The following is a 51,943-nucleotide window of genomic DNA, read 5'->3' on the forward strand; positions in this document are numbered from 1 at the left end:
CGGTTCTAAACGTCATATGTTTTCTGTACGACACATTGATAAGGATGTTGTACACAGATATGCCGAATTAGTTCCTGGTGATTTGAAAGTGACATCTAATTATAGAAAAGATAAAGATTATATCCAATGGGAATGCAATATCAGTATAAGTCACCCGTTTTTCGTAAAGATGCTTGAATTAGGCTGGAAGCCATTGTTTGAACAGGATAGAATTTATCCTAATGGAGATTTTTTTGAGGATGCTTTTGTGAAGTCGTATATACGGCTTCATCATGATATAGGGAGTACAAGAGTAAAAGGTAACGGAGATGTTTTTGTTAAACCTCGTTTGCGTATTCATGGATCAGCCGATGTTTTAGAAAAAATCGGGGATTTACTTTGCAAACGAATAGGTGTGAAGAAGAAAAAAATCCAAACTGATCACAAAATTAAAAGAGCCAAAACAATTCATTATCAATCTAAAGTTGAAGTGCCTAAGATATTAGAATTCGTAGAAGCTACGAATTCCTTAGAAAAATACCAATCTTTTAAATTAGGCTATCAAAAGATAAACCAGATATAAATTTTGGTTGCTACGATAGATAAAAAGTGGAGTATGTATCTGTTAAAATTTCACGTACCCTATTTATGAGTTTAATATCAAATACATAAATAAGGATTTCTTGTTGCTTTCTGGCGAAGACAAGGATTCTCTCCCTCCTGTCACGAATGTTATATCGCGAGGGAGATGAGGAAATGGGCGGAAACAATCAATTGATTTATTCAAGCAAAGACGTCGCCGCTATATTAAAGATTCAAGAGTCAACATTACGTAAATATTGCATCATGTTAGAAGAAGTTGGATATAAATTTCATAAAAATGAGCTTGGGCATCGTGGTTTTCTTAACGAAGATGTTGTAGCACTAAAAACATTAGCTGATATAAAGTCACACCCCAACATGACGCTAAAACAGGCTTGTAACGCAGTAATGACATGGCTACATAATAAAAATATAGCGGACACTGATATAACTGAATTACGACACGAAGACCACAACGAGGAACGTCATATCAAGGAATATAACGAGTTAAAAGAAATGATACAGCAGCAGAATGAAATGCTAAAGCAAATGGCAAAAAAAATGGATGAGCAGCAACGTTATATCGATGAACGATTAGAAAGACGAGATCAGCAGCTCATGAGTGCGATAAGAGAAATACAGGAAGAAAAAAAGGTTCTGTTAGAAATAGCAGCAACACAAAAAAAGAAGTGGTGGCAGTTTTGGCTAAAGTAGCCCTGCTACGACTTCTTTTTTGTGCTTTTGGATTCTAGTAGTGTTTAAGTGGTGCTTGTTTCGCTAGTTTTATAGTTTAGTGGTGTTTAAGTGGTGTTTGTCGAATGGTTTCTATTGAAATTCTAGTAAACTGTGATAGAATAGAATTATAAGTAGTGGTTAAACACCACTTATTGTTAGGAGGAAGATAAAATATGAATATCTCAAGATTTAATGGTGATTTCGGTAATAGTACAAATAACTTCATGGTGAATGGCTATTACTTTGAATTACCAACAAACGTTGCACCTATTAGCAAACAAGAAGCAGAAACACATTTCGTGGATTCTATTACTGATCCAAAAGACCTTTTAAAGAAAATGCTTATTTCTACAACTATTGATGGTGAAGAACAGTATTTCTTGGTAGGAGAATCAGCAGTATCACAAACGCTTTCTAACGTGCATGTAAAACGTATGCATGACAAAATTAAAAGTCCTATCCCTTATGTTTCATTTTTAAGCGCAGTGGCTTACTACCACGCTCTTAAAGGAAATAGTGAGAGCAATGAGATTGAAATTGATTACATGAGCATGATGCTTCCAATCTGGTTGTTAAAACGTGAATCAAAATTCAGTATTGCTCAAAATAAAATGGCAGATCGTTTCTTAAAAGAACATGATGTTAAAGTACATACACCAGGAATGGAACGAACACTTAAAATCCATGTGAAACAGGCAAAATGTAAAGTTGAATCCGAGATTGCCCGTCATGCCATTAAATATAGAATGGTTAAAAAAGACGAAGCTTCAAAAACAATCGCAATTGAAAAACGTAAATCTGCAGTTGTTTTTGAAAACTCAAAAGTTGTATTAGTGGATATTGGTGGCGGTTCGTCAGACGCAGTAGAACTTGGAGTAGGATTAACAACACCAACAAGTCGTAATTCTTTCAAAGTAATTGATATTAACCCGTTTTTAGGACACATTGAAGAATTCCGTGTTGAGAAATTACTAGAACAATTTAAGAGTTTACGTTCTTTCGAAAACTTTATTGTGAAGAATTATAGTAAAAAGACATATAAGCTAAAGAATGAAAACACTGGTGAAGAAACAGATTTAACAGAACAAATTACATCAATGTTGAATGGATATGCTAAATCATTAGTAACGCAGGTATTAAACGAATTCATTCCAACTTCTAGTGACGATGTATTAAAATTTGTATACTTTGGCGGAGAAGCTCCAATTTTAGAGCCATATATTAAAGAGAACTTATTAAAGCATATGAACGCAGAAGCTGCGAAAAATAATCATTTCTTCCTAAACGACATTATTGAACAAGAAGATAATGAAGTGTTCGCTCCAACTGCTCGTACAATTAATTTAAATGCTTTGGAGTTACGTAGTATTGATGAAACAAAAAAAGTAGAAGCATAAGGTGTGTTTTATAAATGGAAAAACGCAAAAAGATGCAATTGATTTGCAAAAATATGCCCGATGATGTGTATGAAATTCTAGATGAAAAATCATCTAAGCGAAATCTAACTGAATATGTTGTTGATTTAGTACAAAGTCAAAACAGAGATCAACAGCTTATTCGTATGCTAATGGACAAGTTAAACAATATAGAATCTACTCTACATGAAATTAAGAATGGTTCTGTTGTTGTTAAACCAGTAGCAGATAAACAAGAAGAAACAAAAGTTGATGAACCAGTTTTATCAGAAGGAACAATTGTAGAAGCCGAGGTAATTGAAGGCGGAATTGATGAATCTGATAAAGAAGAAATGGATTTCTAATTAAATAAAAAGAGAACGCTCTTCCCAGCTTGGCGGCACGAAAGAGCGTTCTCTACACTTTGAAAATCTGAAAGGATGATTTAACAATGTCAAATACCCTATTCAAATTAACTACTAGTGAGCCTATTCTACCACAAACACGTAGCAAAAAGGAACTGTTCGGAACAATCCGCTCTTTCTTTGAGAAGAAGTACCAGGAATTAAATGAGTGGTTTGGTATAGAAGAATGTAAATCAGACCGTATTTGGTACTATGGAACACTATCTCTAATGTTTTTTCTTCCTGCTGCTACTTATGTTATTGCTAAATTAATATGGTTTTAAATAGATATATGCTATAATCATTTTCGGGTATATTGCGTGTCATCATCTTGATAGTGATGGCACTTTTTTTCTGCTTCCAAAAGAACATACGTTCGTTTATAATGGAGTTAAAAAACAAAAGTGAGGTATTACATCATGGAATATAACGGCTTTCCTACAGTACGTGGAAGAGGTATGGTGAAATGGAATCCGTTTGCTTCGATGCCGGAGCAATACGAGGGGATACATAGAATGTTTGAGGAACAATATAAAGTCCCTAAACCTTATTTAACACAAGATACTAAGGAGCGAATAGAAAGAGCATTAATGCAATCTCATCACGAAGGAAAAGAAATATTGATTTCCTACCATCGAGATGGATTTATACATGATGAATACATTACTGTTATAGACATTGATGAACAAAGCAAAACGGTATTTTACACGGATGCTTTTGGCTTACACACACGATTAAAATTTGAAGAATTTGTTGATGTAAAATAAAAAAATTAAATGGGTGATTGCTATGTTTTTTAGGTGAGTTTACATAGCGAAAAATTGTTAGAGTAAGAATGTCGTTCCGTCCTAACAAAATTAAAAGGATCAAGACCCCTTGAAATATAAGGTGTTTTTAATAAAAAACAAGAGAAGTTTGAATCCCAACTTCAGCGTACAGATTTAACTATCTATAATTCATATAATTCATTTCTTTATTATTGTTAGGACGGCATAACAAAAAATCTATAAAAAAAGTAACCCTTCGATCTAGGGTTACTTTCTCATTTGCTCTTTGCTTTTTAAAATATCTGATTTGAAGTACAACCGATCTCGTGACATCTCTTTAATTGGTTTTACTTTTTCTTTCTGCACCATTACATTTAGATTTTGACGTGAACACCCTAAAATTTCTAATGCTTCTGAAGTGTTTACAATTTCATCTTGAATAAAACGAATTAAATCGTCTTTGGTTTTAAATTCATACATTCTTTTTCTCCTGCTTCTGTTTGATATAGGTAGTTATTAAATTAAACACCATCATTACAAAGGCAATTATACATAGTGCGATGTAAATGTAATCTAATGTTTGTAAATCAGTGTAATCAATTTGATACAAAATGTACCCTAGAATCACAATAATTGGTATGTTACTAAAAATGACTTTTTTCATAAAATATAGTGTCATGTGATATAATCTTAGGTACAAGAGAGGTTTCCCTCTCTTGCGGTGTCTTACTCAGAGTCGTTTTCTTGGCGGGAGCGACTCTTTTCTTTTTCTTCCTTGATTTTGTAGTAAATATCAATTGTGTTTTTAACACCGGAAGAAAGTTGAGAGTAAATTGTTATGAACGCTGTTATCGTTCCTAAGATTATCATCCAATCCACTTTGTTCACCTCCTTTTCTTTATACTCTTATTATAGCATTTTAATTGACTCACGTCAAATGAATATAGGCTAAATTATAGAAAAAAGTCCATTTTTTTACGTGAAATAAACAAAAAAAGGGTATGCCCACATTTGGACATACCCTTTTTTCACTTCACATACACATAGGCTTCATTTGTTGTTACATAGTATGTTGTTCCTTTACTATTGTGTACTTTATATTGCGCTGAACCATTAACGGTTACTTTAGAATCAATAGTAAATCCAAGCCCCTCATCTACAGTTCCTGCTACATCTTTATCAGACCAAGAAGCAGAATCATAGAAGCGAAGGTTGTCCACTTTAGAAATAACGCGTTTTCCTACAACTGAACTTGCAGCAGAAGTTTGTTCCCCTTCATATCGAATGTAAGAAGGATTGTTATAAATCCATTGGTTACCGCCAAGATTTAGCCAATCACCTTGTTTTCCCCATACTTGATATGCTTCATTTTTACCCAATTGACGGGTAATCCCATAATTTGTTGATGGTCCACTTCTTAGGTTTACGTTATAACCATCAATATAAGCAACCCCTGTTGCCCCTGTAACGTTTTGAGCAGGTTCTTGTGGTTTTGGTTTAACTGTAACTGTTTCGCCTTCATATGCCTTTTGTACGTCCAATCTGAATTGTGATTCTGATACGCCATGACTGCGAAGATAATCAAGCGGATCTTCGTGGTCGGTTCCACCTAATTTATAAGTAATATCTTTATGTGTCCATAATCCTTTGCTTGGATGAATCCCTCTATCTTTTAAAATCTTAGCTAATAGTTTTACATAACGTTCATACGATGATTTAAATTTAGCTGGATTACTAGTTTCAGAAAGCTCTACGTGAACAAATCGTTTGTTAGCAGCTGGTCCAGCACCATAAGCGATATATTTTGTATCGGCAATTTGAATTGTTTCATCCCAATCTACTGCATAATGAACGAAAGCAGAACGCCATGTACGAGATTCATATTTTTGAATATTAATTGCTGGTGCTTCTGGTGTTGCAGTACTATGTGCTACAACGCCTTCATAAGCGCCCACACCGTAGCGATATGCTTGTTTCGGTAAGTCTTGGATAATTAGTACTCTATCGGCAAAAGAAGCCGTAGCGAACGAAAATAAGAGTAATAGAGTCATAAATAATGAGCTAAATAGTTTAATTGGTTTTTTCATTGTGTATTTTCCCCTTTTTAGCCATACAAAAGAGAGCACCGTCTTATGACAATGCTCTCTCCTTATGTAAGGCGTATATTTTTATTTGGTATTATGTTTTTCTTTTCGTGCATCACTTCTTTGTATTTTCGCTTGAATTTCGGATGCTACACTTTCTAATAACCATGCAGGAATCCATTTATCCCAGCCAATTCTCGCGCAGTTTGCAGCAAAACTATTAAAGATATGATAGATTAACCCACCGGTTACCATGAAGAAAAAGAAATCCGGTAGTTTAAGAGCCATATCAAAGAAATGTGCAAGAGCTGGTAATGATAAAAGCACCACGGTTCTCGTGATGCCTTCAATTCCATATTGAGATGAATAGGTGCCATCTAGCTTAGAAGCTCTACTACCAGTAATCCAATCTAGCATGATAATCCATCCGAAAATCACTATCCAAATTAGATTCGTCTTTCCATACATAAAATTAACTAGTGTTCCTAATCCACCACTTATTACTGCACCTGCTTTAAATTGAGTACTTGTAATTACATCAGATATATTCAATGCCTTGATAAGTTCTTGAATTCGTTCCAAGTTCTCACCTCCTTTCAAATTTTAGCCAAAATAAAAAAGCCTGCTGCAGCACGCTCAATTTCGATAAAGTTATATGTTCATTTTCTTCCACGCGTATTCTAGTGGTTCAGTACGTGGTGGTTTCATTACTGCTTTTTCAGTAGTTTTGCTTTCGTTTCGGGAGAAATTAAACATAACTCCTTTTCGTGTGGTGGTTTGTCTCACCCCTGTAAGATACATGTTACTGATTTCTAATTTTGAACCTTTACGTGTTTGTATTTTACGCGTTGCGGTTTGATATGGGGTTTCCAGTTGAAATATTATGCCCTTTATTGTCATAAAATCACCAGCCTTATTCTACTCGTAATGCAATTTGGTAATCAGCGAATGAACTCCATACACTTGAGTAGTAGGTGTTAAATACCTTATACTTCTGTACTTCTTCACCTTGAGAAATTTCAACGATATCGCCAGTCACATAATTTGAACCTCTATATATGTAGAAACCATCAAATTTTGCTCTTAATCCTTCTACGGAATCTCCCATGAAAAGTGATGTAAATATCATATTTCCTTCTAGAGAGGGCGCCTTTAAAAATACTTTTTCCCAAAAGAAATTACCAACAGTAAGATTTTTTAACCCATCATACATTAATTTGCTTCTAGCAGCTACCAGTGCCGTAGGAGAACCCCAAACCGAGCCAACACTCACCAAGACACTAAAAGGAGCAGATATAGGTGTGAATTGTTCTTGTTGATATAGTTCATCTGGAATACCAAATAATCCTATTACAGTCTTCCCTTTTCGTTCTGGAAGATTATCATCGTTTTCATAAACACAATAAATAACAATGTCTTTATCAACGTATAAATATAGGTCCACCATAGCAATTGGTTTACTAATAGTATTAGTATTAGTGGAGCTAGTTGTTTTCCCTTGATGAAAACATAACGGGTAGAAAGGGCCAGGTCCTCCGAAAGTAACATCCTTCTCTTTATCATATCGTTCAATTAATCTAAAGGTTGCATCAGTAGCAGACTTAGCAGGATCTCTTATATCATATTCCCTATATATCCCTGCCATAATATCTTGGTTACTTGCAGTGACGTAATCGAATGGGCGCAATTCTAAAGAATGGTTCTTCATACCGTCGTTACCGCTTGAGTACATGACATAAATTTTATCTTTTGATGGTTTGTCTGCATTTAATTGCTGCCATCCAGCCTTTTTCATTTCATCGATAATCTTCATAAAGACTTCTCTTCGCTCTAGTCTGTGTAACTTACAAATTTTATTTGTCATTTTATATGTTCCTCCTTAACTTAAACGTATTGCTTTCATAGAAACATTAAAAGTAGAGTTTGCTACGCCCCTATTTTCTATATAAAGATGGACCTTGTTTGTATGATCTTTATCCTCGCAAGGAATGGCTAAAATATCATATGTTCTTTTTTCTGATAAACTTTTATAAATTTGATTCCCATTCTCTTTTTGGTCGTACATAAATAGCATTGCTTCAACGTTTGAATCATTTGTAACTTGAATCGTACGAATATCGTATTTGTTACAACCTACATCCAATGGAGTATATAGAGTTTTTCCTGGTTCAATTGTAATTTGTACATTCCTCTCAATAAGGATTGATGGTGTAATCTCACTTTCGGATGTATATCTATATAATTTCATTACAGTTCCCATATTGTATTCACCTCAATTATGTTTTAGATGAATATTAAAATAAATTGGTTCAAATGCTAGGAAATTTGTATCCTTCACAACCTTTACCCAAAAATCACGCGTGCTTTGTGCGGCTACTGAATCAATTTGTATTTCATTCGAATAGTTAGTACCGTCTAATGAAATGAGTGCCCAGGTGTAACCAACTTTCTCCATATACTGCTGAATGGATAGTTTTATACTTGTAGCAGCACCGATGTTATCATTTACGATTGTCATTTTTACAATACGCTCATTATTAACCATGTAACCTAAATTCGTTGGATCCGTTGTATTTAATTCTGCGCTATCCATTTTGATTTGTAGGGATGAACCCATACAATACATATCCCCACCATAGAAGGTAGCTTGTTTCTTTGCTAATAGTTCGTTTTCCTCATCATATATTTCTACGATTCCCTCAAACTCTAAAGAAGGAAGTAGAATATCAATACCTGTATGAGCTGCAGCTACAATGTTAGTAGACAGGATATTATCTGCAGTATCTTTTAATACAACCTTATAATTTTCATATAGTTGGCGCAGACGTAACATGTTGCTTGTTGTCATAATAATTTTATTGATGTCTAGTGGTACAAATCCCTCTGCAGTTCCTCTTTTTAAAACAACACCAATTCTTTTTGCTGCTAATGAATCGTTATCCGCATAATCAAAAAATGTATCTGTCTTTGTGTAAAAGTCCCATTGATCTTCCTTACAAATTGCCATCCACTCTTTATTGCTTTGTGAACCATTAGCAGCATAAGATTCAAGGAATTCAACCTTATTCTTTTCATTTTGATAGATTAGTAAGCCGCCTTCATCTCCTTCTTTTGTAGGAGCATAATCCGCAATAACCTGGATTGCAAAGTTACTTTGTGGTTTATCGATTAAAAGCATAACGTCTTTATCTGCAGAATGATTCATACGTAAGAATCCTTTTTTTATAGCATTGTTAAATGAATTTGATGGTGACATAAGCCATTTTGGATTTACGGAATCAAAATTATCTACAAATATTTTCCCACTTTCTTTTTCGTACAATGACACTTTTGTTTTTTTGTTAGAATCATAAGGAAGCAATTCTCCTGTATCATTAATATCGATTGCATCAAACGTTAATGGATAAAGTGAAGTAGTTCCAGATTTAATAACGACTGTGTGAACTCCTTCCACTAAACCTGTTTTTTCATAAACCAGTGTTTGGTATTGAATTTGAGTACCTTGTTCACTATAGATTTCTTCTTTACCATCTATTATTACCTTAATATCACTGCTTCGATGCTTAGGTTCATGTATACAACCAATAATTCTAAGTTTTGTTCCAAAAAAATTGAATTGCAATTCTCCTGAACCACCTTGAACAAAATTAAATGTCTTGTTATACCATTCGGGAGTAATGCCTGACGTCCACCAATCACCTAAATATTTAAAGGACTTATCAGTGTCATCAAAACGTTTCCAACCAAGTTCAGGTTCTTTTAATACACCACCGACTTTAGCGCTTAAATCTGCGTAATCAATAGCAGCTAAAAATGTATAAGCATTTCCTGGCTTCCCTGGTGGTAAAGCGGAACCTTTTGTTGTAACAGTAACGATATGCTCACCTTTCACTAAATCTAGTTTTTCAAAACAAACATGGGAATAACCGGAAGTAGCAGGAGCTGAACCAGTAAACTTAGTTCCATCAATACTGACTTCAATGTTAAATTTGTGTTCATGCCACTTTTTAAGCATTATGCGTAAAGATGTTCCGGTAAAATTAAACGAAAATGTGCGGCCCTCTTTTCTCCCTACAAACCAGGCACTTTCATTAATAAGATCTCTATCATCGCCCACTACATCCCATTTTCCATCCTGTTCAGTATTAGTACCATATAGTGGCACATCGTAAAAAAACTTACCTGGACCTACATTTGCTAAACTGCAATGCTTTCGAGTCCAACCGGATTCCGGTTTCAGTAAACTATTACCTAATTGAGGTGTTGCCATTTTATCACCTTCTCTTTATCTTGTTTTCTTCCAATTTGAATTTGTCCACCAAGATTGACGGCTATGACGTAGCCATAACTTCGGATCATCATTTTCTTTTTCAATAACTATTAATTCATCTGGTTTTTCTGTATCTAGTACTCTCTCCATTTTGAATAGTTCATTATCCTCTAGAACTGATTCTCGTTCTGGTACGCGTTCAAACCGTTCATATTCCTCTGTAACGATTTCTAATTCACGTTCCCTATCAAATGTATCTACTTCGTTAGTCACAGTGTCTACAATAGCCTGTCGCTCTAATAATTCATGCTCACTAACGATTGCATATCGTTCAGATTCCCTTGCTGCATCTACAGTTTCAATTACATTTGTATCTGTTGTTATAACTTCTTTATCAGCTGGTGTTATATCAGAGATAATTCCGCCTTCAAATTCACGTATACCGGTAAAAGCTTCTTGCTCTGTAATAAGAGCTTGTTGTGAATCTTGTTTGTAAGAAATGTCTAAAGTTATATGTTCAGCATCTAAGGTAACTGGAACAATGTCAGAAGCCACTTCTTCAATTACTGCAGTTGTATGTTCTTTCATTGCTTTTTCAGATTCAATTGTTTGATCTAGTTTCATCTGCATCACATTTAATGATTTAGATGAATCATTAAATAAGGCGATACGTGTTTCTAGTTCTTTTTGAACACGGCCAAACAAATCGAATTCTGGAAGATATACGGGAATACCAAGGCCCTCAAATAAATCAAACTCTTCTATGGTAGCTTGTAATTCTTTTTCTGTTTTATTGGCAACTTCATCAGTATTTACATCGGTAATAAGTACGCGTTCTTTTAATCCGAATGAAGAAATTTCATCTACATGTGTAAGTACTGCAGTATCTTCTTTATCTGCTTGATCCAGTTCAACTACAGTTGCTTGCAACTCATTTTTCACTTCTGCAAAAGTTACGTCTGGCGATACGCCTTGTAGTTCTTTTACGATGCGGTGAGAATAATCTGCTTCAGCAATGCCAGCATTTACTTCATGTAATCTCTCTGCTTCTTCTGTAACAACTGTCTGGATATCGAATATGTTTTGTGACTTATTTGCATCGTCAGTTCCGGAAATATCTTTAACAGATAACACCCGTGAAGCATTTTTACCTTCCTGTCCTGATTCTATGGCTGCTGTAAATACATTTTCTTTATTTGCAAACTCTTGTCGATCGGCATAAACAGAATCAAGTGTTTCTACAATCCGTTCAAAAGTGTGTGCTGCATCTATACTTGCATACTGTTCTTTTGTTCTTGTAAATGATGCAGACTCATTTATTTCAGAATCGAATACATTCATTTTCTTGTTTACTTCATCGTTTGTTATTACATCTGCAGCAAGTTCCTTTGTTCGAATAGAGTGATCCAGGTTAATTTGCTCTACATCTATGTTACGAATTAAATACGCACTTTCTATGTTTTCGTAAGGAAGCAGGTTCACATTTTCTATTTCTTCTAAGCGATTTGATTCATATTGTGTAGTAATAGATGTTTCAATGTCTCTTTGCATACGAGCAAATAAATCATAATCCGGCAGATAAACCGGTATACCCATACCATTGAACAAATCAAATTCTTCTATAATCCCTTTAACTTCTCGCTCTTTTGTACCAAATTCGAATTGCGCCGGAGCATGAAGAAGTATTTCTTTTTGCTGTATATCACCAGTTTCATTTTCGACAATGGATACAGGTAATATATTTGGAACTGCAGTAGATAAAGCAACTTCTGCATGTGTAGCTTTTAGCTCCCTGGTAACAATATCGCTCGTTTCATTATGCATTGATACAGCTTCATAATCCGTTGTAACTCTGTCGGCCATAAGATCATTATAAAAACCCTCACCGTATACAATACGCGCAACATTTACCCATTCCGGTAATACTTCTACACCTGCAGCGAATTCACGTAACTTACCTTTTAGTAAATCCTGCTGTATGATCGGTGCAACTTCATATTCATTCGTTATAAGATTTGTTTCATCAGAAGCGTGTACCATTGCTTCTATCTCGTTTGGTTTTGCGCTCTCTACCCCTTCGATATGGTTTATATCGAAAATTCGCCTATGTTGTGGTGATTCTTCTGCAGAAATTAGTTGAACAGAAATGCTGTCCATCCGTTGCGAATGCTGCGTTTCAATGTTGGCCACATTTATATTTCGATTTAATTCAAAATCAGTTGTATTTGAAATATAAGCTTCTACCTCTATTTGTCGTAAAGCATTCTCTACAACATCTGTTAAAATCCCTTTTGCTCTTACTTTTGTAGCAGTTACCCCTGCGTTATCTTCTTTAACAGCTTTGTATCTCGCATAAGGAGCAATGCAAACTGGATAATCAACATCATTTTTATTTTCTGTATTTGCTGGCGTAATAGAAAAAGAATAAACTTTCTCATTCCGATTAGGTCCAGAACCAACGACAACAACATGACTTTTTTCTTTGGTACATATAGAAGGGGAAGCAATAGAATAAACTTTTTCACTCATTCTTCTGCTACCCCCTTATGCTTAAATATCTTCTTTGTAGATCGCTAAACCAATTGGATTAAATGGTGTTGCTTTCGCTTGTGTCATAGGACAAACTGGCGTTGTTGGTAATGTATAACGATATAATTGAGCCATTTCATAAGCGCCTGTGATTTCAGAACCAATAACCGGTGCCTCGTTAAATGTAACGGTCTTATCTTCTGCATTGTATACATAATCCGCTTTTTCTACTTCTTTACATGAAATGAATAATCTTAACGTTTCACCCTTTGACTTATGTTCTAAATGAAATACTTTACGGTGTCCGTCACCTTGTCCAAGTACTTCATCTACAACTGTTTTTTCAATTTCTAGCTCATCGGCTTGCTGGATATTCTTTGGATGAACTGCATAAACATCATCTAGTTTTCCAACATATCCATCGTTTGGATGAACAATATAAATTTGAGATAAATGATATTTACCACTATAAACCGATGGATTAAAGCGTCCTTGTCCACTATCTACTGACATATCATGAGTAATGAAAGCTAGATAATGATGTTGGTACATGGCTCCTGTACTTGATTGTGATAATTGAACTGTTTCGTTTCCGTTCGATGTATCAGAACCGTAATCAAGTGGAGCATTACCTATTTTCTTATTTGGAGAATATGAAAACTGATCGCCAGGTCTGCATCCGCTTAAAATCACCATATTTTTTCTTGGTGCAACATCAAATGTATAAAGTTTTCCAATATACAACGGTACGAATAAGGCACGAACCGGATTAGGTGTTGGATCTACACGCATAAACATAACCATGCGGTCTTTATTTGCATTTCCATACAGATAAACAACAGAGTCACGATTCAATTCTTTAGAGAAACGCTGCTCTGGTGTAAAACTAATCGATGTATAAGGGGATGGATTTACAAAGTTAATTGTCGAATATACTTCCCCCATAATGCTCTCCATCTTTTGTACATCAAAGCTTGTTTTTGCGGTTAATGCATCCAGTGTCCCGTCTTCTTTTGGTAATAAGAAATAAATACCGCTAATCTTAATTGTTGTGTCTGCTGCAGGTGCAGTTTTAAATACAATTTCTTTTTCTGTGAAAGAATACTCACTAGGGTCAACGATAATATTATTCTTGTAAACTACGGTTCTGCTTTCATCGAAGTTAGGGAATGGGAATGCAAAGTTCTTTTTCGTTCCATCGCCTTTTCCTAATTCACCTAATTTATCACCGGAAAGGATCTCTTTTTCGATGAAATATCGATTGAAAGTGAATAGCAGCATGTCATTATTCGGCTCATATGTGTTGGTAGCTAATCTGTATTCGCATGTTACTTTATCGCCTTTCGCAATAGCAGTAGTGAATGTTACTTTTCCTGTAGTTGCATCCACCTTATATTTACTCTTCTCTTGCTCAAACCCATTTACATATACAATTACAGAAGGACCAAGAACAGGGAAAACAGGAATGGAGAAGTCTTTCTTCACTCCATCACCCATACCTAATTTACCAAGTGGAGAATCTGCAGAAATAAACCGGCTATCAGTGAAATCAGAATCAGCAGTATCATATGCATTGGCAATACCGAATCTTCTACGTTCTCCATCACTTCCTAAAGATTCAAACAACCTTACATCGATAAATTTTGAAATACCGCTCTTAATTTGGAAAAATAGAGTTCGTTTCCAACCGTTATCAGCAAATAGTTTTTCTAATTCTTGCGGTAATGTTTGTAAATATACGACTTTATCAAACCACATATATGTACACTCCTTTATACTATTTTCTCAAAAATACCTAATCCAGCAGGACGATACGCTGTAGCAGGTCTTTTCGTGATTGGTGAAATAGCATCTACATTGAAGAATTTGTAAATGTCATGTGTATCCGGACAAGTATTCTTTCTAACTTTTAATCTATCGCCATTTAACAGACCTAGCGGTGACAATAGGATCATATAAGGTAAATATCCACGTACACCTTCGTCTGGATGGACAATGTAAGCACGGGAAGTATGTACTTTGTTGCTGTAAACAGACGGGTTAAATTGATATTTGTATTCGTCATTGTCCTGCGATTGCCATGATAGTGAGTATTGGCCACCGTCTTTCCCTACACGATCTGGTGGCATTGAGTTAGGCGCTACATTCCAAGCAATATAATGAGCTTGGTACCTCGCTCCTAATCGTGAACGTTTAATAATTACGTTATCGATACCGTTACCTGGAGAACGCGGATAGGACTTCATAACAGGCATATAGGACTCTACATTTCTATATGGTTTCGGGTCATTAAAATCAAATTTATGTGACGCAGCTTCATTTCCTGTATCAAATGCCGTTCCTGCCCACAATGCATCACCTAATGTATCATCGTTTGCATAGCTCTCTAATTGGCCCATATAAAGCGGCGTAACTGGAACTACATTATTTTCAAAAGCTGGTGTGTTATCTGCTTGAATTAACAAAACAACGCGACTTTCATCAACTTGACCATTGATTCTAACTAATGAATCGGGCCACCAATTTGTTTGAGCATCGATACCTTGTAAGTTTGTATTTCGTAATGTTACTTTCACCCAAGGAGACATCATGACTTGTGTTTCTGCTTCATCGTAAGAGTAAACTTTGTAAGTACCAACACCATTCGGATTGGCCCTTGTAGTAACTGTTATCTTAGTTAATTCAACATCTAATAATGTTTTCTCAAATTTACTAGATTCATAAGGGAGAACAAGAACACCCTCATCAGCAACACTTGGCTCTTTTTCAATCATATACACATAAAAGCAAGAACGATCTCTGCCACTTTCCATGCGCTTTTTACCGTCTTCAGCAAAAGCTTTCTTGCCTTCTTCATTTGTAAAGTTGTATTTTATCTCTGTCTTTTTAAGTGACCATTTTGAAATTTGAGCAATTCCATAAATAGAACCGCTATTGTTCTTTACTAGCATGTGCTTACTCATGCCGAATTCAAACTTTGTATCATCGTCAGATTTCTGATCCATATCTGGATAAACTGCTCTGAAAAACGATTTTACTTTCTTCCATCCGTTAGCGATTACCAATTTAACAATTTCGTCTTGGAATTCGCCTTCTGTATACATTTTTTCAACGTATGCCATCTATTTCACGCTCCTAATCTCTTAATAGTTGGTAATTAAGCCATATAGCTTTTTTCTCTGCAGATGCATTGTGGTATTCGAACTTTAGCTCTGCATTAGCAGGTATTGGTTTTACAACGGAGAAATTAAATCCCTCCGGCACATCTTTTACATAAACCTCTTTAAATACTTGTTGGCCATTAATAAATAAATTCCAATAGTCCGTATCACTGTAATGTGAAGCAGCAACAGAAAAAGCAATCATTTCCGTTTCGAATGGTAATGAAAATTTATCTACATGAAGCTCATCATGAATTCCAACTCTTCGCCCTTGTATAAATGGCTCTGTTTTTGTTGGAAAGTAAGGTGCGTCAAATCTTCCACCAGCCATGTAGGTAACTGCAAAACTCATGAGTACGCCCCCTTATCTTAAAAAGTGCAATTCAAACCATACCGTTTTATCAAGAATCCCTTGGTTATGGAATCGAAATACAATTGTGTCTCCTGCTTTTACTGCTTTATAAACCATAAAATGCATACCTTCCGGAAGACGCTTTGTATAAATATCTTGGCAAATAGTTTGCCCGTTCACGATTAAATCCCATTTATCATCTAATTCATAGATAGAGGAACTAACGCTAATTGCGTAAATCTCCATATCTGCAGGTAATGTATATTTCACTTCATCTGTTTTAAATGATATAGAATCCATAATGAAACCAGGTATGAATGGTTCTGTTTTAGTTGGATGAAAAGGTGGATCTAATCGCCCACCGGCTAAATACGTTGTTTCAAACAAGAGCAATCACCCTTTTTCTTGTATTAAAAAATTCCCGTGCATCATTACGACACATCGGGAATTGGTAAATCGGATAGTATGCCGCTACCTTTATTAAGAAGTCGCGGCTGCACACGCTCTAATTGCTTTTGTGCATTGTATATTAATTGTATCTCCATCTCTTTTCCGGTTACTTTATGGGAGACAAGAACCTTTTCTAGCATACCGTGTGCATTAAAAGCTAAATCATAGTGCAGATATTTATCTCCATCGACTGCAGACAAACGAGCACCGTCACGAATGAGGGTGTAACCTTCTGTCATACCTTCTTTAAATACATCATTTGGGTCATTACCAGGCATTGGTTTGCCACCGGTATATATTTGTCTATCAATTAATCCTTTCATCAAATACATAATAGGATCATATAAGTTTTTTTGCATTATCATAGAATCACCCCTAGTTCACCCTCGTAACAGACCACGTTTTGGCTGGTCGTTGGATATAATAGTGATTTGCATCTTGATTTACCCGAGGAAATGATAAATCTGGTAAAGAACCATAATCAAATAAGATATTATTCTGCGTATCTAGTACTTGTAAACGTCCTGTAAGAATCCCTTTAGGGTTCCGAACTGCTTCGAATACGATAATATTCACGCCATACTCAAGTGGAATATCAACATATGTTGGATTGTTCCGGATGAAATAATTTTCTTCAACTAACTTATCATTACAATAAATATTTAATAAGTCGCCATCTTCTAAATCCCAATCCCAAAGTTTTAATCGTAGCGTATCAATGTTTACTGTAATACCAGTTATATCTGTATATGGAGCAGGTTCATACCCATAGTTAACTGTTAAATCTAAAGTTTGATAGAATCCATCATCTGCAGATACCATTGTATTAATACCTTTAACAAAGTAATTCCACTGTTGGCCAGAATCTCTATTGAAAACAGAAACCACATCAAATAATTGAATCCGTGGATCCCCAACGACTGCAACTGTTAATGTTCTGAACTTCTGAATTGCTTTTAAATGATAAGCTGCAGCAACTGCTCTTCTTGCAAAGAATGTTGTGGCCCAGGGAACTTCTATCATTTCCTCTCGTAAATCACCCTGCGATACATTTTTTAATAGAAACGAATTAAGAAATCCATTTGCGTAGTCTCCGCATTTAACAACTATGCTATTACTTATATCCTGGTCCGTTAGCTGCATATCTAATGAAATAAGGTTCTCGCCTTCTCTAAAGCTAAACTTTGCAGGTTCGTTAATTGCATAGTCTGGCATTTTCATAAACGTACAACTGCCATCTGGTTCGTGTTTAATGTAATGGAATGTTGTATCTATAATGTCGCGAACAATCTCATCCCATTTTTGAAATCTCTTTCCTGTTGCTCCTTCAACAATCCAGCTCTGATTGGTACCAGGAATATTTACTCCGCTGCCGTGCAGTGTAACTCCTGCTTTTTCAAAGAAAAATTTCACTACATCATAAACATTACCGGTTGGTGCAACAATTTCATCTGATCCAGGTGTTGGAATCACCGACTTATGAAGAACCTTTTTATAAGACGTTGTGCAGGTTACTGAAATCGTACCGCTTTCGGCATTTACTTTTACATCAGATACAAAACCATGTATATATGGTAAAGCTTCGTTACCGTAACCAATAGACACTTTAAATTCAGTCTGTGGATATAGCTGGTTTGTATTTGTTACCTCACTGTTATAGAACCATTCTTGAATAGAAGAAAACTTACCATACCAGTTATCCGGAGCCATTTCCCCATATTCATTTGCGAAGGTAATAGTAAATGTACTAGCAAACTGGTCTGCATTCTCCTGCACTTCTAAGCCGGTTACACGGTGTTGTACTTGTACATAAGAAGAAGAGTCCCTTTTTTTCATATAAACAATTAAATTAGGGGAGTTATTCCCAACTTGGAAATAGCTCCCCAACATTCTAATTAAAGAAATAGATCCTTCTCTCATATTCCATCAACTCCAATACCTGCTTGTGACATAGATGTTAATTTACATTTTGCTATTACTAGCGTTCCTTTTCGTATTGCATCTACTTCATTCGGTGGAATAATACCCCCATACGTACCATAATCGCCGGTGATAATATGAGGACGATATATTTCTCTCATGAAATCACGCCAGTGACTGATATCGTTGAATAAAACAGTAAATTCTACTTCGCAACCTTTATTTCCAGCACTTTGGAAGCGCGGATATCCATGCATAACATTATAATTTTTTAAGCCGTCTAGTGATTTCGGCAATTTTGTTTGTTCAATCTTTTCGATATTAGGTACATGTCCAAATGCATAATAATGAACATCTCGTATATACGCTACATCAGAAGAACCATAACCACTTGTTGTAAATTCAATTGTCTGTGGCCCTGCACCAACAAAGATTTCCCTGGCTTCCCAGTCATAAGCACCTCTTGCTCTAAATCTCTCAATACCATTTACCCGAACAATAAAATATTTATCTGGTAACATGCCATCAGAGCCAATAGGAACTTGGGACATAAATGAAAAGTTATATGTCCCTGGCCATGAGAAATTAATGGTATATTGAATTGTGTTTTTTAACTTTGTTGCATCCCCTAAGAGATGGTATGAGCCAGCTCTTCTATGCAATGTTTTTAATATACTCATACATTTCGCACCGCCATTCCCATTAGATCATCAGCAACTACGTTTTGTAGCAGCTTTCTCATTTTCACAAAGTCTTCTGCATTTTGTAGTTTTTCAACAGCAACTTTGAAAGTAGCATTTTGAATCGTAACACCTTTATCCGTGTTCTTCTCAACATGGGTTTGTCCAGAAAATGGATGTGCAGTTTTACCGATTAAATCAGCTGAACGTGCTCCCATTTGTCCGATTTGAGTAGATACATCGGTTACTAGTTTCATTGGCTTAGGTGGAACCACTGCTTTGTTTAGCAATTCAGAAGCTCTGTCTACTGCAGGAATCATTTTTTCCATCCCTACACCTAGACCTTCTGTAATAAATCCACCAAATTCCATCATTAGGCGTGAAGGGCTTCGAATACCAAAGAACTTTTTAACTGCTTTTGGAATTCCACTGACTACGCCTTTTGCTTTATCAGCTACCCAGCCACCCATTGCAGCCATACCTTCACCAATACCAGCGATGATATCTTTTCCCCAGTTCACTGCATCTTTTGCTACATTTTTTACAATGGAGCCTACTTTACTGAAGACATCTTTTACGGTATCTACAATACCTGTAAAAGTGCCGGTAATAACTTTCTTAATCGTAGCGAAATTATTAACTATGAAATCTTTAATTGCCCCAACAACACTAAAAATTGTATTTTTAATCTTATTGAAATTATCAACTACGAAATTAACGAAAGCTCGAACTGCTCCAATGATCGTATCCTTAATAAAATTCCATGCCGATTGAATGAAATTTTTAATCGCATTCATTACGGTAATGATTATATTTTTAATAAAGTTGAATGCATTTTGAACAGTGGTTTTAATGAAATTCAATACAGTAACAAATACTGTTTTTATAAAATTCCATGCTGCAGAAATGATTGTTTTTATAACATTCATCACTGTAGAAATCACATTTTTTATAAAATCAAAGGCAGCACGAACAAACGATTTCAAAAAGTTTAGGACAGTAGTGAATATCGTTTTAATGATATTCCACCCAACTCTAAAAATCGTTTGGTACGCTTTTATATAAAATGAAATTACATTCTTAATAACTTCTAAAGCGAATTTAACAACGCTTTTTAAAATATTTAAAGCACCATTAAAAATGAATTTAATAGCATTCCATCCGAATTCAAATATTTTTTTCCAAGTATTGATGTGCCACTTTATTGCTGCAGTAATACCTTTCCATGCACCCTCTAGGATTTTACCTAGAAATGAAACGGATGCATGGAAGACTTTCTTCGTGCCTTCCCAGAAGCCAGAAAAGAACTTAGATAACCCATTCCAAGCGGTTTTTGCACCTTTTACGGTTGCATCCCACCCTTTAGAACATACATCACCTATCCATTTCACGGCTTGTTTTGTGTATTTAACAACGTCATCCCAATTCTTATAAATTAAATACACTAAGCCAACAACAGCAAGTATTGCTATTGTCCAGGGATTCATGAGTAATGTCATTGCAGATCGTCCAAGTATAGCGAGCGCCCTACCTATCGCACCAAACATCCCGATAAGTTTAGGCCCTACTTTTAAAAGTCCAGCAAATGCAGTACTACCTAGGAACGCTACTGCTCTTCCTATCATTCCGAACATACCAATTAATCTAGGTCCGAGTTTTAATATACCCGTAAATAATAAAGGAACCTTAGATAATACTGGTACTAGGAATCTAAATGAACCAACAAATGCACCAACCCCACTTGTCATGAATCCCATCATGGCAATTAGTGGCCCTAATACAGCAACCATACCTAAAATTGCTACGATACCAATTTGAATTGGCTTTGGTATAGAGCTAAACGCTTTTGCAGCAACTTCTACTGCTTTAATAATTGGAGGAAGTGCCACTTCTGCAATATCTAAGATAGCTTGTCCTAACGGTTCTAATGATGCCATCGTAGTACGTATTAACTTTTGCCAGCGAACACCAAAGGCTTCTTGCTGCGTCTTCTGCATTTTGCCCATCGTGCCCTCAACATCACCTAATGCACCATTTGCATCATTAAGCCCTAAGACAGCTTGAGCACCCATGTCTTCCCATTTTGTCAATTTTGTTATCGTAAAGGCTTTTTATCCTCTACTTCCGGGGATTCCTCCGCATAATAGGATGTCAATTCACCCTCGGTTCGGCATACGTTTTCACTTATTAGTGTCGCGGTCTCGTGGAGGGATTATATCTTTTCACCCTCTATGCTCTGCCCCTGGCCATACTTTGCATAGCCTTCGGTTCAAATTAGGATTCGCACCCTCTTTGCTTTATACCGCGATTTTAATTCGGCACAACTTATCATCTACCGAATACTGCAACACCTAGTTGATTGGCTTTTACTTTGTCATCCATTTTCCCTAAGTCGCCTAAAACAGCATTAAATACATCTGCAGAAGTTCCTTTACCTTTATTGAAGTTATCCCATACTTTTTGTGTTTCGGGAGACATTTCAGCAAAAGCATTAGCTACACCTTTTGAACCATCCTGCACACGAATTCCGAACTCTTTTACAAGGTCGTTAATGTAATCGAGATTGTAACTGCCATCACGAGTCCCGTTCGCCATAATGGTAAACATCTCGTTAGCAGAGAAGCCAGCTTGTTTGTACAACGGCGCATATTCGGACACATTATCAAACATCTCATTTGAGTAATTAAGCCCTTCTTGTCCACCTGCAGCAAATAAATCAAATGCCTCTTTTGAAGAAATACCGAAATTAGTCATTAATTGCCCTGCACCACGGGTTACTTCATTGATATCAGAATCAAATGTTTTACCCAGTGTCATAGCACTCTTTGTAGCTTCCTCTAATTCTTCATGAGGAACTTCTTTCATATTTTGATACACTTTTATAAGGGATTGATCTACTTCTTCAATACTTTGGCCAAATCCATCTTTCCAAGTTTCTTTTGCGATTTTACCAAGGTTTTCGGCACCTTTTTCAGTAAGACCTAAAGAAGATTGGATGTTTCTTTGAGAAGTATCAAAATCAGAAGCTACTTTAACTGCTGCAGCACCAATACCAGCTAAAGGTAATGAAACACCAGCGGTCATATTAGCGCCTGTTTCTTGCATCTTGCTACCTACATGGCTAATTGATTCCCCTGCTTTTTGGAACTTATCATGCATTCCATTTGCAGTCTTTTGTACTCGATCTTCAAACTGTTGTAAATCTTTATAAGCACCTTCTGCTTTAATACCAATCGTTCCGAACAGTTGGAACATTTCAGCTAACATTTACGCACCCCCTTTCCCGGGGCCGATAACCATTTTATTCTTCATCGTCTTCGTCTTCTTGGAAGTGGGCCATGATCTGCTCAACATGCGCTTCACATTCTTCTTTCGTCCATACTTCACCCATTTCATAAGACGATTCTTTATCGCCCTGGTTGTCAGTGAGTCCAAAGGCTTGAAGATAATCATTAAAGGTAGTACCTTCTTCAAGCTGACGAGTTTGAAAGCCGATGAAAGCCATCTTCTTCCACTCGTTTAGTTCTTCTTGCTGCTCTTCTCGTGCAATTAAAGAAAACAGGTCCATTAAACGCGAATACGGTATTGATAAGACATAATCATCTGTCCATCCATACCGTTTTTGGATCTTATCGAAAGCACGTAACATATTTTGTTCGGCTTCCTCTAAATATTCATCTGAATTTTCGTTTAGGCTTGAATCGGAGCTGCTGCTGATTGGCTCCATTTCTCGCTCTGAACTTTCACTAGTCCCTGCACTTGGTTGAAAAAAGTCATTAAGTCTTCACTTTCTAGTAATCCTTGAATAACAGAAACCATTGCTTCGGGAGGTAGTTGGCAAAATTCTTCTTTCTTAGCTTTCAGTAAACTTGCAAAGAACTCTGTGAAATCATCCTCACAAGCCGGAATCATTGTTAAGACACGTAAAGCAAACTCTAAACCCTTTTGACTTTTGTGTTCTTTAAGTGCAGCTAATTGCTTTTGCTTTTCCTCTTCTGGAAGAGACTCCGCAGCCTTAGTTAATTCATCCATTTCGTTTTTAGATTTACCAAATTCTGCGAAATCAGCTATTGCGTGGCGTCCAACTTTAGAAATGATTTTAGCAAATCGCCAAACGTCCGTTACATTTAATCGACGCATTGTCACTTGTTCACCTAAAATAGTAATTTCTGTACCGGTATTCATCATTTTTTCTAAAATAGATTTCATTTCATTCTCTCCTTTTAGCATTTAGCTTGTTTTATGTAATAGAAAACCGACTACCATTTATACGGTAGCCGGTGCTTTTAGCGTTGTTGTTTTCTTTTTCTTCGGTAAGTAGATTTCATACGGTGGCGTAGATGGTGCAGATTCACTGTAATGACCAATAAACTTACATTTCAAACCAACTGTCCCCTTACCATCTTTTAAATCAACCTCAATAGATGAAACTACCATTGCATTACGAATTACGAAAATGACAGGTGATTCACTACCCGAAATCATACCGATTAGTGCGATATCATGGTAATTTGAATCCGGAATATCATTTGAAGGTTTCATAATATCGTAATCCGCTTCTGTAGTGCTATCTACCGTCATCCCAGGTAAAGCTAACTGCAGATTTTCTTTCGTAAATTCCACAAGTGTTACCTCAACATGTGGTTCATCTTTTAACAGCCATTTACCACGTACTAATTTACCAAGTACACCATCAATATCTGCATCATAGTATTCTCGATCAAAACCGACTTTTGTTCCGCCAGTTGTTGCCCCAACCATTTCACCTAAATCTTTAATACTTTTAAAGTTTTTGTAAATGACACCAGGACCGATAACAAAATTATCAGTAGTCCCTTCACGGACACCATTAATTAATTTCCAAGCCATTGGTTCTACCCCCTTATTAAATTAATACAAGTCCGTTTGCATAGTCCGGACAAGAAATTTAGCGTTTATATGAATGATAGATGGGTCTTCATCTGGTACAGGAATACTACCTGCACGATGTATAGAAAGTATCCCATCATCTTTTAAACCAACTACTCTATCTAGTAACTTAACAATACGTGTAGCAATTAAATCTGCCTTATCATAATCACCATTATCACAATACACATCGAAATTCAGAATCATACGATCTATAATTTCAACATCATCCGGATTATTCGCTTCGATGCTCATAACTACATAAGGCATGTCCATATCATCTTGCGCAGTTTGGAATGTAAGAGCAGGGCCTTTGTCCTCGTCTTCACCGTATTCTGATAGATTAGCTTTTATTATTTCATCGTTCTCTACAAGCATTCTAATAGCTGCAATAGCATTAGACATACAATTACCCTCCCATTTGCCTTTTCAGTTCTCTGCGCTCTTTCTCAAACGTTTTTACTAGAAATGGACGGGCTTCTATATTACTCGTACCAGTTTCAAGCCATATTGCTTTTTGTAAGTCACTTCCTACTGCGCCCAATACCTCAGATTGCGACCTTTTAATGTTGTACTTAATAGAGTTTAATAAATCACCAGTACGAACAGCAGGAGCTTCGCCTGGTTTGGATGCGGTATATTTACGGCTTGTATGTGGTATTTTGTATTGTTTACCACTACGACTACCTGTAAGAGTTTTCTTAACTTGATTTTGCAAATGGATTGTAGCACCGGTTACTTTTTCGACACACATATTATTGATTTGTGTTTTTACTTGCTCCATATTGCTTGAGAACTCAACTTCTACTGAATTAGCCATATAGAATCACACCTTTTCGCAATAAATCTCAATGTGATGATTCATAAATGCAGGATTACGCGGTTCTCCTTTTACTTCAAACGTATAATCAACGCCTAATTCTTCATTTTTAAAATGAATACGATCATTAGGCTTAATTTTGTAAGAAGCAGGTGCATATATCTTAAAAGTTGTATCGAAATTTTGTTTATCACGCTTAAATCTCTCATTATCAGCAGCAGAATTAGTAGTTACGCGGCAAATCATATTTTCATAAATGTCTTCTTCAACTTCTGCATAATTACCAGAGGATTGTTTCTTTTTTGTTTTTCGTTTTACAACTACTTCATGAATATATAAATCATCCATATCATCAACAAAGTACATACTCATATAGCCATTACCGGCTTAACTCTTGCTCTAAACGCTTTTAAACCATTAAGTATCTTATTATTCGTAGCAGGTTCATCTAACGTTTCTGGGCTAATCTGGTACGAATAATCCCCGATATTTTCCGAAGTCTTCATGCCCTTTCGTTGTAAGTTAGCACGAACTACTGCAGAAATAACCAAATCGATAATACATTTCCTCATGAGCACCTGCAGATCATCATAATCTTGTATCGCATATTCGAATTCATATAACTGATTTTCAGATAAGCCATAAACAATTCGTCCATCTACAGTAATAGAATCGGTCATATCTTGTTTAGAACTAACATGTATTACTTTTGCTACAGATTCAGCAGAAAAAGAAAGCCAAGCCAATTTACTTGTCCGGATGGTTTCTTTCATCGGATTAGCTGGCTTGACTCTTAAATACTTCCTTGTGATAACTGCATAGTAATCTATTAGTTCTTGAATAACCGTATCGGGCATTCGTTGCACATTTACGCGGTCCTTAATGTCCTGCACGATAATATCCATTACGTATCTTTCTCCTTCTTATCAACCTTATCGACTTCTCTTACAAGTTCAAAATGCCCAGTACTTACGAGGTAATCAGCTTTATCATTTGCAACTGTTTCCTCTTGGCCATTCTTAAACTTTTGTCCATAAGCGGTGTAAGTGCCACCTAATCGCAGCGCAATTACTTTCATAATTAACACCCCTTTCGCGAATGTAAACTAATCTATGAAAGTTTACATTCGTTTTGTTGGTTTTATTGATTCCATCTCATTTCCCATTAAAAACAAGAAATTATTAAAAAAGTATACATTCAAAACCCTAATAACAAAGAGTTTGTTTCCATAAAAAATACGCCTGGCTATTAAGCGCCAAACGTATCTGGAATGTTTGTCAGGATTGCTACTGCATCCATTTCTTGAACTACAGCATCATCATCAAAGTGAATTACATAGAAACGTTTATCTTCCATTACTGCAGATTTACCTTCTGTAGTTTTACGAACACGAGTGTCGTATGTATTAACCGCAATGAAGTTTTTAGGATCTGCAAGAATAATAACATCGTCTTCTAAAGATGGAACTGTAACAATTCCGTATCCCATTGGTTTATTAACTTGATCCCCTGCTCCAAGTAGTGCAGCATCACCAGCGCCAGTAGGACGATTTGTTAAATACTCAATCCATTTTTCTCTACGGCTTGGAGACATAATCCAACGTAGATTGCTGTTTTTATATTTATTTGGCATTGCACCAGATAAAGCAAAGATAGAACCTTTTCCGAATCCGTTCGCCGCCGCTGCTTCACCTGTACCAGTTACTAACTTAGCGTGATCGACAATATGAGACTCTTTCGATTTCTTGATTTTTTTCAACCATCCATCATTGATAGATAACATTCCGTCTGAAGACTCTGTATCGCCATTCCAATGTAAATCCTCTAAATCAATACCTAATTGAGTAGACATGAGAGCCATTACAGTATCTTCATATCCTTCACCTTCAATATTTTCACGGAGTAATTCTTCTGTAATCTCCCAAGGTAAGCGAATAGCCTTTGTATTGTACTCAATTTTAGAAGTTTGAACACCTGCGCGGTAATTATCATCACTGTTTTCTGTTTTCTTACGTAAGATACGGCCACCAATTGCGATTTTATCTAATTCACCTTGTTTTGCCTTACGCATTTCTTTACGGTGTAATTGTGAGAATGGTGTTGTATCGAATGCCATACGGAAGAACTCTTTACTTTGTTCTGGGTTTAATAATCCAGCAGCCGTCCCTCCTGTTGTCATAGCGCCTTTTGTAATTCGTTCCATATGAGCTAATAATTCTGTGTTAGTCATTGTCATAGTGATAATCCTCCCCTTACAGGTTTAATCCTGCCCATTTAGATTTTTTAATTTGTTGTTGTCCTGGTGTAAGTTCTTCATCTGGATCTAAACCTTTACGGATAGAAGCAGTTTTACCAATATCCTCGATTTGCTTTGCAATTGGTTCTAAAGCTTTTTGAATCATACCCTCAATTTTCTCTGCGTCTGTTTGCTCTTCTGGTGTAGGGTTATCACCTGGAACTTCCTCGCCATTCACTTGTTTCTCAATCTTGTCTAACTTAGTTGCTAGTGGTTCTACTGCTTGTTTAACAATCTCTGCAATGTCTTCTACCTTCATTTCTTCTTCCTCCTCTGGTGAAGCAGCTTCTTTTATTTCGCTAATTAAAGCCAATGCTTCATCTAATTTCGCATGATTCTTTTGGGATAACACTTTCCCAGCTTTTTTAATACTCTCTAGTACAATGCTTTCTGCTTGCGTTTTATCGTCTGCTTTAGCGATGGTATATCCACCTTTAATAGAAGCAAGTACTTCCTTCATATCATCAAGTGCAGCTGTCATACGGTCGATATCGGGATTGTTCTCCCAAATCTCCCAATAGAACACATCTTCGAACAAATCAAAAACAGCACGTAAATCACGATTTTGTTTCCCATCGATAAAACGGTCCTTCACTTCACCTTTTTCGATTCTGTGTGTTTCACCCTTGATGAAATCAAACATTTTACGGATAAATCCTTTTTCTTCATGGGTAAAATCATCATTTTTTGCGATTTCTACACGTTCACCGAATCCCCCCATTGAAAAGCCGGTTACTTCACCTTTTTTGATTTCTTCCCAGGTTTCTGTATCATCAACACGAACAGTCATAAGCCATGTTCCGGCTTTTACTTCTTGTTCGCCTAATGTCATATCACTTTTAGCAATCCAGTTTTCAACAACTGTCCCTTTACCAGCAACTTCATCATGTTGCTTGTCGATGTGTTGGTAATTTTCCATAAAGGTATGTGAAGCTTTTTCAATTTCTTCTGCGGTCATTTTGTCCCCGTGCGAATCTTCAACATCCGGTTCATATACAACGCCTGTAACAAGTTGCTTCTCTTCCTCCGTTTTAAGGATTGGAACTTGTTTCGATATATTAGGTTGTTTAGCAGTTGCACTCTTCATAATGGCAAATTGACGACCGTTCGCACCTTTTGTAACTAATGAAATATAGCTAATCTCGGCGTTTTTTAGTTCATATCCCACCGTTTTACCTCCTTCCCTATAAATATTGGGGTTCCACTGTCAAAACGCATAACAGCCAATTTAAAGCCTTATACGTTTTGACGATGAAACCCCAATCAATAGGTTTATTTCTGTTACTCTTCTGAAATCATAGTGCAGCGGCAATGAGGATGAGCTGGTGGACACATCTTTCCATTGTTAAATGGTTCATCAATATCTACCGTTTCACCATGTAAACCGCCACATTCTTTACAAACACGCTCGTCGTTTCCTGTAAGCCACGTCTTTGTATTTCTATTTGCACCTTTATAAGCAATTAAGTTGCCGTAATTCATCGCATACGTTGTTTCTGTACGCGCAATCAACATTGCTCTATAGTTACTGGCTTCTGACATTACATCTGCAATAGAAACACTTAGTGCATCGACACCCATTCCATCACTAAGATTCTTTAACATTACTTCCCTTAATCTATCTTTAGTAGTTTCATGAATTCCCTTTGCTAATTCAAAAGCATAAGCAGCAACCCATTTTGCAGCAACGTCACCAATTGGATCTAATACCATCCAAGTTAAACCATTTGATGCAATGGTACTTTGTACAAACTCTGTAACATCATCCTGTAGAGTGGCGGTGACTTCATCAACAAACATTTGTCGTTCTTCATCCCAATCCACACTATCCAGAAATTCATCAACTTCTGCTTCTGCAATTACAAGATCAATCTCTTCATCTGCTTTATTAATACGAATTACGGGAAGCAGGTTTAAGAGCCGTTTTCCCTGCTCGGAAAAAAATCTGCTACCTTCTTTTGCATAGCTTTCTCTACTTCTTCATGCTTTTCCCTAAATGTATTAATAGCAATTATGTTCTCTTGCTCATTGTCTGCAGCTTTTGCAATTGGTTCAGGCGGAGAAGATTCGGTTTTACCATCAAAGAATTTATCCCCTTCTGGTACAGGCTCATAACCTACTACTTTACGGGACTCATTCAGTTTTAATATTCCACCCTCATAACTGTCTTTTGCATACTTTAAATCTGCTTCACGGTCATCCGTATCAATTTCATTTAATTTGAAATGCCAATCTAAACCGTCTAGTATTTCATCGAACACACAGAACAATTGATTATTTAATCGATGCTCTAATATTTCTTGTCCAGGTTCAATAATAGAACGCTTGTACATCTCGTTCATTTCTTTAGCAGTTGTTTGTCCTAATGAACCTGTCATAGCCCAACCGATACGATAAGGCGGTACACGATGGGCCACACATATCTCCATTGCGCTATCCTGCTTATATAAACGGAAACTACCTTCTTTTACGTCTGGACTGACTTTTTCTAATCTAGCTGTTGCTCCTGGTGGAACAGGAACTACGGCCAACTTATGATGTTCACCCTTAGTTTCTGCAGAGAAAAACGCTTTTAGTTCGTTTTCTGTTCCCTCATCTATTTCATCGACTCCCTCAAGGAATAGCAGAGCATCTGGAATAGTCTTGCCTGTAAAAAAGTTAATATTGTAATCTCTTACCGCTTGAGAGCCAACTATCGAACCTATAGAACTAACGTAATTAGGTATCCCATAATAAGAAGAGCGAGAACCGAATTTACGAATAACAATTACTTCTCCAGCTTTTTCTGTTCCGTTTTCTGCAATATCCTCTGCATTTAATTCCCTACCATCAACAAGACGAAAATCATCCGGATAACCAAACTTTTTAAACCAACGCTCTTTGTTATTTACAATTTGAGCAAAGCGTACTTTATCTTTATGAGCACGAACCGTATGAGCTGGAATATGGTATAGTTCTGACGGTTCATCTTTGTTATTACGAACGACTTCAATAATGCCCCATCCGACTGTTTCATAATCATCCCATACGGCCCTTATAATCTCTGAGCTTGTCATTTCTGGATTACAATTCCGCATAAAGTCTTTTAAGCTTTTATATTGCTCCTGGCTCGCTGCTTCTTTTACTTCTTCAAAAGGAGCAAAGTCAAAACCAACACCAGCAATATCATCCACTTTTGCGCTAATGCAAGCAGAATGAATAGGATTGCTTTCTTTTATATCAAGCAGCACTTTCATATCATAAGGAGGTTTAATCAATCCCTTATCGCCATATATTTGTGCAAATGGGTCAACTGCCATTTGTTTGCTGTTGTCTTCCTTATTCTTTGGGTCGTCTGCAGCTTTGTTAATTCCGAATACTTTTACATTCTTTATGGTTTTCTTATCGCTCATATCGTTTGTATATCCTCCTTTCTTCTATTAATAAAGAGCAAAAGAAATAGCCGAACAATTAATGTCCGACTACACTCTTTTAACCTTTCCACCCATAACTACTTTTGGTTTATAGAAGGCTAGAACTATAGCATCTGCTCTATCGGGTGATTGCAATCCGCGTTTCTTCATTTCTTCTTTTCGCTCTAAAGCAATCTTACCTCTGCTTGTTATTCTGTATTTACGACTAGAAAATTGAGAAATCATTTTTTCATCGTTTGGAATCTCCGTTGTAGGTTCTTCACCTTGTATAAATGCTTTCATATTTTCTTCTAGTATGTCCCTTACAACGGCCCAACCTTCTGCCCCTGCATTATCATAATGCTCATCATCAAGTGGCTTCCCGTTATTAACAACTGGATATACTTTGAATGGTAATCGTTCAGATTTAATAACTTCTCTTAATCTGTCCGTAACACCACCACCAACGCCACTATCATCAACCTTTATATCTACTCTCTTTAACTGTTTGTACTTTACCATGTATTCTTTAGCTAGTTTCAATACATGGCCAGCAGTTTCCATTGTATCCTGCTTATAATGAGTTAATAATTTAAATACTTTGTTCCCTATTCTTGGAGCAATTACCGTTTCATCATCACCAAATCGGGCAACGTCAACACCTAAATCAAGTGTTTCACCAGTAGGATCTATTTTACAAGATGCTGCTTGCTCTACAATTTCTAGTGGAATAAAAGCATCTGCTTCTGCCTTAGGAAATTCACCAAGTACACGTACACGCCAAACATCTGAACCCTCACCATATTTCTTTTTCAATACTTCTATATTGTCTTTACTTGTACGAGGGCTATCTAGGCTTGAGACTTTATGTATTTTATATAAATCTCTGTCACGATTATGAGAATCATAAAAAACACCGCTTGTTCTTGTTGGGTTTCCGCATAAAAACAATTTATTCTCTGCACCAGATAAAGTACCGAGTATAGCTTCCATAATAGGATCTGCTATACCAGAAGCTTCATCACATACAAATAACATATAATCTTCGTGAAAACCCTGCATGTTCTCCGGCTTAGTTGCAGTTCTAGCAGTAGCAAACCAACGTTCCTCACTACCAATCATGTAAACTCTTGTTTTAGTCCATTTAAGAAGGTTTTTAACAGCGCTGCCTTCTAACCACTTTGCTATTTCAGCCCAAAGTACAGTAAATAATTGTTCCTTTGTAGGTGCTGTACAAATAACTTTTGGGTTTGGCCGGCAGCAGAGAAACCAAATAACAACTACTGATTCAAGTCCTGTTTTACCAACACCTTGACCGGAACGAACAGAAACTTTTGGACTTTGTGCCAAATCCATAAGAACTTTTCTCTGCCATTCATCTGGATAAAAACCGAGCATATCTTCAGCAAACGCCACTGGATCATCCCAATAAACATCTATGATCTCCATAAATTCAGTAAAAGCTGTATTACTCATTAGCTTCAGCTTCCTTTTGCTTGCGTCTGCGTTCTGCTATCTTCATAAGCGACTCTTTCCAGTCCTCTGTATTCTGATTGGTTTCACCATCAATTTTAATAGCTGCGATTTCTTTCTTGAGTTTCTCAATACGTAGTTTTTGTTCCTCTGTATTGGCTAACCTATCGTATTTTTCAATAAGATTAACTAATGTTGTCATCGCTTTAGATTGAGCATTTAAGAAACTAGCTTGCTTATCCCAAGCGAATTGAATTTCCCATTCTTCCTCAAAACCACTTTCGGTAAGCTTTTTCTTTCTTAGCTCCTTTGTCATGTCCTCTTTATCCCTAACAAACATAATACGTTGAGCATGAATGATTTGAGTGTACTGCAGCATAATACTTTCCCAAATGATTGATAATGAATCATTGTTAACTGCTTCTTTTAATTCTTCTTTCAGATCATATATTTCTTGTGGTAAATACTTTCTATATAGACCATGACTTACAGCATTATCATTACGTAGTGGAGCAGAACCACCAGAATTACCAGCGGCATTTTTATTACCCTTTTTAGCTCCACCACGGTTGTTTATAGCATTTTTATTACCTCTAGGTGCTCCTGGTTTCTTTTTGGAGTACTCCGCATCTTTCTTCGGAGTACTCCGTTCATTTTTATGGAGTACTCCATTTAATTGCTGTATCCATTTATCTTTCGTTTTCCATCCTCCTACTGTTTTTTCATTCACAGTTCTTTCGGATGTAGATAACAATTCTGCAATTTTACGATTGGTAATATCGCCATTATGTTCTTTAAATAGTTGATACGCTTTATCACGGTCTGGACTTCTTTGTCTGGCCATAATTACATAACACCTGCCCCCTTATCCAATTGTTTGCACTTCCTTCTCTAAACACTCAATGCATATATGAGCATTATCCGTATTTGCTTCACGGATATATGTTTTATCAAAATGAGTAATAGTTAATGGCATTTTCAATGTCCACATGCAAGGCTCATTACAAACAGAGCATGTAGGAACGTTTATATTTTCTTCTTCCATTTACACCACCTCACGCTAATCGCTTTATAAGATTACACTCTATTAAAATATGGATGCATTACACCCATTTCAACAAAATGTTTAGCAGACTTCATTAATTCTGTATCTTCTATATCGATAAACCAAGGGTGATCTTTCATGGTTTCATAATTATTTTTAATCCAATTGCTTTTCTGATTCTCACGCCAATCACCTATAGATCTAATAAAATACTGTTTCATCAGAAATGCTCTCCTTTACAAAATAAAAAAGCAGCGGATTCGCTACTTTAAATTTTTCGTATTTTTCTCTTCTTCATTTATGTATCTATATAAAGTCGCCCTTGAAACATTGAACATCTTACAGATATCAACTTTAGGTAACCCTTGTTCAACCATTTTTATCATACCCTCAATTTGTTCTGGAGTATGTGCGCGTTTTCGTCCGCCTTGTTTTCCTCTTTCTTTCGCAGCAGCTACACCACTAACAACGCGTTCATTAATTACCTCACGTTCCATTTCAGCCATTGCACCGAATATATGGAATAGGAATCTTCCCATTGTAGTAGATGTATCAATTCCATCTTTAATAGAAACAAAGTGAATTTCCTTATCATTAAATTCTTGCAATAAATTAACTAACTGGTGCATGGTCCTTCCTAAGCGATCTAATTTGTAAACAACCAATGTATCACCTTTGCGAAGTTTGCTAAGTAGTAATTGAAGCTCTTTTCTGTCCTTTTTAGCTCCACTTTCTTTTTCTGTTACAATTTCTTCACAACCATATCGGTTTAGTTCATCTAATTGCATATCTAAATTTTGTTTTTTAGTAGAAACCCTTGCATATCCGAATATCATGCACCATCATCCCTTGTTATTTGATATAAACAGTGTATCAAATTCCTGTCTCAAATTCAATTATAAATTGAGACATAGTTTTGAGACATTTTCTATACCATTTTAATAGGATTCAAGCCCCATATATTAAGTGTCTCATAATGTTTTGTTTTTGAGACACTAGTTTTCGGACAAACGCAGTTGCAATCCACTCAAAATACCTTTAATTAGTTCAGATTCTTTTTCATTGGATTGAGTTAACAATTTATCAATAACCTTCTGATCAGAACAAGCTAATAAAAATGTAGATATATAAGCTAGTGCATTTACATATTCTGTAGCATCTTTACTTTCATTATTTACATGAGCAGTATATTGTACATTTGGCACTATTATCACCTCTTACAATATTTGGTTTGTGTTGAGTTTGTTTTGTTTTTACATGAACACTGGAACCACTCTTCAAACCGCTCTCTATTTATCACCCAGGTTCCACCAATCTTTTTAGATTCAATAGCACCTGCTGCACATATATTCTTTATATGACCAGGAGAAAGGCCGCTAATAAGATGAGCATCATTAACACCAATAACATTATCTAGTGCTGCATATGGTTTCAAAATAACATCTTCCCATTTAACACCATACATCCCTATACCAAATTCATTCATTTTTGTTTTATCTGGTATTCTCTCTAAACGATCCAATACAATAGCATTAATTAACTCCCATGTAACTGCACCAGATAAAACACGTGTCTTTAACTCTTTTGTTAAATCATTTAATAATTCTGCTTCCCCTTGTATCACCTCACGTATAAAACTATGAAATTCTGTTAATAACGATAGTATGCAAAGTAGGGAAAAAGGTTGGCGCCGTAATATAAAACCCTTTGTGTCTTCTTGAAACGCTCACGAATAAGAAGCGCGCTTCGAAAGTAGCATGTGAATATGTACATACTATATCCGGATTTTGGATGTTATTGCCCAACGGAAACGATTTTAAAATCAAAGCCGTCGTTGGGCTATTCGTGTTTTCTATTTAATTAAATGCAACACGTTTGCGCTTACCTTCCCGTAACAACAAATAAGATGCTACAAAAATAACTGCAGCACATTATTTCCCCTCCTAGTCATATGTCCATATTGTTAAGATTCGTGTTTAATATGTAATTTCTATATAACAAAGAAAAAAGCACCCATCACGGATGCTCATTCACTTTTATTCCTCTCACAGCCACCGCACTCTTATAATTTTCTAATTTGACTACGCGTCTTACGTCAGTGGCTAGGAGAGAAGTAAAATTTCTCTCAGGAACCTTTTAATTTATGAGGTATTTCCGTACCCCTTTAAATTGACACCCTATAGATAGGCAGGTATCAATTTAAAGGAGAACAGAAGCTCTCCTCCGTTTAGACCGTTTAAATTAATAAAGTTTTGAAGACTATTCTTATTACGTTTTGAAATCAAGAAATGCATACAGAGTTAAATCGTCTTGCAAATAAGGAAGAGCAACGCTATACGTTCACTCAATCACTCATCTACAAGAACTGGTTTCGGCTATTCATATATAGGGGGCATTATGACGACAAATTTCGACATTTTTTTCAAAAAAGAAATACTAACATATGCAAAATAAACTTCCACTTAGACGTTCGCCAATCTTTTTATCTGCTCTTTTTAAATATTCTTGAACAGTAGTTCTTTTCACTTTCAAATAATTGGAAATTTTATCCTGTGTAAATCCATACCCTCTAGACATTACATATATTTCCTTTTCTCTTTCTGTTAATGTTGATAATGCATCTTCTAGTTGTATACGATCCCATTCAGAAATAACACTTTCTTTTACTTCTGTATCCCATTCATAGCATGGCATTACCGTACTACGCATATATCTTTGCATTAGTAATGGGTCACACGGCTTCTCACGCTCATACGCTGCTCTACGTTCAATTCCTCTTTTTTTATCCGGCTGTTTAGCAGTGCTCATCCATTCCAGAGCATAGTTAATATCGCTAATCATTCCATTAATAATACTAATGTCTTTTTCTGTTGCGCCCACCTTAGATTGTTCTAACTCTTTTCTTGTTTCTATATACTGCTCCATTAAATCTTTCATTAGCCAGGTTCCTCCTCTTATATAAAAAGAGGACGCTGAATTATATATAGGAAGAATTACTTTCCTATGCATAATCAACGCCCTCTGAATGTGGACTATTAATTTCATTGTTTTTTTATTTATCTTTCTAATATGGTATGTGAAATTTTATAGTAAACCTCTCTTTCTCAACTGCAATGTAATTTGGGAACCTTCTGATACTTTTAACACTTCCGCTATACATTTATATGTCATTCCTGTTTCCCTCATTGCTATTGCTTTTACACAAAGCTTATCCCAATCTTTTGTAGTTCTCTGCTTCTTTACTTTTAATCCATATCTTCCACCTAAACAGATTCCTAATTGATTCATACGTTTCCCTATTTCACATTCTCTCCAACAAAAGTCCCCTTGCGTCGAATAACGGCGATCACATTCTTTACAATGTTTATCTTGTAAATTGAGAACTTCAATACGTATTTCCCTTTTATTCATATTCCCATTCCTTTCTATTAGCTGCAAACCGGACAATCTAATCTATCTACATGTACCAGGTAATCTACGAGAGCACGATCTGTTCTTTCTACTACATACGCATGTTTTTCAAATTCTTCCCTCGGAATGGATTTACGGCCACCATCATATAACATAGCTTCATAGTATTCTGCTACTAATTGAACAGGAACGAAATAAATAACGTGGTCTGTTCTGAATTCTATTAGAAAGAAACAAATCGCTCCCTGGTCTTGCGTATCCTTTAAATAGTCAATTTGATGCCTACTTATATTATCTAATGGAAACCGAGTTGTTTCTGTTGTAGACTTTGCTTCAAAATAGACCGCTCTTCCTTTATACACACCGTCATAATCTACTGTAGATTTGCTTCCCCATGCACTTTTGGTTATATTACCTTTTTTATCTGTTTTTATAACTTTTACCGGTGTAGGACGCTTATTAAATACTCCTACATTTGCTGATTTGTACATTCTGCATGTAATGTTTAATAATTGTTCAAATGCCATTCCTCTATTTCCGTAACCCATGCTACTCCCTCGCTTTCTTTTGTTTAGTTTTCTAAGCCAACCACAACGCATGGTGTATCATCTGACCAAACCGTTTCATTCTCCTTATAAATCTCCTCTAACGTTTTATAAACAGGGAATCCAATACATTCCCACTCAACTTTTTCAGTCGGTTCCATTTCCTCAACGACAACATCATGTATATCCCCATACTTCATGACTTCCATCAAATAATATCCAACTGCTTCAAATCGATTCTTCGCTCTTATGACTTTTATATTTTCGCCAAAAGCAAACATTACCTTATAAAAGTTCATATGGATCACATTAGTTTTTTCGATACACTCTACAATCCCATCGTAATAACTCTCTTCAACTAAAAGAATTTTACCGACACCATCAATGTTCGCTCTCTCCCAAAGTGATTTATCTCCTTTTATGTCTTGCAACTTCATTACTCATTCCCCTTTCAAATAACGGCTTTTCATTAAATCACGAACTTTCATTGGATCCAATGATGTTTTTCGTTCGCTTTTTAAAATAAAAATTTTGTCTTAATTGCCTCTAACTGCATTTACGGCTGCTGCACAAACAGCGATTCCAAACTTTTCTTCAACAATATAATCATTTTCATCTATGTTAACTTGCCAATTACTATTTTCATTTTTAATCCTCACTTCACGGTCATCTTCATCCAAACGATCTAAGACGATTGCCGCGTAGTTGATTGCATCGAATTTTTCTATTGGCATATCATGAAACGCTTTTCCATCTTTCCCCCAATGAGTTTCTACCTTTTCCCATCCAAGCACTTCGCAAGCAATTACAGCATTTAATTTTTCAACTTCATTCAAATCTTCAAACGAAATCCAACTCTCTTCAAAATGAGCTACAAAGTTTTCATCAATAGCGCTATACGTAATGGGGGTCTGTGTAGCAATGGAACCAAATCACGCAATAAGTATTAGCGGACATTCATTTTAAGGGTTATTTCGTATGTTAGTGGACATGAAAGACCCATTTTGGGTATTGTGATGTCCGCTAATGATACTTATAGGACATTAAGGGTTCATTTTGTCTAGGTTTACCGAAATGACATTTCTTATTTTAGTTAACCTAAATGCATTCAAAAACGTTATTATAACTATGGTTAACCTAGTTAACTCGAGTTAACTTAATGAAATTGCTATACCATATGATGTCCGCTAATGCTTGTTGCATTATCCTGTTCCATTGCTACACAGACCCCTAATGCATCCGATTCTCCATTCACAACCATCATGTGCTATTACAGAATCATATTGTTTTAACGATTCACCGTTCTTATCGACCGCATTTATTTCAATAGCACCTTGTTTCCACATTTCTTTTGCCTTTTCGATATTAGACATCTCTCATTCTCCCTTTCGTTTTAAAATAACTATTTTGTTTAGTTTTAGAACCCTATTAAATTGGTACTGTACTTTTTTTAAAACCCTCTTTAATATCGCTAGGTAAGTACAGTACCAATTGCCTATTATTAATAAGATAACTCTGGTCTTTCTTCTGGTACGATGGAATCACTGTCATCTATTTCATCAAGAATTATTTGCGTGCGATCTTGATTCATTTTCATTAATAGCAGTTCAAATGAGTTTAAATTTCTTAAAGATTTTAAATCAGGAACATTATCATATTGCATGTCCCATCCTTCACCTTTCCCTGACTTCCATTTAGATAATCTAATGGCAAAGTTCATTTTTTCATCATGATCACATTCAAATACTAATGTTGCATATTTAAAGGAACTCCAATCCCTATCATCATCCTCAACTACTTCAAATCTAACATCCACATATTCATACGTTGGTCCATCATCGTAATCAACTTCTAATCCATCTGTTTCTACATTTTGTTCAACATGTTCTTTCCATTTATCAAATAGGTCTGTTACCTTAATTTCTTTTTCTGCTGCAGGTATCATTAATTCTTGGAAATTACTTAATAACTTTTTGTTTTCTAATGCTGAATTCTTTAGAACATCCACCATTACGCTGTCTAATTTAGTTATATAATTCGAGTAATCATAGTTTTCTAGATATGGAACCATAACCGACTTCACTTTTTCTTCAATCACTTTTGTTAAATCGCCATATGATCCAAATAAACTTCCTAATGCATTGTTAATGCCTTTTTCTAACTGTTCCTCAATTAACTTCTCAACCATTCCCTCTGCTAACTTCTTGCCAATCACGTCTTTAATGCTGTTTTCTAAATTCATTATTATCGCTCCCTTATTTTTGTTTTGTATTCAAATAACGCTTTGGTTACAATTTATTTAATGCTTCATCAATCACTTGTTTTATTTTCTTTTTACTTACTCCGTTGTTAACATCGTATTTAAAATTAAACCCACACTTACAAGTACGTTTGACTATATTGTCATCAACTTCTAATGTACCTTGACCATTACCAACAAATTGATTACCACAATTCGGACAGTCGTTAATAAGGGGTGATATTCTCAAAAAATCCATTGTATTCATTCTTCATCCTCCTCATCATGAACATATACATATGCTTCTATTGTTGTGCTACACTCATAGCAATCAAAACTTCCACCTTGTCCAATTCCATATTCACGAATGTTGGCACCACATCTCGGACAAAAGGACACCGTACCTTCTTCCCACTCTTCTTTTGTACAAATCGGCTCAACTATAAAATTCCGATAAGTATTTAACGGTGAAAGTAATACATCTTCTTTCGCTATTTCAATTGCTTTTTCTAAGGAAACATCATTGCTTGTTTCTGCAGTTATATTAATTGAGTTATCTACCTTTTGAGCTTTTATTTTATAGAGCATATTTTCTTTCATATCTCATTCCCTCACTTTTATACAAAATTCAAATTGTATAATACTTTGATTTAGCACCACGTACTGTTGCAGCACGTGGTAAAAAGCATCTAGCAATATACAAGGCTTCATCTTCATCCTTGGCTTTTATATCTACAGTTAGTTCTCCGATCATAGGAGGGATTTCATATGTAACTACAAATTTATGCATCTTAATATCCACTCGCTTGACGTACAAAGTTTTCTTTATTCTTCTCTTTATAAGCCAGAACAACATCTTCAAATTTATATCCGTATAAGTAGCAAAGACGGAAGAAAATGCCGAACGCTTTATGTAAATGAGATAATGCTACACTTAAATCTCTGTATTGGCACCATGCACGTTTGGCCGTTAAAATATCTTGCATGTACCATTCAAATAGCATGTTTACACTTAATACATTTTTCTTCATGATGTATTGTTTAGAAAAACCGGATACAAGTTTTCGTTTTAAAGTATGACTATCCAGTTCAATCACAATATTCATTAAGAAATGGAAGCCATCAACTAATTCTTCTAATAATCCATCTTTTGGCGTTCCGAATCCTGTGCTCCACATTTTAAAGGCCCTTGTTTCGTTCCAGGCTTCACCTATCTCCACCAGTAATGCACGAAACAACATATCTAACTTATCGTTACCTTTGTAACCAATCTTTTTATCTAGCTCTTTCTGCATTTCGAACAACTCTGTAATATCAAATGTTTGCTGTGTTTCCTCTGCAGTTATGATGTGTAAATTTGTAGTGTGTCTCATAGCGCATATACCCCTTTACGATAGTCTTTAATAATTTCGCCATTTTCATTGAAGTAAACAATTTCCCACTGTGGATTAAATCTAAATTTATGAGGGTCATCATCCAGGACGATGAACAAATCATTTTTGCAATTCCCGACAATCGTCCCTTTTCTTCCCTGGACTTCGACACGCATTCCACGTTTAGCAAATGATATTCTTCTGAAATTACACATCTTTCGAAACGGCTCTTCTTTGCCGAACAAGGTTGCTATATCAACTACGCCTTTATATTCACAAGTAATAAATGGCGCTAACTGCTCATAAGGCATATTGATAATCCCTTGCTTTTTTAGCTGCTTATAGAAATGATATTTTGCCATCTTTTCATTTTCATGCGTAATAATGTAATTGCAGCGCCAGTATGGAAGAATAGTTGAAATATGATACTTATATGTACTTTTCATCATTCACCCTCCTGGCTAACTAATGAAACATTTGACCAATCAAGGATGGGGCTTTCTTCTACTCTTTCCTCTGGTTCCAATAAGAATCGCGCTGACTCATTGCAATTTGTACATGTAACTTGAATTTCTTTTTCTTTTGTTTGGACCATTACTCCCTGGATTCCGTTATCCTTTGTAGCAATAATAGGTAGTACTGCAGCATCCCCGTTTTCTTGCTCCGCTCTATCTAATTCAGCTGCTACATTCATTCCACATTTACATTTGATTTCAAATTTCATGATTCCCGTCTCCTTTAATCGTTTAATGATCGTTATAACAAGTAAGACCGCCAATTCTAGCTCGTCCAATTCCCACAACTGGCGGTCCTTTGTCCTGTAACACTCTAAAGCTATTAGCTTTCCTATCAATTTCTCTTTACGCAATATCTTGTTTCACCTTTTAAATTCATAATTTTCCAAAAGTAAATGATACATCTTATACCAAGTCACCCTGCTGCATCTTCTGCAAAGAATAGAACTTCTAAGTCCTGCGGTTCTACCTCATATGTTTCATTTGAATTATTTACAAACACCGTTACAACTCCGGTATTTTTATCTTGATGGCATACAGTTAAAACGCGGCTGCCATCATTCGCAAAGTCACCTGGGTGAAATTCGTTATTTCTTCTCTTTTTCTTAGCGAAGACTCTACGGCGCTCTTCCCGATTTTGTTCATCTTCTGTTGCTAGGCGGCACTGATCTGCATATTGCCATCCTTTATCACCTGTAGTTATTACACTGTGATTTCCCCACATACCCAAAACTTTAATACGACCTGTTTTTTGTTCCACATCCATGCACTTTACCTCTGCAAACATTGTGTAATCATTGCATTCGTACGCTACCCAATCCCCAACTACAAATGGTGTTTTAATAAATTGCGGTACTGGTACTATAACGGCTACGATTTTCATCTATATCCCTCCAAATATTCAGTTACATATTGCGGTTTAAATCCGCTATCAAAATAAATTCGTAATGGCTGCGGTTCCTGGGATTCCCTAGCGACTTTGCAAAGTTCCTCTGCTTCATCCCAAAAGAAACTTTTATCTTGTGCTCGTCTATACCGCCATAACGCTGTTACATAGTCGATATACATATCAAAGTGATTATCTTGCCTTACAGAGCGCGGAAGCTCGTCCGAACTCCATACATCACATGGAATAATTGCAAGTACATCAGCGAATCCTACGCGTCCTGGCAAGTGCTTCACATGTGATTCTTTTATATCAAACGGTTGTGTCTGTTCCGTAACTTGTATATCTTTTGTATTTTTCATTACTGCAGTTGTATTAGAGAGGTCATCCAGCAAGAATGTTAGTTGCTCCGTCATGGTGATCACCTTCTTCTAAATGAAGCGTGTATACAAGCTGTCTATCTAACAATGCACCGATAACTGCATTCATCCATAAATGGCTACTAATTTTCTTTTGCAAGTATTGTAGAATCGATACAATTTCATTTGTAGAAAGCGATACGAATACGCCCAATTTCTCCTGGTTAAACTTACCGCCACGCTTTTCAATCTCTAAAACTATTTCATTTTCTTTCACATATCGTTCTGCTTTAACCAAATCAAATTCGCGTACTTTATTCATTCCATATCCTTTTATAAGAACCGTTAACATATCTTTAATTACTAATGTTTCAACTACTTTTAATTTAAGCTCCATTTCACCACGACAAGACTTACAAAGCGTTTTTTCGCATCCCTCGATGTGCATACTTTTCACATCAGCAACTGGAATTACCTCACTACAGATATCACACCATTCACTATTATCGAACAACAAATCATTCATTACTTTCAGCTCCCTGCTATATAATCTATATTCTTAAATTTGTTAATCTTTATATTTTTATAAATACACATAATTTGGCCGCCTGCGTATTTACTGTGTTATAATTGCAAATGTAGATTTACCTCTGAATCCTTTTTTGAGTATCCATTTTCGCGATGGATCTTTTTTTATGCATTTTTTCTTATTTGTTCTACTACCTTTGGATTACCGCCTAGCGATTCCAGGTGATTGGCTACATCCAATACGTTTTTTCGTTCTTCATTTCTAAGTTGTTGATCTCTTTTTTGTCTTTGTTTATATAAATCTACAAGCTCTTTTTCTACTGCAGCAGATTCTTCTAATTGTTTATTACTTAGTTCTTTTAACTCCCGTGCGGCTGTTATATCGCCCGTAGCCATCGCTCTATCACACTGACGAAGTAATATTTTTCGATTCTGCATGTATTCACGTAACTGCTTTTCTAAAGGCCAAGCTCTTTGTATATGCTCCGGAAGTACCCTATCGGCTAATCCCATCTATTTCACCTCAATTCCAGCCACACCGTTTATCGATGTAGCTGAAAGTTATATAAATTGCTATTAAGCAATGATAAATACTTTTTTGTTTTCAATTTCGTCTGCCAGGTTCTCAACTAAATATTTTTTGATATTCCCAATCGCTTCTAGCTTCCAAGCACCGCCATCTGCTTCATGGATCGAACAGTTAGGCCCCTTTTCCATACGGAATACAAACTCACTTTCTGGCTGTTCCACTTCTGTAAATGTACGATATGGTTTAAGCGAAACTGGATTAGGAACATCAACCTCTCCAACTGCCGCGACACCAACCTTAGCTACCACGCTTTGCGATGTTCCATTATCGCCATATGTTTTAACATCTTCTTCTGTTATATTTCCTACGACTTTTAACATGATGTCACGGTCATCATTTTTAACAAACGCTGACTGAAGGCTAATAATAAATTTCTCTACCTTATGCCAATATCCAAAATCAAAATCTGGTATAAGCGCTTCTGCTCTTACCAATGTGCTACGATTGAAATTTCCGTTAATAGCAGTAAAGCAGGTAACTAATGTTGGATTAGCAACATGAATCATTAGCGGTTGCTCTATATCAAACCCTGATTTCACATAATCAACTAATCCAGATAAACTACGGACAGTAAATGAATTTGCTGTTGGCTCTTCTACTACATGTAATCGCTGCGTCGAGAATGTTTGGCCATCAATATCATGTGTTTCTACATTTCCTAATTCAACTACGTATTCTAAAGCTTCTTTTTCAATCATTTTAAGTTCCCCTTTACGATTTATTAGTTAGTTTTTTGTTTACGCCAATCTACAATTTGAGCGGGTCCTGTTTCTTTTGGTGTTTCCTCTGCAGCCACTTTTTCACCTACATCATCAGCTACATCCCCATCACCATCTATGTACATTTGACCTTTTACACCAGAATATAGTTCCTGCCCAACAACACCACCATCGTTATCTCTACCGACTATGAATGTAGATTCAACTTCTTTTGCAGGTACAAGTTTCGATGAGACTTTAGAAGTGCAATCCCATATTTCACGCTTTTTATTCCCTTTAAAAGTAAGTGTTAATGTAATTGATCTTGCCTTTGTAGGATCTGTATTTGGATCGGCCATGTTTTTCAAAACACGTTGAAACTCTGCATCGACCTTCTCCGCAACTGCACCCTCTGCTAAACTATTTAAATCAATATTCACTTGTAAAACCTCCTGTTTAATTATGAAATTTTATCCATTTGATATTTGATTGCCATTTCTTTAACAACTGCTACATAAATTTCAGTAAGCTTTTTATCATCATTTATGACATCTAATTTAGAGACGTTGTTTATTGTCGATGTCGGTACACCTTGCAGCGCCATCTTCCTTTGTTTATTCAATAAACGAATATCAAGATTAGCGCCAGCTCTATTTGATAGAACACTATAACTCTCATTTTTAATTGTTCTATACCACTCTTTGCCGCCTTTTCTATAAGCAATAGCGTTTAATATTTTACTTATTTCATTTCGCCAATCCTTAGTATCTAAAGCGATGATTTGACTCATGTTTTCGACACGATGATTAGTTTCTGTTACTTGTGTTTCTAACTTGTTAACTCTGCGCTCTGTTTCGACCATATGCTGGGCATACATTAACATTGCTTCGGCTTGTGTTTTTGGTTGCTGCAAGCGAAATCGCTTTTCAACTTCTATAAAATACTTACGAATAACTCGGCCCATATGATTGTTTTGCACCATTGATATTTCTTTTGCAGTATCTAATGCAAGCCAATACTCTGTTTTAGGCCTTCCAGCCGTTTTTTCCGAAATTGGAAAAAAGTCTTCATTCTCTATCAAGTCATATTTATCTATACGATCTTGAATCCAAGCAGCAAACACTTTACCAACCATCATTTGTTCGTGTAATTCACGAGCATTTACAAATTTTTTCCCCGATTGATTTTGATAAACCGGAAGCATTTCATTTACTACAATTTGTAATTGGTTCATTTTATCCCCTCAATTAGTTTGCAATATGTAAACTTCTATTCAAAAAAATAAATCGATTATATTTCGATTTTTGTTTACGCTGTTTGATAATTAATTTCCTTTGCCAAAAGTTCATCAACTGGAACTCCAAGAACTTCTGACATTGCAATCAGTGCTTTTCTACCCGGTTCGACATCACCGCTAAGATACAAAGAAACCGTACTAGGGGCGCGTTTTATAGCCTTTGCGAACACATTTTGTTTCATATCTTTTTTCCTAAGCAAAGTTGACAATTTCTCATTATCAAATTTCATATCACTCTCACCTCGCTTATCGTTTACACGTTTATCTTATCAAAAAGTTTACAACTTGTAAACTTTTAAGTGAAAAAAATAAACTTTTTCTATAAGAAAACCACTTTCAACAATCCAGAATTTTCCGATAAATTATAGAAAAGTTTGCTAAAACTAAACTTTTGTAATAAAATGGGCTTATAAACTTATTAATAACCTTATTTACTAACTTATTAAAAATAATCTATATGAATTTATATAAAAGGGTGAATGATCTATGCGTGGAGAAAGGATTAAACAATTAAGAAAGGCGAGGGGTTGGACACAAGATGATCTTGGCGAAGCAGTCGGTTTTAAAAAAGCTACTATCTCTTTAATTGAAAACAATAAAAGAAACCGTGAAGAAAGATCTGTAACTAAATTCGCAGACGTTCTTGATTGTACTACTGATTTTCTACTGGGTCTTTCAGATGACCCTAAGCTAAGCGGAGAACAAAATACCCGACTAAAAAATGACTTTGATGAAATATACAACAAATTAAAAGAACTACCAGAAGCTGAACAAGAAATGTATTTAAGAATGATTAATTCCTTTATAGATGCGAACAAAAAATGATTGATAGCACGTTGCTATCAATCATTTTTTTTATTAATTGCAAGTGACTCCTTAATGTTCTCAATATTTTCTTTTGCATTAGTATTAACTTCCCCCATTAATAACAGTTCCCAAAGTTTAGACGCTAATTCTTCTTTTGTATTTGATACCACTTCATTTGTTAATATTGCATTCATTACTATATCCCCCTAGAACATCCTTTATATTTTTGTAAGTAAATGTAATTTTTTCTGTTTTTATCAAAAGTTAAAGAAAACGGAAAGGTCTTTAAACGCACAAATGCGACCGTCTAAAATAAGACGATCGCATTACGAACTAATTTATATATAGTTACTTATTTTACCATCCACCTGGATCATTACTATACATAACGATTGGCGCTTTTGCTTCTTGTTTTTGTTCTTTTACGTCTGTGGCAGAATTCAATAAGAAACCACCGAGAACGGCTAGTACTGGAATGATAGCTAAGATTTTTTTCATATTTGTCCACCTGCCCCATGACTGATAAGTTAATTATACCATTTTTTCAAAGTTTGCCCAAGAACATTTTTGCTAATTGAGCATAAAATGCATCATTATTTTGCAGAAGGCGTTCATACGCTCTTCTCATCATTGTCTTATCTTTCCTTGCTAGTGCAAGATAAACATATTGTATGTCACTCAGCTCACCATTTTTTTCTTTAAGACTCATTAATATCTCTTCGCCAGCTTTATTATTTCCTAATACAATTTCTAACAATCCACGCTCTGCATCGTGGATTGCACCAATCGTCTCAATTTCTTTCATATGGATAATTTTTAAAAATGATAAGTTAAATTGGAACATATTTCGTTTTTCTTTAACACCTTCAAAATCTTCAATCTCTTCCAAAGTGTTATAGGCCTTACTTAGGTAGTATTTAGCCTTTTCATAATCTGTAAATAGGTATGTCTCCCCCTTCTTAAAATAAGCCATTGCACGTGGCATTATATAGAAAGGATTAAGCTCACATACACTTAGTATTACATCACATATATGTCTCGCTTCTGTAATCTTACCATCTCTTATATACATAACTGCTTGCGCTTCCTTAAATCTTAAATCAAATGTACTTTTAATAAAATCATTCGTTATTTCATTGAGGCTATCACTAATTTCATGCATTTTTTCCGATGCTAATTTATGATCTCCCATTTGATATAATAATTGACATAAAAGCAACTCTATTAATAATTTCATATCCTTATTTTTTGTTGTTTTATTTACTTCACGTAGCGAATTATAAAACTCTAACAAGTTTACATTTTGTTGTGTATATCTTTGATGAATCCAGCCGTATACTTCTGCCCATTCTTCATTGAGAGCATTCGTATGTTTCTTGCCTTCTTCTACAATATGCTCCTTTTCGATCACATATTTTAATGTATCGAAATCCCCTCTTAACGATAGGTATTCCATAATTTCTCTTCTATTTTTAGGTTTAGCACCTAGTACATACTTTGAAATATATTTACTTTCTGTTTTGATTCCCTTATTAAGTAAAGCCAAACACTTTGTCAGATACGAAAAGCGCATTTGCCTTTCTCCTTTAAAAACGGCGGTTACTCCACTTGGAGAAATGCCCCAATTTAAAGCTAACTTACTTTTACTAATTCCAGCTAACGCTAAATCACCAGAAAGACTTTGTAATAATTTCTGCATTTTATTTGTCCCCTTTTTTCGGAACAAAGACACGTACCCTTTTACCTTATTATTGGAAAACGCGTCACTACATTCAAATGGTGTGTTATACTAGTTGATAGACTTGCAGTAAGTGTTCTCCCTAGTGCTATAGGGAAGACGGTGTAATAGTGTGACCGCACTATTTACACGCGCTGTGAGTCTTTTTTTGTCCGTTTTTATTTGATTTCATCTGAATGTTTTTTTCCTTAATATTCAGATTCATCGTTATTTTTAAATCTTAAGAAAGTTTCCTCTCTTCAATATATTACCATACAAAACACGCTTGTCCTCTGATTATCTGATTTCATATGCATTATTGCATATCCAAAAACGATATATTCACATTATAACACAAATAGAACACTAGTTCTCACTTGTAGAATACTATATAGACAATAATTATAATACGTCTATTTTATAGCCAATTATAGTATAAAAACTATATTGGATTTATAATTTTTTTCATGAGAGAATTTAATAAAATGTTGAAAAGACTACGAAATTCATACGGGTTAACACAAGAAGAGTTGGCACATAAGCTTAATTTGAGCCGCGGTCAAATCAAAAATTACGAGAACGGTTTTGAACCAGATTTAGAAACTTTAGATCGTATCGCCTCTTACTTTAACGTACCTGTTGATGTTCTATTAAACAGAAATATAAAACCTAACACAAGAATTGTTGAGAATACATTAATTGAAATTCAACAAATACTAGCTTCTATGAATGAAGAACAAAGAGAAGACTTCTGTAAAAAGTTACTTCCTTACGCTAGATTCTTAGATAAAGATAAAAGGATGTAATTAATATCAATTCGTTCCTTGGCTTTATTTTACATGGAAAAATATTCTGATTCTAGCGGTAAAATGTACATATTTTTACAATTTTAACAAGGCAGCTAATAAGCTGTCTTTTTATTTTGGCTGAAATTATACATTTAAAGTTGTAATATATAGATATAAATTGTATCGGAGGGAATATTATGGGGTTTAGGTTTCGTAAAAGCATAAAGGTAGCTCCTGGCGTTAAAATAAATGTAAGTACAAAGGGTGTAGGAATAAGCGCAGGCGTAAAAGGCGCTAGTGTTAGTACTGGTCCATCTGGAACAAGAATCACAACCTCTTTACCTGGCACCGGCATATCATATGAGAAAAGACTCGGGAAGAAGAAAAATTCTCCCCAAAGATCAAATACTGCACAGCATATATCTCCCTCTACATCGGATAACCATGTACAAACAAACCTTGGATCGCCAGCTACTAAAAAACAAATTCAAACTTTCACTGCTACTGCTCTTCGTACAAAGGATAGCAAGACAAACTCTGTTGCTAGAAGGTTCATGAAGCCACTTGCCATCATTACAGGTATATGTGCAGTTCTTTTCTTAGTTATGTTGCTTGTTGTTCCAGCGCTAATATTAGCTGCGATTTCCTTCATATGCTATAAGAATATAAAAGTACCACAAACAGCCGTATGCCCTGGATGCCAGTGTGAAAATCTATTAATATATAAAGAAAAGAAGATCACTTGCCGAAAATGTAAAAGTACTCTTCTTATACAAAAATAAAAGGTACTCCAATTGAGTGCCTTTTTATTATTCCTTTCGACAATATATGACAATATAAAGATAAATAATTTGTTATGATGTATAAGGATTTATTTACATTAGGAGGAACGAATTAATATGTTTAAAAAGTTATCAGTATTTCTTATTGGCGCTTTGCTATTATTCGGTTTAACAGCTTGTGACAGCATTAAATCAATGGCAAGTGATGTTACAGTTGGTAAAGTAATCGAAGAGTTTAAAGCTGCAGGTTTAGAAGCGGAAGAGCCTACTGATCTACCACAAAAAGAGTTTGGTAATACTAGAAAAGACGCAAAGCGTATTCTGGTACCAGCTTTAGGAGAAGATAGCGGCGGTAGATTATTTGAATTTAAAAACAAAGAAGATCTTGAACAGGCTAAAAAGTACTATGACGATTTAGGGAATGGAAACCAAATGCTCTTCTCTCATACTTATACAAAAGGTAATTTCCTTTTACAAATGAATGGTGACATGGAAGATGCCCAATTTAACAAATATAAAGAGGTAATGGACAAAACTATTAAGTAAAATAGTTAGATCATATTACAACTTGTGGATAACCCCACTTATCCACAGAAAAAGCCCGACATTTATTGTCGGGCTTCTCTTTTTCTCTTCTTTTTTCCACAAACTTCTGCTATCATTAAAAGAGTAGATACATAAATTGCAAATGTAAATTTTTCATATAAATTATAAAAATAAAAAAACCCCGACGGAATTTTCAAAGGTTGACGTAAGTTTGGCCGCCTACAAAACCGATGAAAATTAGAACACGAGGTTTGTTATCACATATTCAAATTGCTATTTCTATTAATATGATAGCATAAAAAAATATGAATAACAATCCTCTAATTTCTTGCACCCATTTTTTGGTCGGGGTAAAAAATTGGAGGATTTTTTATTATGACTGGATTTAATAATTTTCAAGAATTTTTAATGTGGGAACGTGCTACAACAGATACTATTGACTTCAAAAAGGTATACGTAGACGTAGCTGATGAAGATGTTGTTGCTGGTTTATTGCTATCTCAAATTGTGTATTGGCACTTACCATCTAAAGATACAAACATAACCAAGCTACGTATCTGGAAAGATAAAAAATTATGGTTAGCAAAAGGTCGTACCGATTGGTGGGACGAAATTCGAATTGGCCCTCGTCAATTTGACCGTGCTAGTAAAATTTTAGTAGATCAAAAAATCATAACTAAAAAAGTATATAAATTTAATGGTGATCCTATGGTTCACATTCATCTACATACAGACGCATTTTTAAAACTTCTAAACGAAAAAATTCGTGAAGAATTTGAACGCCAAGTACAAAAAGAAAAAGAAAAACAAGACGAAGAAAATAAAAAACATCAAGATCAACAACAATTTTCTTTCCAAGAACCATTATTATCGTCAAACCCTTTAGGCTCATCGTTTTTACCGAATGGTGAAAACGAAATTACACCAGAAAACGTTGAAAACAATGGTTTTAACGATTCGGTAAAAACAGAAATACCAAATAGTGAAAATGCTATTACTGAAACGGGAATTAGCTCTGACGAATCCGTTAAATCTTTAACAGAGAGTTCTACAAAGACCCCTTCACAGATTACAGCAAAGAGTACTTATTCTTCCTCCTCTAATATAGATAATATAATTAATATAGTGGATGATTTAGAATTGGAAACTGATGAAGAAGAAGAATACATCAATGAATCATCTCATCTTTTCTATAAGTCTGTTGTTGAAAGATTAAAAGACAAAGAAGTATTTAGTAAAAGAGAACAATTTTTAGATGTACTTAAAACACTCCAAGAGAAAAATGTGCGCATCGGTACCATGAAGCAAGTGGACAAGTCTATTGATGAATTTTTAAGAACAGTAGAAGAACGTAGTCAAACAACAAATCCTGTCCAAATGCCTGCTATTTTTTACGCAGGTCGTCTTGCAATGGTTATTGAAAGGGAAAACACTGTAGAAACTGCAAAAACATTTATACGTCAAAATAAGAATGATTTTAAAGGGAATATTTTATTCTATAACTGGTTAGAGCAATAATCTGGAGGATAATATAATGGTTATTCAATCTATTTCAATACAAGAGCTTGATGATTATTTTAAGGCAGAACAGTTTGGTGAAGCTTTGGGCATTGCTTGGAGGTA

70 protein-coding genes and 2 pseudogenes are annotated in these 51,943 nt (G+C 35.6%); 11 read left to right on the plus strand and 61 right to left on the minus strand.

The window, feature by feature from the left end:
- From DN408_RS31530 to DN408_RS20205, 6 genes are all read left to right on the plus strand, one after another.
- On the plus strand, positions 1-562 hold a 562-nt coding region (locus DN408_RS31530; protein WP_179957905.1), incomplete at its 5' end, for a hypothetical protein.
- A 146-nt stretch (positions 563-708) separates the two neighbouring features.
- On the plus strand, positions 709-1,275 hold the full coding sequence (locus DN408_RS20185) for a DUF3967 domain-containing protein (RefSeq protein WP_235712316.1): 567 nt from the start codon (positions 709-711) through the stop codon (positions 1,273-1,275).
- A gap of 194 nt (positions 1,276-1,469) precedes the next feature.
- Complete coding sequence (locus tag DN408_RS20190; protein ID WP_147740323.1) at positions 1,470-2,693, plus strand: ParM/StbA family protein; 1,224 nt, start codon at positions 1,470-1,472, stop codon at positions 2,691-2,693.
- 14 nt (positions 2,694-2,707) lie between these two features.
- Positions 2,708-3,055 (plus strand): hypothetical protein, encoded by a 348-nt coding sequence (locus DN408_RS20195; protein WP_147740324.1) that lies wholly within the window; start codon positions 2,708-2,710, stop codon positions 3,053-3,055.
- 86 nt (positions 3,056-3,141) lie between these two features.
- Positions 3,142-3,378 carry a hypothetical protein gene (locus tag DN408_RS20200; RefSeq protein WP_147740325.1) on the plus strand — a complete coding sequence of 79 codons (237 nt, stop codon included), beginning with the start codon at positions 3,142-3,144 and terminating at the stop codon, positions 3,376-3,378.
- 135 nt (positions 3,379-3,513) lie between these two features.
- A complete protein-coding gene (locus tag DN408_RS20205) occupies positions 3,514-3,861 on the plus strand; it encodes a YolD-like family protein (RefSeq protein WP_147740326.1) in 348 nt (115 codons plus the stop codon).
- Between the two features lie 267 nt (positions 3,862-4,128).
- On the opposite strand, the gene DN408_RS20210 is transcribed toward DN408_RS20205, so the two are convergent.
- From DN408_RS20210 to DN408_RS20485, 58 genes and pseudogenes are all read right to left on the minus strand, one after another.
- Positions 4,129-4,341, minus strand: a complete 213-nt coding sequence (locus tag DN408_RS20210; protein WP_147740327.1) for a DNA-binding protein — start codon at positions 4,339-4,341, stop codon at positions 4,129-4,131.
- Positions 4,334-4,540, minus strand: coding sequence for a hypothetical protein (locus DN408_RS20215; RefSeq protein WP_235712315.1), 207 nt, complete (start codon positions 4,538-4,540; stop codon positions 4,334-4,336). The genes DN408_RS20210 and DN408_RS20215 overlap by 8 nt, the downstream gene beginning before the upstream one ends.
- A 47-nt stretch (positions 4,541-4,587) precedes the next feature.
- Positions 4,588-4,740 (minus strand): hypothetical protein, encoded by a 153-nt coding sequence (locus tag DN408_RS31535; protein ID WP_000383999.1) that lies wholly within the window; start codon positions 4,738-4,740, stop codon positions 4,588-4,590.
- A gap of 149 nt (positions 4,741-4,889) precedes the next feature.
- Entirely contained in the window at positions 4,890-5,948 is a 1,059-nt protein-coding gene (locus DN408_RS20220) for an N-acetylmuramoyl-L-alanine amidase (protein WP_147740329.1), read from the minus strand.
- Between the two features lie 81 nt (positions 5,949-6,029).
- The gene (locus DN408_RS20225; RefSeq protein ID WP_147740330.1) at positions 6,030-6,527 is read right to left on the minus strand and encodes a phage holin family protein; all 498 of its coding nucleotides are present in this window, start codon (positions 6,525-6,527) and stop codon (positions 6,030-6,032) included.
- Between the two features lie 331 nt (positions 6,528-6,858).
- Complete coding sequence (locus tag DN408_RS20235; protein ID WP_147740332.1) at positions 6,859-7,809, minus strand: hypothetical protein; 951 nt, start codon at positions 7,807-7,809, stop codon at positions 6,859-6,861.
- Between the two features lie 15 nt (positions 7,810-7,824).
- Entirely contained in the window at positions 7,825-8,205 is a 381-nt protein-coding gene (locus DN408_RS20240) for a hypothetical protein (RefSeq protein WP_000537590.1), read from the minus strand.
- A 12-nt stretch (positions 8,206-8,217) separates the two neighbouring features.
- Positions 8,218-10,215: a hypothetical protein gene (locus DN408_RS20245; protein WP_147740333.1), complete on the minus strand. Its 1,998-nt coding sequence runs from the start codon at positions 10,213-10,215 to the stop codon at positions 8,218-8,220.
- Between the two features lie 15 nt (positions 10,216-10,230).
- Complete coding sequence (locus tag DN408_RS20250; protein ID WP_147740334.1) at positions 10,231-12,744, minus strand: hypothetical protein; 2,514 nt, start codon at positions 12,742-12,744, stop codon at positions 10,231-10,233.
- 21 nt (positions 12,745-12,765) lie between these two features.
- On the minus strand, positions 12,766-14,502 hold the full coding sequence (locus DN408_RS20255; protein WP_147740335.1) for a hypothetical protein: 1,737 nt from the start codon (positions 14,500-14,502) through the stop codon (positions 12,766-12,768).
- Between the two features lie 14 nt (positions 14,503-14,516).
- On the minus strand, positions 14,517-15,866 hold the full coding sequence (locus tag DN408_RS20260; RefSeq protein WP_147740336.1) for a hypothetical protein: 1,350 nt from the start codon (positions 15,864-15,866) through the stop codon (positions 14,517-14,519).
- A gap of 13 nt (positions 15,867-15,879) precedes the next feature.
- Positions 15,880-16,257: a hypothetical protein gene (locus DN408_RS20265; protein WP_002167168.1), complete on the minus strand. Its 378-nt coding sequence runs from the start codon at positions 16,255-16,257 to the stop codon at positions 15,880-15,882.
- A 12-nt stretch (positions 16,258-16,269) separates the two neighbouring features.
- On the minus strand, positions 16,270-16,644 hold the full coding sequence (locus tag DN408_RS20270) for a Low copy number virion structural protein (protein WP_147740337.1): 375 nt from the start codon (positions 16,642-16,644) through the stop codon (positions 16,270-16,272).
- Between the two features lie 44 nt (positions 16,645-16,688).
- Entirely contained in the window at positions 16,689-17,072 is a 384-nt protein-coding gene (locus DN408_RS20275) for a hypothetical protein (RefSeq protein WP_147740338.1), read from the minus strand.
- Positions 17,073-17,082: 10 nt separating this feature from the next.
- Entirely contained in the window at positions 17,083-18,627 is a 1,545-nt protein-coding gene (locus DN408_RS20280; RefSeq protein ID WP_147740339.1) for a hypothetical protein, read from the minus strand.
- On the minus strand, positions 18,624-19,307 hold the full coding sequence (locus tag DN408_RS20285; protein WP_147740340.1) for a hypothetical protein: 684 nt from the start codon (positions 19,305-19,307) through the stop codon (positions 18,624-18,626). The genes DN408_RS20280 and DN408_RS20285 overlap by 4 nt, the downstream gene beginning before the upstream one ends.
- Positions 19,304-21,397 (minus strand): hypothetical protein, encoded by a 2,094-nt coding sequence (locus DN408_RS20290; RefSeq protein WP_321147132.1) that lies wholly within the window; start codon positions 21,395-21,397, stop codon positions 19,304-19,306. Before DN408_RS20290 ends, DN408_RS20285 begins: the two co-directional genes overlap by 4 nt.
- A gap of 244 nt (positions 21,398-21,641) precedes the next feature.
- Positions 21,642-22,574 (minus strand): annotated as a pseudogene (locus tag DN408_RS20295) (phage tail tape measure protein); the annotation flags it as partial.
- 34 nt (positions 22,575-22,608) lie between these two features.
- Positions 22,609-23,034, minus strand: a complete 426-nt coding sequence (locus DN408_RS20300) for a hypothetical protein (protein ID WP_147740342.1) — start codon at positions 23,032-23,034, stop codon at positions 22,609-22,611.
- A complete protein-coding gene (locus tag DN408_RS20305; RefSeq protein ID WP_048563276.1) occupies positions 22,998-23,516 on the minus strand; it encodes a hypothetical protein in 519 nt (172 codons plus the stop codon). Before DN408_RS20305 ends, DN408_RS20300 begins: the two co-directional genes overlap by 37 nt.
- A 57-nt stretch (positions 23,517-23,573) precedes the next feature.
- Entirely contained in the window at positions 23,574-24,176 is a 603-nt protein-coding gene (locus DN408_RS20310) for a hypothetical protein (protein WP_147740343.1), read from the minus strand.
- Between the two features lie 21 nt (positions 24,177-24,197).
- Positions 24,198-24,620, minus strand: a complete 423-nt coding sequence (locus tag DN408_RS20315; RefSeq protein ID WP_147740344.1) for a hypothetical protein — start codon at positions 24,618-24,620, stop codon at positions 24,198-24,200.
- Between the two features lie 4 nt (positions 24,621-24,624).
- Positions 24,625-25,035, minus strand: a complete 411-nt coding sequence (locus DN408_RS20320) for a phage virion morphogenesis protein (RefSeq protein WP_147740345.1) — start codon at positions 25,033-25,035, stop codon at positions 24,625-24,627.
- Between the two features lie 6 nt (positions 25,036-25,041).
- Positions 25,042-25,407: a hypothetical protein gene (locus DN408_RS20325; protein WP_147740346.1), complete on the minus strand. Its 366-nt coding sequence runs from the start codon at positions 25,405-25,407 to the stop codon at positions 25,042-25,044.
- Positions 25,404-25,940 (minus strand): hypothetical protein, encoded by a 537-nt coding sequence (locus tag DN408_RS20330; RefSeq protein WP_147740347.1) that lies wholly within the window; start codon positions 25,938-25,940, stop codon positions 25,404-25,406. Before DN408_RS20330 ends, DN408_RS20325 begins: the two co-directional genes overlap by 4 nt.
- Positions 25,940-26,113: a YqbF domain-containing protein gene (locus DN408_RS20335; protein WP_147740348.1), complete on the minus strand. Its 174-nt coding sequence runs from the start codon at positions 26,111-26,113 to the stop codon at positions 25,940-25,942. The genes DN408_RS20330 and DN408_RS20335 overlap by 1 nt, the downstream gene beginning before the upstream one ends.
- 170 nt (positions 26,114-26,283) lie before the next feature.
- Entirely contained in the window at positions 26,284-27,270 is a 987-nt protein-coding gene (locus tag DN408_RS20340) for a phage major capsid family protein (protein WP_098777558.1), read from the minus strand.
- A 16-nt stretch (positions 27,271-27,286) separates the two neighbouring features.
- Positions 27,287-28,498: an XkdF-like putative serine protease domain-containing protein gene (locus tag DN408_RS20345; protein ID WP_147740349.1), complete on the minus strand. Its 1,212-nt coding sequence runs from the start codon at positions 28,496-28,498 to the stop codon at positions 27,287-27,289.
- 113 nt (positions 28,499-28,611) lie between these two features.
- Positions 28,612-29,130, minus strand: coding sequence for a phage head morphogenesis protein (locus DN408_RS20350; RefSeq protein ID WP_147740350.1), 519 nt, complete (start codon positions 29,128-29,130; stop codon positions 28,612-28,614).
- 113 nt (positions 29,131-29,243) lie between these two features.
- Complete coding sequence (locus DN408_RS20355; protein ID WP_147740351.1) at positions 29,244-30,722, minus strand: phage portal protein; 1,479 nt, start codon at positions 30,720-30,722, stop codon at positions 29,244-29,246.
- A gap of 69 nt (positions 30,723-30,791) precedes the next feature.
- Positions 30,792-32,198 (minus strand): DEAD/DEAH box helicase family protein, encoded by a 1,407-nt coding sequence (locus DN408_RS20360; protein ID WP_147740352.1) that lies wholly within the window; start codon positions 32,196-32,198, stop codon positions 30,792-30,794.
- Positions 32,191-33,039: a phage terminase small subunit gene (terS, locus tag DN408_RS20365; RefSeq protein WP_137076318.1), complete on the minus strand. Its 849-nt coding sequence runs from the start codon at positions 33,037-33,039 to the stop codon at positions 32,191-32,193. Before terS ends, DN408_RS20360 begins: the two co-directional genes overlap by 8 nt.
- Positions 33,040-33,060: 21 nt before the next feature.
- Entirely contained in the window at positions 33,061-33,240 is a 180-nt protein-coding gene (locus tag DN408_RS20370) for a hypothetical protein (protein ID WP_000390758.1), read from the minus strand.
- Positions 33,241-33,272: 32 nt separating this feature from the next.
- Entirely contained in the window at positions 33,273-33,461 is a 189-nt protein-coding gene (locus DN408_RS20375; RefSeq protein ID WP_147740353.1) for a hypothetical protein, read from the minus strand.
- Positions 33,462-33,503: 42 nt separating this feature from the next.
- The gene (locus DN408_RS20380; protein ID WP_137076316.1) at positions 33,504-34,076 is read right to left on the minus strand and encodes a recombinase family protein; all 573 of its coding nucleotides are present in this window, start codon (positions 34,074-34,076) and stop codon (positions 33,504-33,506) included.
- A 159-nt stretch (positions 34,077-34,235) separates the two neighbouring features.
- Positions 34,236-34,445: a hypothetical protein gene (locus DN408_RS20385; protein WP_370458396.1), complete on the minus strand. Its 210-nt coding sequence runs from the start codon at positions 34,443-34,445 to the stop codon at positions 34,236-34,238.
- A gap of 5 nt (positions 34,446-34,450) precedes the next feature.
- On the minus strand, positions 34,451-34,864 hold the full coding sequence (locus tag DN408_RS20390) for a helix-turn-helix domain-containing protein (protein ID WP_235712319.1): 414 nt from the start codon (positions 34,862-34,864) through the stop codon (positions 34,451-34,453).
- A gap of 812 nt (positions 34,865-35,676) precedes the next feature.
- Entirely contained in the window at positions 35,677-36,177 is a 501-nt protein-coding gene (locus tag DN408_RS20395; protein ID WP_147740354.1) for a sigma-70 family RNA polymerase sigma factor, read from the minus strand.
- A gap of 147 nt (positions 36,178-36,324) precedes the next feature.
- Positions 36,325-36,651, minus strand: coding sequence for a zinc-finger domain-containing protein (locus DN408_RS20400; protein WP_235712318.1), 327 nt, complete (start codon positions 36,649-36,651; stop codon positions 36,325-36,327).
- A gap of 17 nt (positions 36,652-36,668) precedes the next feature.
- Positions 36,669-37,199, minus strand: coding sequence for a Holliday junction resolvase RecU (locus DN408_RS20405; RefSeq protein ID WP_147740355.1), 531 nt, complete (start codon positions 37,197-37,199; stop codon positions 36,669-36,671).
- Between the two features lie 23 nt (positions 37,200-37,222).
- Positions 37,223-37,633 carry a hypothetical protein gene (locus DN408_RS20410; RefSeq protein ID WP_147740356.1) on the minus strand — a complete coding sequence of 137 codons (411 nt, stop codon included), beginning with the start codon at positions 37,631-37,633 and terminating at the stop codon, positions 37,223-37,225.
- A 99-nt stretch (positions 37,634-37,732) separates the two neighbouring features.
- Positions 37,733-38,101: pseudogene (locus DN408_RS20415) on the minus strand (BC1872 family protein); the annotation flags it as partial.
- Positions 38,102-38,398: 297 nt separating this feature from the next.
- Positions 38,399-38,569 carry a hypothetical protein gene (locus tag DN408_RS31540; RefSeq protein WP_179957904.1) on the minus strand — a complete coding sequence of 57 codons (171 nt, stop codon included), beginning with the start codon at positions 38,567-38,569 and terminating at the stop codon, positions 38,399-38,401.
- A gap of 128 nt (positions 38,570-38,697) precedes the next feature.
- Positions 38,698-39,438 carry a hypothetical protein gene (locus tag DN408_RS20420; protein WP_147740357.1) on the minus strand — a complete coding sequence of 247 codons (741 nt, stop codon included), beginning with the start codon at positions 39,436-39,438 and terminating at the stop codon, positions 38,698-38,700.
- Between the two features lie 46 nt (positions 39,439-39,484).
- On the minus strand, positions 39,485-39,703 hold the full coding sequence (locus DN408_RS20425; RefSeq protein WP_147740358.1) for a DUF3797 domain-containing protein: 219 nt from the start codon (positions 39,701-39,703) through the stop codon (positions 39,485-39,487).
- Positions 39,700-40,035 (minus strand): hypothetical protein, encoded by a 336-nt coding sequence (locus DN408_RS20430; protein ID WP_147740359.1) that lies wholly within the window; start codon positions 40,033-40,035, stop codon positions 39,700-39,702. Before DN408_RS20430 ends, DN408_RS20425 begins: the two co-directional genes overlap by 4 nt.
- A 28-nt stretch (positions 40,036-40,063) precedes the next feature.
- Positions 40,064-40,225 (minus strand): hypothetical protein, encoded by a 162-nt coding sequence (locus DN408_RS31545; RefSeq protein WP_002167196.1) that lies wholly within the window; start codon positions 40,223-40,225, stop codon positions 40,064-40,066.
- A gap of 1 nt (position 40,226) precedes the next feature.
- Positions 40,227-40,808: a dUTP diphosphatase gene (locus DN408_RS20435; RefSeq protein ID WP_147740360.1), complete on the minus strand. Its 582-nt coding sequence runs from the start codon at positions 40,806-40,808 to the stop codon at positions 40,227-40,229.
- Entirely contained in the window at positions 40,805-41,254 is a 450-nt protein-coding gene (locus DN408_RS20440) for a hypothetical protein (protein ID WP_147740376.1), read from the minus strand. The genes DN408_RS20435 and DN408_RS20440 overlap by 4 nt, the downstream gene beginning before the upstream one ends.
- A complete protein-coding gene (locus DN408_RS20445) occupies positions 41,254-41,532 on the minus strand; it encodes a hypothetical protein (protein WP_033710338.1) in 279 nt (92 codons plus the stop codon). The genes DN408_RS20440 and DN408_RS20445 overlap by 1 nt, the downstream gene beginning before the upstream one ends.
- 206 nt (positions 41,533-41,738) lie before the next feature.
- The gene (locus DN408_RS20450) at positions 41,739-42,206 is read right to left on the minus strand and encodes a hypothetical protein (protein WP_147740361.1); all 468 of its coding nucleotides are present in this window, start codon (positions 42,204-42,206) and stop codon (positions 41,739-41,741) included.
- Positions 42,203-42,625: a cell division protein SepF gene (locus DN408_RS20455; RefSeq protein WP_147740362.1), complete on the minus strand. Its 423-nt coding sequence runs from the start codon at positions 42,623-42,625 to the stop codon at positions 42,203-42,205. The genes DN408_RS20450 and DN408_RS20455 overlap by 4 nt, the downstream gene beginning before the upstream one ends.
- The gene (locus tag DN408_RS20460; protein WP_147740363.1) at positions 42,594-43,094 is read right to left on the minus strand and encodes a hypothetical protein; all 501 of its coding nucleotides are present in this window, start codon (positions 43,092-43,094) and stop codon (positions 42,594-42,596) included. The genes DN408_RS20455 and DN408_RS20460 overlap by 32 nt, the downstream gene beginning before the upstream one ends.
- A gap of 167 nt (positions 43,095-43,261) precedes the next feature.
- Positions 43,262-43,609, minus strand: a complete 348-nt coding sequence (locus DN408_RS20465) for a hypothetical protein (protein ID WP_147740364.1) — start codon at positions 43,607-43,609, stop codon at positions 43,262-43,264.
- A 63-nt stretch (positions 43,610-43,672) separates the two neighbouring features.
- Complete coding sequence (locus DN408_RS20470) at positions 43,673-44,383, minus strand: hypothetical protein (protein ID WP_147740365.1); 711 nt, start codon at positions 44,381-44,383, stop codon at positions 43,673-43,675.
- Between the two features lie 23 nt (positions 44,384-44,406).
- Entirely contained in the window at positions 44,407-44,823 is a 417-nt protein-coding gene (locus tag DN408_RS20475) for a replication terminator protein (RefSeq protein ID WP_147740366.1), read from the minus strand.
- 20 nt (positions 44,824-44,843) lie between these two features.
- Complete coding sequence (locus DN408_RS20480; protein ID WP_218943194.1) at positions 44,844-45,617, minus strand: antA/AntB antirepressor family protein; 774 nt, start codon at positions 45,615-45,617, stop codon at positions 44,844-44,846.
- Positions 45,618-45,691: 74 nt separating this feature from the next.
- Complete coding sequence (locus DN408_RS20485) at positions 45,692-45,910, minus strand: helix-turn-helix domain-containing protein (RefSeq protein ID WP_098777533.1); 219 nt, start codon at positions 45,908-45,910, stop codon at positions 45,692-45,694.
- Between the two features lie 256 nt (positions 45,911-46,166).
- Between DN408_RS20485 and DN408_RS20490 the strand changes: the two genes are divergently transcribed.
- The gene (locus DN408_RS20490) at positions 46,167-46,505 is read left to right on the plus strand and encodes a helix-turn-helix domain-containing protein (RefSeq protein ID WP_098777532.1); all 339 of its coding nucleotides are present in this window, start codon (positions 46,167-46,169) and stop codon (positions 46,503-46,505) included.
- A gap of 17 nt (positions 46,506-46,522) precedes the next feature.
- Here the strand turns inward: DN408_RS20490 and DN408_RS31550 are convergent, their stop codons facing one another.
- The 3 genes from DN408_RS31550 to DN408_RS20495 form a co-directional block, all read right to left on the minus strand.
- Positions 46,523-46,681: a hypothetical protein gene (locus DN408_RS31550; RefSeq protein WP_179957906.1), complete on the minus strand. Its 159-nt coding sequence runs from the start codon at positions 46,679-46,681 to the stop codon at positions 46,523-46,525.
- Between the two features lie 163 nt (positions 46,682-46,844).
- Positions 46,845-46,985: a hypothetical protein gene (locus tag DN408_RS31555; protein ID WP_179957907.1), complete on the minus strand. Its 141-nt coding sequence runs from the start codon at positions 46,983-46,985 to the stop codon at positions 46,845-46,847.
- Between the two features lie 46 nt (positions 46,986-47,031).
- Positions 47,032-48,186: an AimR family lysis-lysogeny pheromone receptor gene (locus DN408_RS20495; protein WP_147740367.1), complete on the minus strand. Its 1,155-nt coding sequence runs from the start codon at positions 48,184-48,186 to the stop codon at positions 47,032-47,034.
- Between the two features lie 503 nt (positions 48,187-48,689).
- Between DN408_RS20495 and DN408_RS20500 the strand changes: the two genes are divergently transcribed.
- The 4 genes from DN408_RS20500 to DN408_RS32130 all read left to right on the plus strand — a co-directional run bounded on the left by DN408_RS20500 (position 48,690) and on the right by DN408_RS32130 (position 51,838).
- Positions 48,690-49,010: a helix-turn-helix domain-containing protein gene (locus DN408_RS20500; RefSeq protein WP_147740368.1), complete on the plus strand. Its 321-nt coding sequence runs from the start codon at positions 48,690-48,692 to the stop codon at positions 49,008-49,010.
- A 179-nt stretch (positions 49,011-49,189) separates the two neighbouring features.
- Entirely contained in the window at positions 49,190-49,774 is a 585-nt protein-coding gene (locus DN408_RS20505; protein ID WP_147740369.1) for a DUF4236 domain-containing protein, read from the plus strand.
- 117 nt (positions 49,775-49,891) lie between these two features.
- Positions 49,892-50,320, plus strand: a complete 429-nt coding sequence (locus DN408_RS20510) for a stress protein (RefSeq protein ID WP_147740370.1) — start codon at positions 49,892-49,894, stop codon at positions 50,318-50,320.
- Between the two features lie 375 nt (positions 50,321-50,695).
- Positions 50,696-51,838, plus strand: a complete 1,143-nt coding sequence (locus DN408_RS32130) for a hypothetical protein (RefSeq protein WP_235712317.1) — start codon at positions 50,696-50,698, stop codon at positions 51,836-51,838.
- The last annotated feature ends 105 nt before the right edge of the window (positions 51,839-51,943 follow it).

Origin of the sequence: Bacillus sp. AR13-1 (genome assembly GCF_008042285.1) — a bacterium.
Taxonomy (GTDB): domain Bacteria; phylum Bacillota; class Bacilli; order Bacillales; family Bacillaceae_G; genus Bacillus_A; species Bacillus_A mycoides.

Coding starts and splice junctions, on each gene's coding strand:
- DN408_RS20315 (WP_147740344.1), bottom strand. CDS start 24,620: ATGTCTAATGCTATTGCAGCTATTAGAATGCTTGTAGAGAACGATGAA.
- DN408_RS32130 (WP_235712317.1), top strand. CDS start 50,696: ATGACTGGATTTAATAATTTTCAAGAATTTTTAATGTGGGAACGTGCT.
- DN408_RS31555 (WP_179957907.1), bottom strand. CDS start 46,985: ATGAAAAAAATCTTAGCTATCATTCCAGTACTAGCCGTTCTCGGTGGT.
- DN408_RS20465 (WP_147740364.1), bottom strand. CDS start 43,609: ATGGGATTAGCCGATAGGGTACTTCCGGAGCATATACAAAGAGCTTGG.
- DN408_RS20490 (WP_098777532.1), top strand. CDS start 46,167: ATGCGTGGAGAAAGGATTAAACAATTAAGAAAGGCGAGGGGTTGGACA.
- DN408_RS20215 (WP_235712315.1), bottom strand. CDS start 4,540: ATGACACTATATTTTATGAAAAAAGTCATTTTTAGTAACATACCAATT.
- DN408_RS20220 (WP_147740329.1), bottom strand. CDS start 5,948: ATGAAAAAACCAATTAAACTATTTAGCTCATTATTTATGACTCTATTA.
- DN408_RS20510 (WP_147740370.1), top strand. CDS start 49,892: ATGTTTAAAAAGTTATCAGTATTTCTTATTGGCGCTTTGCTATTATTC.
- DN408_RS20320 (WP_147740345.1), bottom strand. CDS start 25,035: ATGGCTAATTCAGTAGAAGTTGAGTTCTCAAGCAATATGGAGCAAGTA.
- DN408_RS20285 (WP_147740340.1), bottom strand. CDS start 19,307: ATGAGTATATTAAAAACATTGCATAGAAGAGCTGGCTCATACCATCTC.
- DN408_RS20355 (WP_147740351.1), bottom strand. CDS start 30,722: ATGAGCGATAAGAAAACCATAAAGAATGTAAAAGTATTCGGAATTAAC.
- DN408_RS20350 (WP_147740350.1), bottom strand. CDS start 29,130: ATGTTTGTTGATGAAGTCACCGCCACTCTACAGGATGATGTTACAGAG.
- DN408_RS20280 (WP_147740339.1), bottom strand. CDS start 18,627: ATGAGAGAAGGATCTATTTCTTTAATTAGAATGTTGGGGAGCTATTTC.
- DN408_RS20200 (WP_147740325.1), top strand. CDS start 3,142: ATGTCAAATACCCTATTCAAATTAACTACTAGTGAGCCTATTCTACCA.
- DN408_RS20330 (WP_147740347.1), bottom strand. CDS start 25,940: ATGGATATTATCGTGCAGGACATTAAGGACCGCGTAAATGTGCAACGA.
- DN408_RS20470 (WP_147740365.1), bottom strand. CDS start 44,383: ATGATTGAAAAAGAAGCTTTAGAATACGTAGTTGAATTAGGAAATGTA.
- DN408_RS20260 (WP_147740336.1), bottom strand. CDS start 15,866: ATGGCATACGTTGAAAAAATGTATACAGAAGGCGAATTCCAAGACGAA.
- DN408_RS20460 (WP_147740363.1), bottom strand. CDS start 43,094: ATGAATGATTTGTTGTTCGATAATAGTGAATGGTGTGATATCTGTAGT.
- terS (WP_137076318.1), bottom strand. CDS start 33,039: ATGGCCAGACAAAGAAGTCCAGACCGTGATAAAGCGTATCAACTATTT.
- DN408_RS20455 (WP_147740362.1), bottom strand. CDS start 42,625: ATGACGGAGCAACTAACATTCTTGCTGGATGACCTCTCTAATACAACT.
- DN408_RS20245 (WP_147740333.1), bottom strand. CDS start 10,215: ATGGCAACACCTCAATTAGGTAATAGTTTACTGAAACCGGAATCCGGT.
- DN408_RS20240 (WP_000537590.1), bottom strand. CDS start 8,205: ATGGGAACTGTAATGAAATTATATAGATATACATCCGAAAGTGAGATT.
- DN408_RS20310 (WP_147740343.1), bottom strand. CDS start 24,176: ATGGCTTGGAAATTAATTAATGGTGTCCGTGAAGGGACTACTGATAAT.
- DN408_RS20445 (WP_033710338.1), bottom strand. CDS start 41,532: ATGAAATTTGAAATCAAATGTAAATGTGGAATGAATGTAGCAGCTGAA.
- DN408_RS20185 (WP_235712316.1), top strand. CDS start 709: ATGTTATATCGCGAGGGAGATGAGGAAATGGGCGGAAACAATCAATTG.
- DN408_RS20375 (WP_147740353.1), bottom strand. CDS start 33,461: ATGAAACAGTATTTTATTAGATCTATAGGTGATTGGCGTGAGAATCAG.
- DN408_RS20430 (WP_147740359.1), bottom strand. CDS start 40,035: ATGAAAGAAAATATGCTCTATAAAATAAAAGCTCAAAAGGTAGATAAC.
- DN408_RS20335 (WP_147740348.1), bottom strand. CDS start 26,113: ATGAAAGTAATTGCGCTGCGATTAGGTGGCACTTACACCGCTTATGGA.
- DN408_RS20425 (WP_147740358.1), bottom strand. CDS start 39,703: ATGAATACAATGGATTTTTTGAGAATATCACCCCTTATTAACGACTGT.
- DN408_RS20250 (WP_147740334.1), bottom strand. CDS start 12,744: ATGAGTGAAAAAGTTTATTCTATTGCTTCCCCTTCTATATGTACCAAA.
- DN408_RS20255 (WP_147740335.1), bottom strand. CDS start 14,502: ATGTGGTTTGATAAAGTCGTATATTTACAAACATTACCGCAAGAATTA.
- DN408_RS20265 (WP_002167168.1), bottom strand. CDS start 16,257: ATGAGTTTTGCAGTTACCTACATGGCTGGTGGAAGATTTGACGCACCT.
- DN408_RS20340 (WP_098777558.1), bottom strand. CDS start 27,270: ATGACAATGACTAACACAGAATTATTAGCTCATATGGAACGAATTACA.
- DN408_RS20480 (WP_218943194.1), bottom strand. CDS start 45,617: ATGAACCAATTACAAATTGTAGTAAATGAAATGCTTCCGGTTTATCAA.
- DN408_RS20420 (WP_147740357.1), bottom strand. CDS start 39,438: ATGAATTTAGAAAACAGCATTAAAGACGTGATTGGCAAGAAGTTAGCA.
- DN408_RS20380 (WP_137076316.1), bottom strand. CDS start 34,076: ATGATATTCGGATATGCAAGGGTTTCTACTAAAAAACAAAATTTAGAT.
- DN408_RS20195 (WP_147740324.1), top strand. CDS start 2,708: ATGGAAAAACGCAAAAAGATGCAATTGATTTGCAAAAATATGCCCGAT.
- DN408_RS20205 (WP_147740326.1), top strand. CDS start 3,514: ATGGAATATAACGGCTTTCCTACAGTACGTGGAAGAGGTATGGTGAAA.
- DN408_RS20235 (WP_147740332.1), bottom strand. CDS start 7,809: ATGACAAATAAAATTTGTAAGTTACACAGACTAGAGCGAAGAGAAGTC.
- DN408_RS20495 (WP_147740367.1), bottom strand. CDS start 48,186: ATGCAGAAATTATTACAAAGTCTTTCTGGTGATTTAGCGTTAGCTGGA.
- DN408_RS20325 (WP_147740346.1), bottom strand. CDS start 25,407: ATGAGTATGTACTTTGTTGATGATATGGATGATTTATATATTCATGAA.
- DN408_RS20400 (WP_235712318.1), bottom strand. CDS start 36,651: ATGAATAAAAGGGAAATACGTATTGAAGTTCTCAATTTACAAGATAAA.
- DN408_RS20395 (WP_147740354.1), bottom strand. CDS start 36,177: ATGAAAGATTTAATGGAGCAGTATATAGAAACAAGAAAAGAGTTAGAA.
- DN408_RS20450 (WP_147740361.1), bottom strand. CDS start 42,206: ATGAAAATCGTAGCCGTTATAGTACCAGTACCGCAATTTATTAAAACA.
- DN408_RS20360 (WP_147740352.1), bottom strand. CDS start 32,198: ATGAGTAATACAGCTTTTACTGAATTTATGGAGATCATAGATGTTTAT.
- DN408_RS20410 (WP_147740356.1), bottom strand. CDS start 37,633: ATGAAGTTGCAAGACATAAAAGGAGATAAATCACTTTGGGAGAGAGCG.
- DN408_RS20210 (WP_147740327.1), bottom strand. CDS start 4,341: ATGTATGAATTTAAAACCAAAGACGATTTAATTCGTTTTATTCAAGAT.
- DN408_RS20440 (WP_147740376.1), bottom strand. CDS start 41,254: ATGAAAAGTACATATAAGTATCATATTTCAACTATTCTTCCATACTGG.
- DN408_RS20275 (WP_147740338.1), bottom strand. CDS start 17,072: ATGATAATGCAAAAAAACTTATATGATCCTATTATGTATTTGATGAAA.
- DN408_RS20485 (WP_098777533.1), bottom strand. CDS start 45,910: ATGAAATTTGATAATGAGAAATTGTCAACTTTGCTTAGGAAAAAAGAT.
- DN408_RS20300 (WP_147740342.1), bottom strand. CDS start 23,034: ATGGAGCCAATCAGCAGCAGCTCCGATTCAAGCCTAAACGAAAATTCA.
- DN408_RS31550 (WP_179957906.1), bottom strand. CDS start 46,681: ATGAATGCAATATTAACAAATGAAGTGGTATCAAATACAAAAGAAGAA.
- DN408_RS20370 (WP_000390758.1), bottom strand. CDS start 33,240: ATGGAAGAAGAAAATATAAACGTTCCTACATGCTCTGTTTGTAATGAG.
- DN408_RS20505 (WP_147740369.1), top strand. CDS start 49,190: ATGGGGTTTAGGTTTCGTAAAAGCATAAAGGTAGCTCCTGGCGTTAAA.
- DN408_RS20435 (WP_147740360.1), bottom strand. CDS start 40,808: ATGAGACACACTACAAATTTACACATCATAACTGCAGAGGAAACACAG.
- DN408_RS20305 (WP_048563276.1), bottom strand. CDS start 23,516: ATGAAATCTATTTTAGAAAAAATGATGAATACCGGTACAGAAATTACT.
- DN408_RS31540 (WP_179957904.1), bottom strand. CDS start 38,569: ATGTCTAATATCGAAAAGGCAAAAGAAATGTGGAAACAAGGTGCTATT.
- DN408_RS20190 (WP_147740323.1), top strand. CDS start 1,470: ATGAATATCTCAAGATTTAATGGTGATTTCGGTAATAGTACAAATAAC.
- DN408_RS20405 (WP_147740355.1), bottom strand. CDS start 37,199: ATGGGTTACGGAAATAGAGGAATGGCATTTGAACAATTATTAAACATT.
- DN408_RS20500 (WP_147740368.1), top strand. CDS start 48,690: ATGTTGAAAAGACTACGAAATTCATACGGGTTAACACAAGAAGAGTTG.
- DN408_RS31545 (WP_002167196.1), bottom strand. CDS start 40,225: ATGCATAAATTTGTAGTTACATATGAAATCCCTCCTATGATCGGAGAA.